Source organism: Paenibacillus oenotherae (genome assembly GCF_019443105.1).
Lineage (GTDB): Bacteria > Bacillota > Bacilli > Paenibacillales > Paenibacillaceae > Paenibacillus_Z > Paenibacillus_Z oenotherae.
On the sequence record NZ_JAHZIJ010000015.1, the window covers coordinates 1 to 57671 of the forward strand.

A 57671-nucleotide genomic window follows, 5' to 3' on the forward strand; every position below is an offset into this window, starting at 1 on the left:
GGAAGCCGTTGTCCAATACGCGGCTGTATGTCATGGATGATCGGCTCAGGGAGCAGCCGATCGGGGTAGCCGGAGAGCTGTGCATCGCGGGAGCGGGCTTGGCGCGCGGCTACCTGAACCGCCCGGAGCTGACGGAAGAGAAGTTTGTGCAGCATCCGAACGGAGAGCGGCTGTACCGGACGGGAGATTTGGCGAGATGGCTGCCGGACGGCAACCTGGACTATTTGGGCCGGATTGACGAGCAGGTGAAAATCCGGGGCTACCGGATCGAGCTGGGCGAGATCGAGGCGGTTCTGCAGCGACACGAGCAGGTGAAGGAAGCGGTAGTGATTGCGCGTCAGGATAAGGGAGCGGATTCCTATCTGTGCGCGTATGTGGTTGGTCACGGCAAGCTGGAAGCAGCGGAGCTTCGCCGATATGTGGGAAGCCAACTGCCAAGCTACATGGTGCCGGCGTTCTTCGTAGAATTGACCGAGGTGCCGCTGACGCCGAACGGGAAGGTGGATCGGAGAGGACTGCCGGAGCCGGAGCGGAGCGCTATGGGAGGCGAAAGCTACGTAGCGCCGCGGACGGAACTGGAAGCGAAGCTGGCGGAAATCTGGCAAAGCGTGCTGGGTATCGCGCAAGTCGGGGCGAAGGATAATTTCTTCGAGCTGGGCGGTCATTCGCTAAAGGCGACGATGTTGGTAGCGCAGCTGCATAAAGAATTGAATGTGAGCATCCATCTTCGTGATATTTTTCAGACTTCTTCTTTGGCTGAATTGGCTGAAAGAATATCTAAAATGGAAAAAGAAGAATTTAATTCTATTGTAAAGACAGAAACACGCGCCTATTATCCGGTCTCTTCCGCTCAGAAACGTATGTATGCATTAAGCCAGCTGGAAGGGGTGGAAGCCAGCTACAATATTCCAGTAACCTATCTAATAGAAGGAAAGCTGGATACAGAAAGGGTAGAGGAGGTGTTCCGAACGCTTCTTGAACGCCACGAATCGCTTCGTACATCCTTTGGTATTGTAGAGGAGGAAGTGGTTCAGTTCGTTCATGAAGGGGTTCCTCTGGTTATTGAGTATGACAGTTTTGCAGATGAGTCGAAGATACACGATCACATTCTCAAATTTGTTCGTCCATTCGATCTTTCCCAGCATACGCTATTGCGGATAGGGCTGACGGAGATCGGTACGGACCGCCATATCTTGCTGCTTGATATGCATCATATTATTTCGGACGGGACTTCTTTGTCGATTCTGGTAGAGGAGTTTATCCGGTTATATCAAGGAGAAACGTTGACGGAGCTTAGACTGCAGTACAAAGACTACGCCGTGTGGGAGCGCGATATTGCGCAAAGCAAAGCGTACAACAAGATTAAAGCTTACTGGCTTGAGCGCTTTTCCGGGGAGGTTCCAGTGTTGAACCTGCATACCGATTATCCTCGTCCGTCCATCCAGAGCTTCGAAGGGGCCGCGGTCAACTTCCGTATCGAACAAGAGACGGCAGCGGGGCTGCGAAAGCTGATTGCTTCTACCGGAGCGACTATGTATATGATACTGTTGGCGGCATATACCGCTCTGTTGTCCAAATATACCGGACAAGAAGATATTATTGTTGGAACGCCGGTTGCAGGTCGGTCGCATGCAGATCTCGAAAAAATCATCGGTATGTTCGTCGGGACGGTTGCGTTGAGAAACTACCCGTTGCCCAACAAACCGTTTAGTGATTTTGTTCTGGAAGTCAAAGAGAACGCCTTGCTCGCTTTTGAGAACCAAAGTTATCCGTTGGAGGAGTTGGCGGCAAATTTGAGTCTGCCGAGGGATCCGAGCCGAAATCCGATATTCAGTACGATGTTCGCACTGCAAAATATACCGGATAACGAATCGTCGAAAAAAGAGCATCTTTCATTATCCTTCACTCCGCTTGGCGATGATCATTATGTATCCAAAGTGGATCTGACGCTGTACGCCATGGAGAATGAAGCATTGGGCACATTGGATATGAACCTGGAATATTGTACGAAACTTTTCAAACGAGAAAGCATCGACATAATGGCTGGACATTTCATTAAATTGCTGGAGCATATCGTGCACCAGCCGGAAGCAATGATTGCGGATATTCCGCTTTCCATGCCGCATCAAAAACAGGAAGCACGGCTTGAACTGGCAGAGATAGACTTCTAAATCAGATACCATATACCACCAAGAAGAAGACAATAACGGCATATCTAACCTAACGAAGGGTATGCCGTTATTATCCTGTTGGTTTCTCCGCATGATACCTTCAAATAAGAGGAGAGACAAAATGGTCTTTGTATACGACAGAGAGACGCTAAACGACCGTGATTACTGGTCTAATAAAATAAACGCAATAGAGGGAACCGTGTTCACTCCCGACTTTTCAGCTGCGAATCCAAGGAAAAACAGTCTGTCGTCCATTAGACTTGCCTGTAGCGAGGAGCTTCACTTTTCGATACAAAAGATTTGTAAAAATTCGGATTACTTATTGCACGCTTTCATTATAGCGATTGTTAAGGTGTGTGTTTACAAATATACAGGCCAAACCTCCCTTGTCATCGGAACGCCGACTTACCGTTCGGATCAGGAAGGCAAGTCTGCAACCATATTGCCTGTGAGTACGGAGCTGAGAAGCGAGGAAAGCTTCAAAACGTTGGTTCGGAATGTTCGACAAACGTTAATAGAAGCCTATGAGCACGATCGTTTCCCACTAAGCCAGCTTATGAATACGGAAGAGGATCCCCGCTGGCCGGATATTACCGTTCTTGTAAACACCGTTCACGATAGGGAAATCCGGTCTCCTTTCGAACAGAATTTGCTTATTTCCGTGAGCCCGCAAGATAGCGGATTGGAAATAACGGTTGATTATAATTCGGAACTCTACCATCAGGAGACGGTAAGCTTGATTGCCGAACATCTGATTCAATTAATGACGGGAGCTGTCAGTTCTGAACTGGATATTCCGGTTTCCAATTTGACGCTATTGTCCGAGTCTGGCAGAAAACAGCAGGAGAATTGGAATGAAACAGACCGGCCGTTCATGGATGGGATGACCATACATCGCCTGTTCGAGAATAGAGCGGAACAGCATCCTGATCGAATTGCCATCCGATTTGAGCAACAGAGCCTCACCTATAAGCAATTGAACGATAAAGCCTCACGGGTAGCCGCTGAGTTGATCCGCCAAGGGGTTGGCAGGAACAGGGTAATAGCTATTGCCGCGAAGCGGTCGCTGGAGATGATGGTTGGAATACTCGGGATAATGAAGGCAGGGGGAGCCTATTTGCCAATCGACCCGAGTCTGCCTGCCGAACGGATTCAATATATGCTGCAGAACAGTCAAACGATGGTGCTGCTTCTCCAAAACGAGGCGATTTGCGAGGCCATACCTTTTGACGGAAACAGAATTATATTGGATTCGTCGAACACGGATGCAGATTCGGAAGACAGTTCCGTCGTTTTGCCGGAAAACGCTCCAAGCGATCTTGCTTACGTCATTTATACGTCTGGCTCCACAGGCCAACCGAAAGGGGTCATGGTTGAGCATGTCTCGCTAATGAACCGGCTAGAATGGATGCAGAACGAGTATCGGTTGTTGGAAACCGATGTTATTCTTCATAAAACGCCGTTCGTATTCGATGTGTCTGTATGGGAGTTGTTTTTGTGGATCATAGGCGGAGCGTCCGTCGTAATGCTTCAGCCTGAAGGGGAGAAGCTTCCCGACGTGATCATTCGGGAAATAGAAGCCAAACAAGTGAACATTATTCATTTTGTGCCGTCGATGTTCCATGCCTTTCTTGATTATGTCGATAGTTTGAAAGATAGGTCGGCATTGGCTTCATTGAAGAGGATATTTACAAGCGGTGAAGCGCTGGGGCTGCACCATGTACAAAAATTCGATGAACGGTTGGGACAGCCGTTCGGGACGAGGCTTATTAATTTATACGGTCCGACAGAGGCAACCATTGATGTTACGTACTATGACTGTACAGGTGGTCTAACGGACAGGACGGTCCCGATCGGCAAACCTATTCAAAATACGAAAATTCATATCCTTGATCCGGATGGACACCCTCAGCCTGTCGGTGTGTCTGGGGAATTATGCATTTCCGGCATGGGCCTGGCCAGAGGATACATGAATCGGACGGATTTAACCGCTGAGAAGTTTATTGATCGGCCCGTACGGCTTCCTGATGCGGAACGGATCTACAAGACGGGAGATTTGGCCAAGTGGCGCAGCGACGGGAATATTGAATATTTGGGCAGAATCGATCAGCAGGTGAAGATTAGGGGCTACCGCATCGAATTGGCTGAGATTGAATTCGTCCTTCAGTCTCATGAGGCTGTCAAAGAAGCGATCGTCATCAAACTTTCGAGCGATGAAGCAACCGAGTCACTATGCGCATACTATACCTCTGAGTCAGAAGTTCATGCCGACATGTTAAGAGCGCATATGGCGAATCGTATTCCGGAGTATATGATTCCGGTCTACTTCGTTCGGTTGAATCAGCTGCCGTTAACCGTTAGCGGCAAGATCGACAGGAAGGCTTTGCCGGCGCCTGACAATTCTAAAGAGGACGAGTATGTGGCGCCGTCGACAGCGCTGGAAGAACATCTTGTCTCGATTTGGTCGTCGGTGCTTGGGAAAAAACGGATCGGCGTTACAGACAATTTCTTCAAGCTGGGCGGAGATTCGATTAAAGGCATTCAGGTGTGCGCCAGATTAAATAACATTGGCTATAAACTGGAGATGAAAACATTATTCCGGTACGCAACTATTGCCGATGTAACGCCTCACATTCAACAAATCGATGAGCAAATCGATCAAGGGCCGGTTACGGGCGAATTGCCGCTGCTGCCTATGCAAGAGTGGTTTTTCGAGCAGCAATTTGTACAAATGAATCACTGGAATCAGGCGGTTATGCTATATAAGGAATCGGGCTACGACGAAAATATAGTAAAAGGTGTATTCGACGGCATCCTCGAGCATCATGACGGTTTGCGGAGCGTGTATTTCAAAGATAGCGAGGGATCGTACCGAGGGCAGATTAAAGCCGTTGAACAGCCGCTTTATACATTCGAAACGATAGCATTTATTGGATTGGACGGCATTGAACTGGCTCAAGCGATTGAAACAGAAGCGAACCGGCTGCAAGCTTCTATCGATTTGAACGAAGGGCCTCTAGTCAAATTAGGATTATTCAAAACGGATAGAGGCGACCACCTGCTGATCGCTATCCATCATCTTGCTGTAGACGGGGTATCTTGGCGGATTATTTTCGAAGATTTTTCTGGAGGCTACAAGCTGTTGGAGGAAGGAAGTCCTCTACAATTCCCTTTGAAAACTCACTCTGTGCAAGAATGGGGCAACTCCCTTCGAGAGTATGCCACAAGCGCCGAGTTTGCAGGAGAGGCCACCTATTGGGCCGAGGTTGAGCGAACGGTCATTGATCCGCTTCCAAGAGACTATGTGCTCTCCAAATCCCGGATTGCCGATTCCGCAATGGTGGAGCTTCAATTGGGAGAAGAAGAAACCGAGCTTTTGTTGACGCAGGTCAATTCCGCTTACTTTACGGAGATCGGGGATATTTTACTAGCTGCTTTAGGACGTGCCGTACAAGGATGGACTGGAAGCTCCAAGATAGCGGTTACGATGGAAGGGCATGGACGCGAACCGATTATAACGGGAATCAATATTAATCGAACGGTCGGCTGGTTTACTTCGCAATACCCTGTTGTTCTGGATATTCCGTACAATAGTGATCTTTCTTACCAAATCAAAAAGGTAAAAGAAACGCTGCGCGCCATCCCCCAAAAAGGAGCGGGATACGGCATCATGCGGTATTTATCCGGGGAAGGGACTGCAGAATTAGGCCGTTTGGATCCGGAAATCAGCTTTAACTATTTAGGACAATTCGACCAGGATACGGAAGATACGGATATTCAAATGTCTCCTTTCCCGTCTGGGAGTACTATGAATGAGAACAGCAAGCGGAAAGCTGCGCTCGACATTAACGGAATGGTCTCGGGGGGGCGTCTATCCGTCTCGATCAATTACAACGGCAAGGAATATGAAGAAGCGACGATATCCCTTCTTGCTTCATCGTTCCTCAAGAATCTTCAAGACATCATTGTGCATTGTGTAAATAGGACGGAAGCTGAATGCACCCCGAGCGATATTTTCTATTCAGGCGTTAGTCTGGAAAGTCTGATCGATATGCAGCAAAAGTGGAGTAAGGAAGGACGAATTCAGGATATTTATCCGCTGACACCGCTGCAAAACGGCATGTATTTCTACTCCGTCTATGATCAAGGCTCCGATGCGTATTTCGAGCAAACATGTTTTGATTTGGACGGGGATTTCGATGTGACGCTATTCGAGAAGAGTCTGAATAAGGTAGTCGAACGCCATGAAGTGTTTCGGGCTGTTTATGATACTGAGACGCTGGACAAGCCGCTTCAGCTAATTATGCAAACCCGACTCTATTCTATTGACTATGAGGATATTTCGGAGGCAGAGGATCAAGAAGCCTATATGGCGTCGGTTAAAAAGAAGGACAGGGAAAAAGGATTCAGGATCGGAAATGAGCGTCTGATGCGGGTGACGGTATTAAAGCGCAACGATGCCTCTCATTATGTCATATGGAGCTTTCATCATATTCTGATGGACGGTTGGTGCATCTCCAGAGTGGCTGATGAGTTATTCGGAATCTATGACGGTTATCGCAGCGGTCAAGAGCCGATCCTGCAAACGGCGCACTCCTACCGATTATTTATAGAATGGCTGGATCGTCAGAATGAAGAGAACGCAAAGATTTATTGGCAGCAATATTTAGAGGGACTCGATGAACGAACGGAGCTTCCTTACAAGAAAATAAGCAGCGGATTTGAGAAGTATGATGCGAATGAAAGCACGCTTGTCTTGGACACGCGGTTGACGGAGAAATTAGTTCGACTCGCGGCCGATCAGCAAGTTACGATGAATATCGTTATACAGACGGCGTGGGGGCTGCTCCTTCAAAACTATAACCGGAGCCGAGATGTCGTATTTGGAACCGTCGTATCGGGCAGACCTCCCGAAGTGACAGGCATTGAAGAGATGATCGGACTTTTTATCAACACAATTCCGGTTCGAATTAACGTTGGAGAAGGAGTCCGCTTTTCAGAGGCGTTAAAGATCAATCAAGCTGCGGCCTTATCTTCCGCACAGTATGATTTTTATCCGCTGTACGAGATTCAGGCAAATTCTAGTCTTAGACAGCAGCTGTTCGATCATATTCTCATCTTTGAAAATATTCCGACGGAAGCGGCAATGGAGAGCGGGAATGATCGGGATGAGGCAGACGGTCAAAAAAAATTGGGCATTCGGAACGTAGCGATCTTTGAACAGACCAACTACGATCTCAATGTTATCGTCGTACCTGGTCCGCAGTACTCCCTGCAGTTCAAATACAACGCAAACTTATATAGCGGCATCGGCATTGAGCAGATGAAGAGGCATTTGCTGCAAATAATAACCTTTATTGCCGATTGCGTTGAATCGCCGATTCAAGAAATCGCCATTGTCGGTGACGAAGAGTCGAATGAGCTGATCTACAGGCACAACGTCACGGATGTCGATTATCCGCGTGAAGAGACTGTCTTTACACTGTTCGAGCGTCAGGCGGCATCTGAGCCGGATCGTATTGCCGCCTCGAATAAAGATGCCCACCTCACCTATAGGGAACTGAATGAGAGAGCCAATCAATTGGCCCGACTGCTGAAGAGAAAAGGCTGCTCAAGAGGACATCATGTAGCTGTTATGGCGGAACATTCTTTTGAACTGCTAATCGGACTGCTTGCGGTAATGAAGGCCGGAGCCGCTTATATTCCGATTGATCCGGATCATCCAGCTGAGCGGGTCACGGCCATGCTGAAGGAAAGTGGTGCTTCACTGTTTCTAATGCAATCGTTCATGAATGCCGCCAACATCGGTGCGGAAATCATCTATTTGGATGACCAATCGATATATGAAGGTGAATCGGATAATATTGCTTCCGGCTGCTCAGGGGCAGATCTGGCTTATATTATGTTCACATCGGGCACGACTGGTCTTCCGAAAGGTTCGATGATTACCCATCAAGGTCTTTCTAACTATATTTGGTGGGCCAAAAAGGTCTATGTTCCGGACGGCGGTGATTTTCCGCTTTACTCGTCGATCGCTTTTGATTTGACGGTTACGTCGATATTTGTTCCTCTTATCTCTGGACGGACGGTTGTCATCTATAACGAACCGGATAAAGTTATGTCCATCCGTCGGATTGTAGAAGACAACAAGTGCGATATTATTAAGCTTACTCCAACTCATCTTTCTTTGCTTCTCGATTGTAATTGCAACGGAAGTCGAGTGCGCAGGTTGATCGTTGGTGGTGAGAATCTAAGCGCGGATTTAGCTGGAAAAATATATAAGAAGTTCAACGGAAATATTCAGATCTATAATGAATATGGCCCGACGGAAACGGTTGTGGGCTGTATGATTCATCTTTACGATGCGGATGCGGAGCAAAGGGCGTCGGTGCCGATCGGGACGCCAGCTGACAATGTCTCTATCTATCTTCTGGATGAAGGACTTCGACCGGTTCCCTACCTCGTTCCTGGCGAAATGTATATCGGAGGAGACGGCGTATCAAACGGTTACTTGAACCGAGCGGAATTGACGGAGGAGAAATTTATCGCGAACCCGTACCGCCCAGGCGAGCGGATGTACCGGACTGGGGATTTGGCGCGCCGGCAGCTGGACGGTACGGTTGAATATTTGGGCCGGATCGACCATCAGGTGAAAATCCGTGGCTACCGAATCGAGCTGGGAGAGATCGAAGCGCAGCTGCTGAAGGTGGAAGGGGTGAAGGAAGCGGCCGTGCTGGCGTGGGAAGAAGCGCTGGAAGCGTATCTGTGCGCCTATGTGGTGACAGAGAAGGAGCTAGTCGCGGCGGAACTGCGCGCGGCTCTGATCGAGAAGCTGCCGGGCTACATGGTGCCGTCCTACTTTGTTCATCTGGAGCGGCTGCCGCTGACATCGAACGGGAAGCTGGACCGGAAGGCATTGCCGGCGCCGGAAGGAAGCGATGTGGCGCGAGCGGCATATGAGGCGCCGGCAACAGAGCTGGAGAAGAAGCTGGCGGAACTATGGCAGCAGGTGCTAGGCGTGGAGCGTGTCGGAAGGCAGGACCATTTCTTCGAACTGGGCGGCCATTCGCTGAAAGCGACGACGCTGGTGGCGCAGCTGCACAAAGCGTTGCATGTGAACGTGCCGCTGCGGACGGTGTTCCAGTCGCCGAGGCTGGCAGAGCTGGCGGAAGCGATCGGCGGAATGGAGAAGACGGACTACGCGTCGATCGAGCCGGTGGCGAACAGCGACTACTACGCGGTATCGTCGGCGCAAAAGCGGATGTATATCCTGAACCAGTTGGAAGAAGGGCAGATCAGCTACAACATGCCAAGCATGTACCGGGTGTCGGGGGAGCTGGACCTTGTCCGTGCGGAGGAAGCGTTCCGACGCTTGATCACTCGTCACGAATCGTTGAGAACGTCATTTGAAATCGTGGACGGAGAGCCGGTGCAGCGGGTGCAGGAAGGAGTAGAACTTCATCTGAAGGTGCAAGAGGCGGCGGATGAAGAGGAGCTGCAGCGCCAAGCGGAATCGTTTGTGAGACCGTTTGACCTGGCGCAGGCTCCACTGCTGCGGGCGGAGGTCGTGCGCGTGACGAGCGAGGATCACCTGCTGCTGTTCGATATGCACCATATCATATCGGACGGGCTGTCGACGGAGCTGATGATCGGGGAATGGATGCGTCTGTACGCGGGAGAATCATTGTCGGAGCTGCGGATTCAATACCGGGATTATGCGGCATGGCAAAGAAAGCTGGCGTCGAGCGAAGCGATGCGGAAGCAGGAGGCCTACTGGCTGGAGACGTTTGCGGGCGAGCTGCCGGTGCTTGAACTGGCGACGGACTATGCGCGTCCGGCGGTGCAGCGGTTTGAAGGCGAGGCGGTTGGCTTCGGCGTAGAGAAGGAGACGCTGGAAGGACTGAAGCGTCTGGCGCAGGAAACGGGAGCGACGCTGTACATGGTGCTGCTGGCGGCGTATACGACACTGCTGCACCGGTACACGGGACAAGAGGACATCGTGGTCGGTACGCCGATAGCGGGAAGACCGCATGCGGATTTGGAGAAGCTGATCGGGATGTTCGTCGGGACGCTGGCGCTTCGGACGAGTCCAAGTGGAGAGAAAACGTTCCGAGAGTATGTGGAAGAAGTGAAGGAGAAGACGCTGGAGGCGTTCGAGAATCAAGACTACCCGTTCGAGGAGCTGGTGGAGAAGCTGGATGTCCGGAAGGATCTAAGCCGGAATCCGCTGTTCGATACGATGTTCGTAATGCAGAGCAGGAGCGGAGGAGAAACGCGGCAGGCAAGCGGAATGGAAGAAGCGGCTGCAGGTGAAGAACGGCTCGGTTTTGCGCCTTATGGGACAGGGAGCACAGCGGCGAAGTTTGATTTGACGCTTCGAGCGACAGAGGAAACGGAAAGTCTCGTTCTTCTTTTCCAATACAGTATAGCTTTGTTCCATAACGAAACGATTCAGAAAATGGCGGATCATTTCATCGAACTCCTCAAAGCCGTATCGATAGATCCGGATGTTCGGATGCATAAAATCGAATTATGGAACGAGCGCGAACTGAATAGTTTGATGAACGATTTCAACGGCACGCAGAGAGCTTACCCAGGTGCCTGCACCATTCATCAACTGTTCGAAGAGCAGGTGATGCGAACCCCTAATGGGATAGCGGTTGTTGACCATGAGAAACGGTTGACTTATAGCGAGTTGAATGAGAGGGCCAACCGGCTTGCTCATTTCTTGAGGGGAAGGGGCATTCGACCGGGAAAGGTCGTTGCTTTGCTCATGGAGCCATCGATTGATCTAGTTTCCGGGATGCTTGCCATTTTGAAATCAGGAGGGACTTTTTTGCCGCTTGATCCGGAATTGCCTTCTGAGAGAAGGGCCTACATGTTGGAGCTCAGCAATGCGGAACTGATCTTGACTCAAAGGGCATACGAGGTTGACGAAAATCTTCTTGGAAAAGTGGTCTGCATGGAACAATGTCCAACCTCCGGTTTATCTGATTCCACCCCGTCCTCGGAAGTTGGGTATGAGCATAATGCATATATTATTTATACTTCGGGTACAACGGGGCAACCGAAAGGGGTGCCGATTCGGCATCGGAGCCTGATTAATTATTCCTGCTGGTTTGCCGGACAAACGGGGCTGACATATAACGATAAAACGGTTCTCGTCTCCTCGTATTCTTTCGATTTGGGCTATACGAGTCTCTTCCCGGCTTTAATAAGCGGATGTGAGGTCCACCTTATGAGGAAGGAGAGATATATGGATCCCGTTTATTTCTGGTCATATGTAGGAGAAACGGAATTGACTTATGTAAAGTTGGCTCCGTCTTTGTTCCAGAATCTCGTCAGGGAGCCACAGCATATTCGCAGATGCGGCAACCATTGTTTACGCTGGATTGTATTGGGAGGAGAGCCCATCAAGCTGGAGGATATCGGACGTTATCGCCGCTTTTATGCCGAAACGCGATTTATGAACCATTACGGTCCGACCGAAACGACGATCGGGTGCATTGCTCATTCGATCGAACCGGACGACTGGCAGCATTTCAACAGCAAACCTGTGATCGGCAGACCGATTGCTAACACGAAAGCGCTGATTGTTGGCTCCTCCAATCAACTGCAGCCGGTAGGAGCGGTGGGAGAGTTATGGATTGGTGGTGATGGGTTAAGCGAGGGCTATCTCGGCGATTCTGAACTCACGAAAATGAGATTCGTCAATTCCGAAATTATGTTTGGTAAATTTTATCGGACCGGCGATCTTGGCCGCTATTTGTCGGACGGAACCATTCAATTGGTAGGAAGAAAAGATGATCAAGTCAAAATCAGGGGATATCGTGTGGAGCTTGCCGAGATTGAGAAGCAGTTGCTTGCGGCTCCTGGAGTTCGGAAGGCAGCCGTTATTCCGTTGAACAATGAGAACGGAGAGCTTGGCCTATGTGCCTATGTGCTTCTTCAAGATTCCGGAAGCATTGGCCTGCTGCGCCAACATCTGCAAAAGAGGTTGCCACATTACATGATCCCATCTTATTTAATTGAGCTTGAGACTTTCCCGTTGCTGGCAAACGGAAAGTTAGATCGTAAAGGGCTTCCTATGCTAGATAGAAGTCTCGTTAGCCAGGTGTCGTTTGTGGAACCGAGGAACAGACTTGAAACGGAGCTTTCAGAAATATGGAAAAAAGTTCTTGGAATTACTAAAGTGGGTGTAAACGACAATTTTTTTGAGCTAGGCGGCCATTCACTGAAGCTTATGGAAGTTATCCATCTAGTATATGAAAGATTGGGAGTCGAGCTTCCGTTTCGGACCTTGTATGAGCATCAGTCGGTGGAGTCCTTAGCTCATGTCGTAAGAGACAATGAATATGCCAAGCATGCTTCAAATTATATTACGAAGTTCAATAACAACGGGCGAAAGAACCTGTTTTGCTTCCCGCCGTTGGTAGGATACGGAGTGCGTTATAAGCAGCTTGCCGTTCATTTGGACGGAACAGCTGTTGTCTATGCGTTGGATTTTATCGATGAAGAAAATCCGGTTGCCCAATATGCCGATCTTCTTATTAAGACGCAGCCCGAAGGAGCTATGATACTATTTGGTTACTCTATTGGAGGCAATCTTGCTTTTGAAGTCGGACAAGAATTGGAGAAGCGGGGACGTATCGTATCCGATATTATAATGCTCGATTCGGTAAAATCGGTTCGGAAGCGGGAAGAGTTCGATGAGCATATTGAGGAGGAGATTGCTTATTTCTTAGGCGGAGCGGACGAAGAGTATGCCGACATTCTCGAGAGCGAATCCGTTAGAAATCAAGTATCCCACAAAATGCGCTCTTATATTCTATACCGAAATGATCTCATTAATGAAGGAAAGGTTAACGCCAAATTACATTGCATCGTTGCTGAACAGCCTGAGTTAGAAGATGAAGATTCGGCAATTAATCAATGGGATGACAGCAGTAATGCCGGCTATGTGCAGTATGAAGGATCGGGTAGCCATCAGGATATGCTCCAGGCTGATCATTTGAAAAATAATGCGAATATAGTGAATTACATTTTGAACAAAATCATTAACTAGAGTAAAAAATTTGAGAAGCTAAAACCTCTCAAAAATTAAAAAGGCACAGATCCTCAAACTGTTTGAGAAATCTGTGCCTTTTTTTGTATCAGTTAATTAATATTCTCGCCCTTCGGCAGCGTTTCCATTCCACCGAGATTACCTTCTTAGTAGTCGGCACACAAGTCAAAAGGGTTCCAGTTGGGCAGAGATTCTATTCATAGTACGCCTTGGAATAGGGTTTTAAAGTAGTTCGAGGGTTTAAAGAGCATTCAATGGTAAGTGAGAAGTACAGATAACTATTATTAAAATGCTGATTAAAAGGTACAAAGGGCTGCTTTGCTGCTTTTATTGAGGCGCGTACAAGAGGATCAGCGGATAGAATGAGAAGCATCTTTACGGTGTTGCTATCGTTTCTTGCAGGGGAAGAGGGGATTCACTACAATAGTGGAAAGGAGCGATCATTATGTACCGTATTTTCATAGTTGAGGATGACGATAAGATTGGGGAGCTTCTTAGGCTTTCGCTCATGAAGTATGGCTTGGAGGCGGTTCGCTGTTCGAGATTTCATGATTTGAAGCAGGAATTGGTTGAGACAGACCCGCATCTCATTCTGCTTGATATTCATCTTCCTCATTTCGACGGTTATTATTGGTGCCGCCAGTTCCGTACGGTGTCTAGTGCGCCTATTATTTTTGTTTCCGCACGCGCGGGGGAAATGGATCAGGTAATGGCCATTGAAAACGGCGGCGATGATTATGTGACTAAACCGATTCCACTGGATCTGCTGCATGCCAAAATCAAAAGCCTGCTGCGGCGAACCTATGGTGAATATGCGGCAGCCGCCGCTTCGGCAACGGAACTGGAGGCAAGCGGCCTGCGGCTGTTTACGAGCAAGAATGAACTGGAGTGGAGAGGGCAAACTGTCGATTTGACGAAAAATGAATGTCTGCTCGCGGAATGCTTAATGAAGCAAGCCGGACATATTGTTGCCCGGGAGCGACTGCTGGAGACTTTATGGGATGATGTTCAATTTGTCGATGACAATACGTTAACTGTTAATGTTACCCGCCTGCGGAAGAAGTTTGAGGAAATCGGGCTGGAAGGCGTTGTTGAGACGATACGGGGGCGCGGGTACAAGCTGAATATGGGGGCAAGCACATCATGAAGCAAGTAACGCTTCTGCGTTATTTTCGCGACCGATTGGGATATTTGATTATATTCATTGCAGCGCTGGCCCTGTCCGGGGCTTCTATTATTCTGGGGGAGATTTATTATCCCTCTACGATGAATCTGAATACTGTTTTGTATACGGGGCTGCTTGTGCTGTGTTGTGTCGCTTTATGGCTTGTGTTCGACTATATGCGCCAGCGTCCTTATTATTCACAGCTTAATGAGGCTATTCACCAAGCATCGTCATTGGATGCTTCGCTTAGAGTCCGTTCAGGTGTAACGGCTGATCAGTTGGCTGTTCAAGAATTGCTGAGGGCGCAGCATGAGGCTTATATGGACGAGCTTGGACGTTATCGAAGGCAGCTTGAGATGCATCAACACTTTATTCACCAGTGGGTGCATCAGATGAAGACACCGATTGCGGTAATTGACCTTATCACCCAGCAGGACAATGAAGCGGATTCTGTGCATGAAGCATCCTGGAAGCCGGATCTGCGAAGCATCCGGGAGGAGACGGACCGGTTGACACGCGGGCTGGATATGATGCTCTATACGGCAAGATTGGATAAGTTTGAGGTGGATGTTCATATTCGTACGATGCGACTGCAAGATTTGGCCAGAGGAGTCGTGAATACATATAAACGATTGTGTATCAGATATAAGATATATCCGCAGATTGAGGGTGAGGGCATTGTCCAAAGTGATGAGAAATGGCTGGCCTTTGTCCTTAATCAATTGATTGGGAATGCGATTAAATATAGTAAGCAAAAGCCTGGGAGCAAGAAGCTTCTGATTCGTATCGAGCCCCTTCTTCACAGCAGTGACGGGGTAGCGCTTCATGTTATTGATGAAGGAATTGGCATTGCGGCTCATGACCTTCCACGCATCTATGATCCTTTTTTTACAGGAGACAATGGCAGGCTTGTGGAGGAATCGACAGGGATGGGGCTTTATTTGGCTAAGCAGGTTTGCGGTAAACTGGGACATAGGCTGACAGTGAATTCTGAACAAGGGAACGGCGCGACTGCTACGATCACATTCACGCCTCACAGCTTGCAGCAGCTGTCAGACAAGGTGACGAATCTGTAAGGTTGGCCTTCGCATTGAAAGTTAAATCGATGGGGATCCGCTTGTCTCCAGGGGTATACTGATAGCAATTAATGAATCGTATGCTTGCGAAGAAAGACTCCACTGCTTCGCATAACTTTAGGAGGCCGCGAGGAAATGAGTGTATTGAAGACAGAAGCGCTTTGCAAAACTTATAGCAGCAAGGGCAATATTACGTATAAGGCGCTGGAGGATATTCATTTTGAGGTAGGCAAGGGTGAGTTTGTCGGTATCATGGGACCCTCGGGGAGCGGTAAAACAACGCTGCTTAATCTGCTCGCTACTATCGACAAGCCGACCTCTGGACGTATCGAGATTAACGGCAAGGAACCGACGAAGCTGAATGAGAAGCAGCTTGCGCTGTTCCGCAGACGCGAGCTCGGATTTGTTTTTCAGGATTTCAATCTGCTGGACACTTTGTCGATTAAAGAGAATATTGTTCTCCCTCTTGTATTGGATGGCATATTGCCACGCAAGATCGAGGAGAGTCTGCGTCCTTATGCAGAGCTTCTGGGTATATCCAACCTGTTAGAGAAAAGAACCTATGAGGTGTCTGGCGGCCAGAAGCAAAGAGCGGCTATTGCCCGGGCAATGATTCATCAACCTTCGATACTTCTCGCCGATGAATTGACAGGAAATCTCGACTCCAAGGCGGCTAAGGACGTTATGGAGTCGTTAAAAAGCTTAAATGAAGAGATGGGCGCTACGATTGCCATGGTAACGCATGATCCGTTCGCCGCGAGCTATTGCCGCCGTATTATTTTTATTAAGGATGGCAAGTTCTTCTCGGAAATTCGCCGGGGAACAAACCGTCAGTTGTTCTTCCAGCAAATATTGGATGCTCTTAGTGTGTTGGGAGGGAATTTCGATGACATTCCGTTCGCTCGCTCTTAGTGGCATTCGGGGAAATTGGCGGGCTTACAGCGCGTTTTTCCTAAGCAGTGTTTTTTCTGTATTTGTGTTCTATATGTATGCCTCGTTTATTTTTCATCCCGATGTGATTAACGGTCATATTGAAGGGGCGGCTGGTGTTCGTCAAGGGATGGTCGCTTGTGAATATATCGTTGCTATTTTTTCATTCTTCTTCATGCTGTACGCCAATTCGGCGTTTCTCAAGACACGGAAGAAAGAGTTCGGACTATTCACTCTATTCGGAATGACCAGAATGCAAATACGGCGAATGCTCATGCTGGAGAGCATCTTTATCGCGCTGTTTGCTATAGCGGTTGGCATCGGGATCGGCATGCTGCTGAGCAAGCTGTTCTTCATGGCGGTGGCTGTGCTGCTGAAGGTAACAAGCCCTATTCCATTTGTAGTTCCACTGAAAGCTGTGCTTTTCACAGTCGTGGGCTTCTTCCTGCTGTTTATTCTGCTAACCTTTCTGACGACGCTCCGAATCGGTCGTACGGAAATTGTGGAACTGCTCAAGGAAGCGAGCAAGCCGAAAAAACTGCCTGTGTTTTCTATATGGCTGTCGGTTCTGTCCATCATCTGCCTCGGCAGCGCATATGCAATGGCGTATACAATGAATATGAACAATATCGTTTTTTATATTTTGCCGATTCTGGGACTGGTTACGATCGGAACTTATTTCTTGTTCACGCAATGCAGTATTGCGTTAATTCGTATGGCACAGAGGAACAAAGCGCTCTTTTATAACCGGACGAATATGATTATCCTCTCCCAAATGGCGTTCAAGCTCAAGGATAATGCGCGAATTCTGTTCATGGTATCCATTCTGAGCGCAGTCATTCTGACCGCTTCCGGCACATTCTATGTGTATGCAAAGGGCGGGAGAGAACAGGTTCTATCCCAAACGCCGCAAACGATCGGATTTGTCGAGAATGGTATCGATGCTCATGAGGTGATCCATCCGGACAAAGTTCGCGACCTTATACAGGGAGACGGATTTGAGCTTGATTATGAGGTGAGCCTGGCAGGAATCCCGACCGAGAAGGTGCAGAAAGGGGACGGAAGCAAGCTGTTGGAAGACGACTGGCACGCTACTGTTGTGTCAGAATCCGATTATAATCATGTGGCCGTCTTGAAGGAAATGCCGGAGCTGTCCGTTGAGCCTGACCGGGTTGTGATGGTGTTTCCCTATAAGGAGCAGTCGGATATGCTGGACTTGAATTTCTCTTCCATTAAGGTGCAATTAAATGGAAAGTGGACAAATTTAGAGGCGGATCCTTTCCGGTTCGGAGCGATTGTAGCGCCGGTGCAGAGTTTCACGAATGTACTTGTGGTTGATGATGCGCAGTATAAGAAGTTGGCCGCGGAAACGCCCAAAAGCAAGCTGAAGGTTGCCTATGGATTCGAAATTAAAGGCTGGGAGAATGCGCAGGACACAGTCAATAAGGTGCGTGCGCAGATCAATCCATCCTATGAAAAGGCGGCACAGACGTACCGGGTGGAATCTTATCTGTATGTCAGGCAGACTTCGGCACTGACGATGTTCATCGGTTTATTCGTCAGCTTCCTGTTCTTCATCGCATCCGGAAGTATGCTTTACTTTAAGCTGTTCACAGAGCTGAAGGAGGATCAGGCACAGTTCAGGGCATTGACGCGAATCGGCATGGCAGCCAACGAGGTGCGCCGGATCGTTGTTGCACAGGTGGGCATGATTTTCTTCATACCTGTCATAGTAGGCATCGTGCATACCTTTTTCGCGATGAAAGCGCTCGGTAATCTTCTGCTATCCGATGTCTGGTTATACGCAGGTGTTGTCGTAGGCATATATATCGTCATGCAGACGCTTTATTTTGCGGTGGCCTGCTCCAATTATATGAGAAGGATGCTGCAGGCAGCCGTTTAATTTTAATTAACCTCTAAAGCCATCATTACTCCGGCTTGGAGGTTTTTTGCTGCCGCTTCTATCCTATTAAATCAGGCGAGTGGCAGAGGTCAATCATCCAAGAGACGAATATCTTTGAGGCATATACTAAGTTAGTAGGATGATATGAAAGGGGAAGACGTAATGGGTGAAGGGCAAGGAAGGCAGCTGGCCAGCAAATGGGCAAAGACGGCGGTGCTGCTGTCGCATTCGCAAATAGCGCCGCACATACCGCCAACACGGATGTTCTCGTCATCCAGCCTGCGTGCCATGCTGGTGTCGCATGGAATGGTTGTCATCAAACCTGTATGCGGAGCAGGCGGCCATGGAGTAATCAAGGTTTCCAGGGAAGGCAGCGGCTATTCTCATACGTATTTTAGCAAAACGAAGCATTTCTCGGGATTCGATGGACTATTCCGCTCGCTTAATTTGCTGCGCAAGGGGCGCAAATATTTGATTCAGAAAGGAATTCGGCTGGCGACAATCAATGGCCGCCCAATTGATTATCGGGTCAAGCATATTAAGCAGCCGGATGGCAGCTGGGCCATTACAGCGATTGTCGGAAGACTGGCCAGGAAGGGGTTGTTTGTAACTAATCTATGCCGGGGAGGGACTTGTCTGAGCGGTTCTGAAGGGATTCGCCAATCCGTTTCAGCTCGTGCAGTAGCGGGTAAAAAGCGGGAGATGAGGATGCTGACAAGATTATCCACACAGATATTGGAGAATCATTATCCCGGCATTGGCCAGCTTGGCTTCGACTATGGAATAGATAAAAACGGAAAGCTGTGGATATTTGAAGTCAACACACGGCCTCAGTAAGCGGAGTCGAGGTTGTTTAACCGCATTTAATATATTTGAATGATAGATTAAGAGGTATCCATAAAAGTTTTTTATTGGAATTGTAAACATTCTGGTTGTGTATAATCGTATCCACAGAATCCTCATTGCTATTCCTGATTATTCGACCATTACTCACAAGTTGCGCACATGCTGTCCACAACAAGCTGTGGATAATCGGAACGCTTGTTCTGCTATTGGGGACATGCTAAGATTAACAAAAAGAGGAAAGGAGTGAAAGGGAATGGAAATATTGTCCGACGAGCTTCTGGTAGACGCCTATCGGCTAGCTTTGAATTACAAGCTGGAATTGGACTTTATTATGCTGCTCGCCGCTGAAATGAAACGCAGGCAGATCAATCCGGATCAATATCGAATTACCGCATAGCGCTAAGCAGCTTAACACCTCGTTGAACTCCACAAGGAAACTGTAACCTCATCGGTATAATCACATTTCGCACAATATACAATATGTTTACACCTGGGATTGAAAGTCATCGTTTCCATAGAGCAGGAGTCATCGGCATTGGGCTCATAAGGTGCATATGGACCCGCATAATCCAATGTAGGGCCGCAATCGTCTGCATCTCCCGAGCAATTCCGACATTGTACGGATAGCTCCTCCAATCCATTGCAAATGGGACATAACATAAATTTAGGGTATCCTCCTTTGCAGCGTATGTTTCATTCGCTCAGCAAAGCTAGGATACCCTTATTTGTCTGTTTTCATCTCTACAATTTCATGTTGCTGCTGTGCCCTGGCGAGAGCTTGGCGTCGGGATCGACATATACCTTGGCATTGTTAATGGCTGTAGGAGCCTCACCGAATCCGACCGCGATCAGCTTGAGCTTCCCGGGATAAGTCGTAATATCTCCGGCAGCGAAAATGCCCGTAATATTCGTCTCCATTCGAGAATCGACCACGATGGAGCCGCCATTAATTTCTAATCCCCAATCGGAGATTGGACCAAGAGAGGAGACGAAGCCAAAGTTGACGATTACCGCATCAACATTCAGTTCTTTGGTTTCTTTGGTTTTGATCTCCTGGAGCGTTACACGCTCGATACGGCCTTCGCCATGCAGCGCTGTAACTTCGTAAGGAGTGAGGACATTCACCTTCGAGTTCATCAGATTCTCTACGCTGTGCTCATGCGCTCTGAATTTATCGCGGCGGTGAATGAGGGTGACGCTTGCAGCGATCGGCTCAAGCATAAGCGACCAATCCACAGCAGAATCGCCGCCCCCGCTGATGAGAACATGCTGCCCCTTGAACTGGTTCAAATCCTGTATAAAATAATGTAGATTTTTCTTTTCATACTGCGCGGCTTCAGGCAGCTCCAGACGACGGGGCTCGAAGGCGCCGACGCCGGCCGTAATAATAACCGCCTTAGCGTAATGAGTCGTTTTATCGGTAACGATTTCGAACGATCTTTCGTCATGCTTGATCACATTCAGAACTTTCTCTTCCAGGCACACCTCTGGCTTGAAATGCTCCATTTGCTTGTGCAGCTGGTTAACCAGCTCGCCAGCCGTTACTTTCGGAAAGCCGGCCACGTCGTAAATATATTTCTCAGGATACAGTGCGGCTAATTGACCGCCGAGCTGCGGCATGCTCTCAATGATCTTCACAGAAGCTTGGCGCATTCCGCCATAGAAAGCGGCAAACATACCTGCCGGACCGCCGCCGATGATGGCAATATCGACTTTTTGTTCAGTTTCTGATGAGTTGGACATGGGTGGCACCTCCATTGAAATCAGACTACATTTGTACATTATAGCGGTTCAAGTTGAGCAAGGGAAATAAAATTATTGTATGTAGCTCTAAAGTTTTTCGTATAAATAACTCTTGAACTTTTGCCGAAAAGTTTGTATCATGTGAGGTATTATATAGATTTGTCGAATTGATGTCGACGCTCGTAATAAAAGGGCTATTTGATTCGCACACTATAGGGAGAAAATTTTATTTTATGCTCAAGATTGTGTAATTTTTCACAATGTACGATGTGTTAAAAGAATTTAAGAATGGATGGGATTCTGCGATGAGCAACATACCTAAGATCGTTATACTTGGAGCCGGGTACGGTGGCGTTCTAACCGCGCTTCGTCTGCAAAAAGAATTGAATTACAATGAGGCCGACGTCACGCTGGTTAACAAGCATGACTACCACTACATTACGACACACCTGCACATGCCGGCTGCGGGAACAGATAAGACTGAGAATGCTCGTGTCAGCATCTCCAAGCTGATTGACGAGTTCAAAATCGATTTCGTTAAATCCACTGTTGTTCAGATTCGTACACAGGACAAGAAAGTCATTCTTGAGGATGGCACGCTTTCCTATGATTATCTTGTCATCGGTCTTGGCGGAGAGCCAGAAACATTCGGTATTCCGGGCATGCTTGAGTATGCAATGAATATCAGAAGCATCAACTCCGTTCGCTTGATCCGCGAACATATCGAGTATCAATTCGCCCGGTTCAAACGCGAGCCGCATCGCCTGGATTATTTGACCTTTGTCGTTGGCGGCGCAGGCTTTACGGGTATCGAATTCGTCGGCGAGCTGGCCGACCGCATTCCGGAGCTGTGCAAACAGTTTGACGTAGATCCTTCGCTCGTTAAACTTTACAATATCGAAGCTGCGCCAACAGCGCTGCCGGGCTTTGACCCTGAGCTTGTTGAGTATGGCATGCAAGTATTGACGAAGAAAGGTGTTACATTCCGCATCGGAACGGCAATCAAGGAATGTACGCCGGATGGGGTTATCGTTGGAGAAGGCGAAGAAATCCGCTCTGCAACCGTTATTTGGGCTGCTGGTGTTCGCGGCAACCGCTTGATCGAGGAAGCGGGCTTTGAGACGATGCGCGGCCGCGTTAAAGTCGATGAGATGTTGCGTGCGCCAGGCCATGAGAACATCTACATCGTGGGCGACAACTCGCTGATGTTCAACCCGGAGGGCCGTCCTTATCCGCCAACCGCACAAATTGCGATGCAGCAGGGTGTAGTCTGCGCGCACAATCTGGTGGCGTCGATCCGCAACCAGCCGCTTAAGAAGTTCGAGTTCAAGAACAAAGGCACAGTTGCATCCCTTGGTAAAGGGGAGGCTATCGGTGTAGCATTCGGCCGCAAATACAAAGGCGGAGTTGCAGCGATGCTGAAGAAAGCGATCGATATTCGTTACCTCTACATCATCGGCGGAATTCCGCTCGTTATCCGCAAAGGTAAATTCCTGTAATGCGCCACTGCAGCGTGCAAGTCCGCGGATTGCTTACGCGCGATGAACTGGATCGATACAACGCGCTGATGGAAGTAGGTTCGTTCCTGGAGTCGCAGAATCGGTATGACTTGTCCTACACGGTGCAAAAGGAAGTGGATACGCTCATTCTCCCGGCCATCGAGAGGCTGAAGGAGAAGGGCAGGGAACGCGATCGCCAGACGGAAGCATACCTGGAAGCGAAGCGATTGATGGAGGAAGACGACGAGGAAGAATAGAAAGGCCAAATAAAAAAGCGGATGGGGCGTATGGAATACGCTTCATCCGCTTTCTTGCTGCTGCAGCCGATTACACGCTAAGCAGCTGATTCAATCCATCGCCATCCAGCAGGTTGCCGACAAAAAACTCGCCAAAATCGCCGAAGCGCGCGCTTACTTCATCGAAACGCATCTCGTACACGAGCTTCTTGAACTGCAGCGCATCCTCAGCGAACAGCGTGACGCCCCATTCCCAGTTGTCGAAGCCGACAGAACCGGTAATGATCTGTTTCACCTTGCCTGCATATTGGCGGCCGATCATGCCGTGGCTGCGCATCATTGCGCGGCGCTCGTCCATGCTGAGCATGTACCAGTTGTCATTGCCTTCCCGGCGCTTGTTCATCGGGTAGAAGCAAATATGTCTCCATTTTGGCAGAATCGGCTTCAGACGCGCGACAATTTCCGGATTTTCCAGCGGGTCAGTGCCCGGCTGTGCCATGTAGTTGCTCAGCTCGACTACGCTGACGTAAGAATGTGCGGGTGTAGTAAACTGCGCGAAAGTTGTTTTATTAAAAGCAACCTCGAGCGCGTTCAGCTCTTCCAGCGTTTCGCGAAGGTGCATAAATACGAAATCCGCTTTCTGTCCTACAATGGAATAAAATGCGGTGCTGCCTGTCTTGGCATCCTCTGCCGCCTTCCACTCACTAATTAGCGATTGGAGCTCGTCCAGGGCAGCGTTCCGCTTCTCAGCGTCAGCTTGCTTCCAAGCGGTCCAATTGATCGTACGAAAATCATGCAGCGCATACCAGCCTTCTAATGTTTGAGCAGCTTCACTCATCATGATCACTCCTTTAGAAACATTGTATCTTAATGGTATTAAGGAGAGCAAATGACGGACTTGTGACAACATGGCGCAGCGGATTGACTTCCTGAGAACCATCTACTAAACTAATCGTAGCGAAAGGGGAACGAACGTGATGCCGGACATTCTGCAATTTCTCCAGCTCATTGTTGTGACGATGCTGTTTCTAGTCATGATTTTTGGGATCGGATTTATATTGAACATGCTGCTCAAGACAACCTGGTTTCCGATTTACCTGTTCTTGATTGTGCTGCTGCCGCTTGCAATATGGTGGACATGGGACGAGAGCAAGTCAGCAGTCGGTAATTTTACAGCCTTTACCTATGTAGATATCCTTCCTGTTATTGGCGGTTTCATCGGAGCGTACATCAGCGGTGCGGCTATCCGCGCGCTGCGGCGCGGCGGCTACAAAATGTTCTAATAGAAAACGAACAAATTCCCTCATTCGGGGGAATTTTCTTTTTTTCTATCCTGAACGACCGCTGTCATTTATGTTAAACTAGTAGAAAGTAAAAGGCGGACGGAGTGTAATAGGATGCGGATTGGGAACTTGCATCAATTTACGGAGCATCATCGATATTTCATCTTTCGCGATTTTTCGCTAAGCGCGGTGGATCGCAAGATGATCGCACTTATCTATCAACCGATGATTGGCGCATTTGCGACCGGTTTGTATCAGCAGATGTATCAGCAGATTGCGGAGGACCGTGTCGGCTATTCGCCGCTGGAGCCGCAGCGCAAGCTGTTTCTGGGTCTTGGGCTCGATATGAATGAGCGCGGAAGGCAGGAGCTTGTCGATCAGTCGTCGCGTCTGGAGGCGGTCGGCCTGCTGCAAACCTCCCGGCTTGGGGTGCCCGACAACGATGATGTTGTGTTCGAATATGAGCTGGTGAAGCCATTGTCGCCGGATGAATTTTTTCGCAATCCGCATCTGATGATGCTGCTGCGCGACAAGGTCGGCAAATATGCGGTCATTGCGCTGCGGGAGTCGTTCTATGAGAAGGAAGCGGACGAGCTGGCAGGAGCGGAGCTTCAGCGGGAAAATATTACGGTGCCGTTCTATGAGCTGTTCAAGCTGGGCGCAGGCACGGTGGATGCGGAGCTTGAGCAGGCGCTGACAGAGGTCGCGCCGGCGCGACAGGCCATTCCCAAGGGCAGCCTGGAAACGGCCGGCATACAGTATGGGGAAATCATTATGCGGTTTCCCCGCAACTCCTCCAATCGGCGGTATGTGGAGCGGCTTCGCGGCGACGAGGAGCAGCTGGCACAGCTGAATTATATTGCTTACAAATATAGCTTGACCGTAGTAGACATGTGCAGGCTGCTGGATGAAGATGATGTCTTCAGCGCGCGTGGCGAGCTGCTCATTGATGAGCTGCAGCTGCGGGCCAATAGCATGTACCGGCAGGATCGCAAGCGCAGTGATGAGCGGCAGCGGGCATTGGGCCGGGGCGGAGCAGCGGAGTCTGTGGCAGCTGGCAGCGGCGGCAGCGGTTCGGATGATGCTGCTGGCGACGAGATTCCGGATGAAGTTGGCGTTAACGAGGCGTTCTATATGGAGGTTCCGGCGCAGCTTGCCGGCCGCTGCGATATTCACCAATATAATATGCTGATGCGCAACGAGCCCCATACGCGGTTCCTCGCCCACTTCTTCCCGGGAGCGGTTCCGGAGTGGATTATTCGCGTCTATGAAGTGATTGATCTGAACTATCGTCTCCCTGGCGCGGTTATTAATGTCCTTATTCATTATGTGTTTGGAATGAATGATGCGCAGCGGGTAACGAAGACATACATAGACGCTGTGGCGTCGAATATGCTCGTTAAACGAATCGATGATTTCGAGAAGGCTGTCCGTTATGTAAGAGAGCAGGTGCGGCTGGAAGCAGAGAAGGAGCGCCGCCGCGAAGGCGGTGCTGCTGCTGGTGCTCCTGCATCCGCAAGGAGCAATAACGCCGCAGGCGGTGTGCGTGGAGGACGGCGCAAGCCCGCGATCTCTATTATTCAGGAATCGCAGGGCGGTTCCGCGCTAACGCCGGAGGAGATGGAAGAAATACGGAGTCTGGCCCGCAAACTGGACGGAAAAACGTAAACGAGGTGATTGCGTATGGCGATGGAATCGCTTGGCGAGCTGCTGAAATCATTCCCGAGCGGCAATAATGCGCTGCAGCAGGCAGAGCGGCTCATGGAGGAGCTGCTTCGCGATCCGCTGGTGGAACGGCTTCAAAGCAAACATCCGGAGCTTGATAGAGGGACGATTCGGGTGAATTTGAATCGTGTGTATCAGTACGTAACGGAATATCGCAATTGCTCGAATTGCCCGGGGCTGGACAATTGCCCCAATGACTTTCAAGGGCATTATACGCTGTTGTCCTGCGATGTGGCAGGTGATCTTGTGCAGCTGACAGACCGGAAGGTGGCCTGCAAGAAGCTGCTGGCCCGTCAGAGCGAGGACCAGATACGGGGCCGCATCCGCAGCTTCTATGTCGATGAGCGGGCGCTGTCGCAGGGCTATTCTGCCGATGAGATTGTATCGAATGATCTGGAGCGGATGAAAGCGGTCGGTCAAGTGCTCAATTATATTGAACGGACGAAGGAGCAGGGACTGCAGAGAGAAGGCCTGTATTTGGCTGGCTTGTTCGGTACCGGCAAGACCTTCCTCATGTGCTACCTGCTGCATGAGCTGGCCAAAGAAGGCTTCACGGGCGCTATTGTCTATATGCCCGAGTTCGTCGAAGATTTGAAGTCGCTCATGTTCGAGCCGGCGAAGCTCAAGGAAACGGTAGACTTGATGAAAGAGACCGACCTGCTTATCTTCGACGATATTGGAGCGGAGAACTTGAATCCTTGGGTGCGCGACCATGTCATGGGCGCCATCCTGAACTACCGGATGAACCGCAAGCCGACCTTCTACACCTCCAACTATGATATGGATGCGCTGGAGCAGCATTTCAGCTTCACGAACAAGGATGGCGACGAGCTGCACAAAGGCCAGCGGATTATGGACCGGATCAGGCCCTACGTGGACATAGTCCACGTAACCGGGCATAACAAGCGCGGGAAGAAGCGCCCATAAACGCGTCGCAATAGCGGCAGCGATGAGCGGACAGATTTGCGGCCGCTGCGATTTTTAGCGCGTATCGCCCAACTGCGTGCTGGAAGCTGCGCGTGGTGCAGACAGTCTTCTAAAAGGTGTCAGTGGCTATCTACAACAGATCCGGTTGGTCGCAGAGAGAGGGAAGCCTGCGAAAGGGCAGGAATTTCGGCCAAAAGAAGCCGCTGAGGGCAGAAAGCCTGCGATGAAGCAGGAATATATAGCGGATTGGGCTGCTATCGGGAAAACACGGCGAAATGCCTGCGCTTTGGCAGGCATTCGGTCTTCAGCAGGCTGAAATAGGAGAAAGCCTGCCTATTCGCAGGTTATCGAATAGAGTCCGGCGGGTTCCGCCAACTAGTTCGCCTGCGAGCACGCATCGCCCCACCAAGCGCCGGGGTCTGCGCGCGGTGCAGAAGGCAACGAATGAACGAGCGCAGCATGAGCGGCTTAAATTTAAGATCATTGCAGTCCCGTATTCTTTTCATGGATACCGGGGCTGCAATGATCTTTTTATTTTCACAGGTTATATAAGCAAATATTATGGGGGCCATCAGTAATTATAAAAATAATGGTTGACAAGGAAGCTTGTCCGTTGCTATCATTCTCACATAACCAACTAAACAGGTAGGATTAATTTAGTTTATCGACCGGACTACCGGAGTAGGCGATTGACTCATTATCTGTCATAAAAAGACTAGGGGTGCTGTTATATGTCAACGCAAACAAACAACAAAACAAATCGTCTTCCAATTCGGACATTACTCGTATTCGTCGCTCTGGCGATCGCGCTGGCGGGATGCGGCAACAGCAACAATGCAGCCAACGACAAGAAAGATGCGAATACGGCCAACAATACATCAGCATCAGGCAAAACGAACAATACGGCTGAGCCGGCGCCAGAGCCGAAGGAAGCTGTAGAGCTGCTCAACGTCTCTTACGATCCGACTCGCGAGCTGTATGAAGCTTACAACAAATTGTTCGCAGAGCATTGGAAGAAGGAGCAGAATCAAGACGTTACGATTAAGCAATCTCATGGCGGCTCAGGCAAGCAAAGCCGTGCAGTCATAGACGGGCTGGAAGCGGACGTTGTTACATTGGCGCTTGCTTATGATATTGACGCCATTGCGGAGCAGCAGTATTTGAAGGCGGATTGGCAGAAGCAATTCGAGAAGAACAGCTCGCCGTACACATCGACCATCGTGTTCCTGGTTCGCAAAGGGAATCCGAAGGGCATCAAGGACTGGAATGATCTGCTGAAGGATGGCGTGGAGGTTATTACTCCGAATCCGAAAACAAGCGGCGGAGCGCGCTGGAACTACCTTGCGGCATGGGGCTTCGCATTGAAGAAAAATGGCGGCGATGAGGCCAAGGCGCAAGAGTTCGTATCGGAGCTGTTCAAGCATGTGCCTGTTCTTGATTCCGGCGCACGCGGATCCACGACGACTTTCGTAGAGCGCGGCATCGGTGATGTACTGCTTGCATGGGAGAATGAAGCGTACCTGTCCGTGAACGAGCTTGGCAAGGACAAATTCGAAATCGTATATCCGTCATTAAGCATCCTTGCTGAACCGCCCGTTGCGATTATCGACAAAGTGGTTGATAAGAAAGGAACGCGCGAAGTAGCGGAGGCTTACCTGAAATTCTTGTATACAGAGGAAGCTCAGAAGCTGGTTGCAGAGAACTACTACCGTCCGACACTGGAGTCGGTTGCGGAGCAATTCACTTCCCAATTCCCTAAGCTGGAGCTGCTCACGATTGATGGCGACTTCGGAGGCTGGAAGGAAGCACAGACGAAACATTTCGCAGATGGCGGCGTATTTGACCAAATCTATACGCCAGGCTCATAAGTGTTACAGGACGGGAGCTGACTTCTCATGAAAGGTTCCAAATCTCGCAGCATATTGCCAGGGTTCGGGCTATCGCTCGGCTTCACGATTTTCTATCTTAGCGTGATCGTACTTATTCCACTCGCCGGCGTGTTTGTCAAAACCGCCGGGCTCACCTGGGAGCAGTTCTGGGACACCGTTACGAATGCGCGGGTATTGGCCTCCTATCGGATCAGCCTGTTGACCGCATTGGCTGCGGCTCTCATTAATCTCGTCTTCGGATTGCTGATCGCTTGGGTGCTGGTGCGGTACCGTTTTCCCGGCAAGAAGCTGATCGATAGTCTGGTCGATCTTCCGTTCGCTCTGCCGACGGCCGTAGCGGGCATCGCGCTCACTGCGATCTATGCTCCGAACGGATGGATGGGCTCGCTTCTGACGCCGCTTGGCATCAAGGTTGCGTTCACGCCGATCGGCATTACGATCGCATTGATCTTCATCGGCCTGCCATTCGTTGTCCGTACTGTACAGCCCGTCCTTCAGGATCTGGATAAAGATGTGGAGGAAGCTGCGGTTATGCTCGGCGCATACCGCTGGCGGACTTTCCGCCGGATCATTATGCCGGAGCTGATTCCGCCGCTGCTTACAGGATTCGCGCTTGCTTTCGCTCGCGGGATCGGTGAATACGGCTCAGTCGTATTCATCTCCGGCAACATGCCGCTCAAGACGGAGATCGCCCCGCTTCTCATTATGACGAAGCTGGAGCAGCATGATTACAGCGGTGCTACTGCAATCGCACTTGTCATGCTTGTCGCATCCTTCGTGATGCTGCTTATTATTAACTACTTGCAATGGCGGAGCAACCGCCGTGTTGCAGCGGTTTAGGGGAGGCTGAACGTATGGCTGGAGCAATTACTGCCCATTTGTCCGAGAAAGCATCCCAGCGACCCAAGCATATTACGGAATCGCCGGTTGTCCGCATTGTACTCATTGGAATTGCGCTGTTATTCCTGGCATTGATCGTCCTGCTGCCGCTGGCTTCAATATTCGTGGAAGCATTCAAGAAGGGCATCGAGGTCTACGTCGCCTCGGTGACAGACCCGGACGCGATATCCGCGCTGAAGCTGACCTTGTTTACCGTTATTATTGCAGTGCCGCTTAATACGGTATTCGGCATAGCTGCCGCTTGGGCGATCAGCAAGTTCCAATTCCGCGGAAAAAATGTTCTTATTACGCTTATCGACCTCCCTTTTGCCGTATCACCAGTTATTTCAGGCCTTATCTACGTGCTGCTGTTCGGAGCCCAGGGGATGTTCGGTCCTTGGCTTGCCGAGCATGATATCAAAATCATTTTTGCGCTGCCGGGTATCGTTCTCGCCACTACCTTCGTCACGTTCCCGTTCATCGCAAGAGAGCTGATCCCGCTTATGCAGGCACAAGGGGTGCAGGAGGAGGAAGCTGCAGCAAGCCTTGGCGCCAAGGGGTGGCAGATCTTCTGGCGGGTGACACTGCCGAATATCAAGTGGGGATTGCTGTACGGTATCATCCTCTGTAATGCTCGCGCTGTTGGCGAATTCGGAGCGGTATCAGTCGTTTCCGGCCATATTCGCGGAGAGACGAACACACTGCCGCTGCATATCGAGATTCTATATAACGAATACCAGTTCTCCGCATCATTTGCTGTTGCCTCGCTCCTCGTTTTGCTGGCGCTGGTGACGTTGGTTGTGAAGAGTATTGTGGAATGGAAGTCATCGTCTCAGCAGGAAGCCAAGGAGTAGCATAGCTTCTGGCTCCGTTCTTCATCGTTGCAGAGCGGAAGGCCGAAGCGGAGGGGAGAGGTACAGATGCATATCGAGGTACGCGGGGTATCGAAGAACTATAATGGGCATCAGGCTGTTGCGAATGTCAGTTTCTCCATCGAGCGCGGCAAGCTGATCGGTCTGCTGGGACCGAGCGGTGGAGGCAAATCAACGCTGCTTCGCATATTGGCCGGGCTGGAGAGCCCGGATGCGGGCGAAATCTACATTAACGGCAAGCTGGTGAACAACGTGCAGCCGCAGCAGCGCGGAATCGGCTTTGTATTCCAGAACTATGCGCTGTTCAAGCATATGAATGTGTTCGACAACATCGCCTTCGGACTGACGATCCGCAAGACGGATAAGGCGGAGATCAAGCGGCGGGTTGATGAGCTGCTGGATCTGACCGGATTGCGCGGCTTCGAGCAGCGTTATCCGCATCAGCTGTCCGGGGGACAGCGCCAGCGTGTCGCATTCGCCAGAGCGCTTGCGCCAAGACCGGAGCTGCTGCTGCTCGATGAGCCGTTCGCGGCTATCGATGCCAAAGTGCGCAAGGAGCTGCGAACCTGGCTGAAGGGATTGATCAGCACACTAGGCATCACCTCCATCTTCGTCACACATGATCAGGACGAGGCGGTAGAAGTGGCTGACGAAATGCTGATTGTTCAGCAGGGACGTCTGGAGCAGCAGGGCACGCCGATTTCGATCTATACGGAGCCTAAGACCGCTTTTGTCGCTGGATTCATCGGCCATTCTACTGTTGTGGAGGAGCCGGCCGCTCTGCGGGGCTTCGAGCTTACCAAGCTGTCGCAGGGTACGCAGGCGATTATCCGGCCGGAATTTGTTGAGGTAGGGCGAGAGCAGGAAATTGCTTTTCCTTCCGCAGCAGCCAAGGGTACTGTGAGGCATGTGTTTTTTCGGGGGGCGCATCTTGAGCTGGATGTTCAGGTTGGCGATACCCGTGTAGCTGCCCATCGGTCGCTGGATCAGGAGCCGCTGCAGCCGGGAGAGGAAGTATCGGTACTCATTCATCGATTATATGTTGTTTCCGAGCAGTCCGCCGTAATGGTGGAGAACCCGCTCAAAGTCGATCCGCTGCCTGTCCATATATAATATTGAGTAATAGGAGTGATTGATGATGGCAAAGCCTATCGTGCTTGATCAAGAATGGCTGGAGCGTATTGCGACACAGGTGAATGGACTTGAATATGGTTCGGTGCTTATTACCGTTCATGACGGACGGGTCGTTCAGATCGACCGGACAGAACGGAAACGGTTCGACGCTGCAAGCAACAAGCAGCAGCAAACGCAACAGCAGCAGTCGCAACAGCTGCAATCCCAGCAACAGCAGCGATCGACCGGGAGCAGCTCCGGCGATAAGCTGAAGGCTGTTGGCGGGTAGCTGCAGCAGGAGTGGAAGAATCGTATCAGAGAAACGGAAAAGCGTCCCTAAGCTCAATGATGAGCTAGGGGACGCTTTTCTGTTTTTTTGCGCAGAGGTGCGCAGGTGATGAGATGGGTTTAGAGGGGAAGGTGGCGATCGGGGGGGAGCGGGAGGCTACTGTGCAGTTATTGAGCAGGGGCCCCCGCTAACAGAAGCCAGTCACGTAGAATGAGCATCGATACTAGAATTGAAAGCAGGTATAACCGCCTTATAGCATGCAGCATAAGGGGACGGTTTAGCTGTAAACAGGAAATATCGTGTTACAGACATTGGGGTGGGGGGATGCGACTGTGCGAGGGACCAAGCAAATTTCGCCCATTGGAGATCAATGAGAAAGGGTGCGCGATCCGCTTATATTAACAATATCTACATAATAGCTTGATTTTCACTTTACAATGGGTCTTTATAATCAGTTTGAACATAACATTGACGTTCTGGGAGGTTGAGTAACCCGGCAACTGATAAAGCTGGGGCGGGTCGGCAATTTTATATAGAAATGCAGCGTGCGCCGGGAGTGGCAGCGCTTGCGAAGAGAAGCTACCGTAACTAAATCAGATAGTAGAAAGGTGATCGAGCCCAATGTCTATGAAAAAAAAGATCGTCGTTACTGCGCTCGCAACAGCACTTAGCGTATCTATGGTTGGTGTTGTCTCAGCAGCCCAAATGAAGCAAACGATTGCAACGCAGCAAACCTCCCTGTCGGTTAACGATTCGCTTGCATCGATTCGCACGGTTACATTGAACGGCATTACATACTTGTCGATTCGTGATCTGGGCAACGCAGTTGGCATCTATTTCGAGGTGAACGACAGGGGCGGCGTCAGCGCCTACTTCCAGGAGCATGCAGTCGAGCTGAGCGCTCTGTCGAAGGAAATCGCTGTTGACGGAGAGAAACGCGAGCTGCAGCATGCTGTGGAGAATGTCAACAACATGTACTACATCACGCTGAATGATTTCATCAGCGCCTTCAATGCCGAGTCCGCAGTGGACGGCTCAGGCCAGGTAGCGATCAGCACGGTGCAAAAAGTGCAGGACCCTTCCCGCGTCATCTGGCTGAACCCGAGCAGCCTGCTCGCTTCGGTCATTGAGGAAGAAGGACGCTTCGATTACATCGTAGATGCGCGGACGGGACAATATTCAGAGCTGCTCCGCACGACGGATGCGTCGGATCTTGTTGTTGCTCCGAACGGCCAGAAAGCGGCTTACTCGGTGGAGAGCGGCGCGGTCTATGTCATTGATCTGGCAAGCAAGCAGTCCAGGGCTGTTACGTATGACGGCACGATCAAGCCTGAGCTTGTATGGTCCGCAGACAGCAGCACGATCTATTTCCTGCAAGGGGACAAAGGCAGCGTCATTGCGAAGCTCAACCTCACCGACGGCACGATCTCGAAGGTGCTTGAGGACAAGGTCGATTACAAAGCGAACCTTAGCGTATCGGCAGACGGCAGCCAATTCTACTACACCGTTATTAAGCCGGGTGCTGTAACGGCTGATGCATCCAAGCCAGTGGATCAGGATGATGTCGCGATCGACCTGACCGGTACGGAGCCGCAGGTTTACCGTTTTGACGCTTCGGTCAAGGATGCCAAGCCGGAGAAGCTGACAACGACTACGGATGACAAGGTGTTCGTCGGCGCGGCTGCTGATGGAAGCAAGGCGTACTATGTGAGCGCAGAGGATAACAAGCTGGCCTCGCTGGTTGCCGTTGCGAAGGACAAATCGATTACGAAGCTGATCGATGACAAGGATGTGCTGCAGGCCATCATGGCTGGCAATAAAATTTACGTACTCGCAGACGGCGGCAGCAGCGAAATCGTATACGAGATCGATGCGGCAACAGGCCAGAAGCGGGAGCTGACCTCTGTACCTAACAGCGTCAGCGAGCTGATTGCAGGGGCAGGAACACCAATTGCAATCGTGTCCGATGGACAAGTATCTGTTGACAACAATGGACAATGGAAGAAAGTCACCCAATAGTAACGTCTAGTAGTCTAGTAACGCCAACAGTAACGCCAACAATTACAGATCATTTGAGAGGAGATTTACATCATTATGAAATCGAAATTTTTCAAAAATATCGCGTTTACCGCAATCGCATTGACCGTTGCTTTCAGCTCCATCTCCATCGCTAACGTTGCAGAGGCAGCGAGCAAGCTGAGCGGCAAAATCGTCATCAACGGTTCCTCTGCCCTGCTCCCGCTGACACTTCAAGCTGCCAACGAATTCAAGAAGTTGAATCCGAAGGTGAAAATTTCCGCATCGGCGGCGGGTTCTGTTACAGGCCCGCAAGCAGTACGCAAAGGCATCGCCGACATCGGCGCTTGCGACTGGGATGCATCCCTGGACGTGCCGGGCTTCAAGAAATTCGAAGGCCAGGTTGCGAACAAGGTAGCCGTTATTCCTTTCGCTGCTGTAACGAACAGCAATGTGAAGGTGGCTAACCTGTCCACGAAGCAGCTGCAGGATATTTTCTCGGGCAAAGTGAAGAACTGGAAGGAAGTTGGCGGTTCAGACGCTGAGATCGTCGTTGTTAACCGTGCATTCGGTTCCGGCACACGCGTCAACTTCCAGATGAAAGCTCTGGACGGCGCTGATTTCATGACCAAAGGCGACAACTACAAGGAAGTAAAATCGAGCGGCGACATGAAAACAGCGATCGAGACGACTCCTAATGCAATCGGTTATATGGACCTTGTCTACGTTACGAGCAAAATGACGGCTCTCAAAATCAACGATGTTGCGCCTACGGAAGCGAACGTTATTAACGGCAAGTACAAAGTATGGAGCTACGGCTACTATATGACGAAGGGCCAGCCGACTGGCGCAACGAAAGCTTTTATCGAGTATGTGCAAAGCAAAGCATTCCAGAACGGCTCGCTCAAAAAGCTTAAATTCATTCCGATCTCCGCAATGAAGTAATCGAACGCCCAGAAACACTGCTAAGGCAAGCTAATATTCGCGGGATTGGCAGAAGTGGAGCCAGCTACGGCGCAATGCGGCGAAGCTGGCTCTTGTCATTAAAGAATAAGAAAGGATGACCAACCTATGCTCGAAGCGCCATCTTCCAGCGTCATTAATAACGGCGTGGAGCTCGGCAGCAGTCTGAAATCCGGCTCCGGCAAAGCATTCGACCGCAAGAAGAGGCTGTCCCTCTACAACAAAACATTCAAAGTCATCTGCATAGCCTCGGCTGTCTTCGTATGCCTGATTCTATTCACCATCCTGTTCTTCATGGGCCGGACAGGCATTCTGACGTTCGATACCGTGTCGCCGCTCACCTTCTTCTTCTCCTCGGAGTGGGCGCCGGAGAATGATCAGTACGGCGCGTTTATTTTTATTTTCGGAACCTTCGCCTTAACATTTCTGACCATGCTCATATCCGTTCCGCTCTCGGTCATTATTGCTGTCTTCCTCGCTGAGATAACTCCATCATGGCTCAAGACGATGCTGCGTCCTGTCATGGACCTGCTGGTCGGCATTCCGTCGGTTGTGTACGGATTTCTCGGCATGACAATTCTTATTCCTATGCTCCGCGACCTCACCGGGACGAGCATGGGGGACGGCCTGCTGGCTGCTGCTATCGTGCTGACGATTATGGTGCTGCCGACGATCAGCCGGATTACGGACGATGCCATCGTCGCTGTTCCCAAGAAGTACCGCGATGCCTCCTATGCACTGGGCGCGACCCGCTTCCAGACCATTGTGAAGGTCGTCCTTCCCGCAGCCAAGAGCGGCATTATGTATGCCGTTATTCTGGGCATGGGGCGCGCGATCGGCGAGACGATGGCTGTCGTGATGGTAATCGGCAATACGCCGCAGATTGCGGATGAGCTGTTCAAGCCGACCTCGGTGCTGACAAGCAATATCGTTATGCAAATTTCCAATGTGCCGTTCGATTCCAGCTGGAACTATGCGTTGTATATGATGGGCTTTCTGCTGCTTGTCATATCGCTTCTGATGATCGTGCTCGTGCGGCTGGTCCAGCGTAAAGGAGTGAAGTCATGAGTACACGCGGCAAAATATCCGGCAATACGCCTAATCCATTCGCTTCCCGCAGAGGCTTGAATCAGTTCAACAACCGGCTGTTCACTCTTCTTGTCTGGGTCGTCGGCATTTGCACTGTTCTGTTCATCTGCGGGTTATTGTTTCTTATTCTGCAGAAAGGGCTGCCCAAGCTGGAATGGTCGTTCTTGTCCGGCCTGCCCAGCGAGATCGAGGAAGGCGGCGGTATCGGCCCGACACTGTTCAACTCGATCTATGTGCTGGTCATTTCCCTTGTCATATCGATTCCGCTTGGCATGGCAGCGGGCATCTATCTGGCGGAGTTTGCGCCGGACAACAAGTTCATCGCTTTTGTACGGATTTGTGTGGAGGGTCTGGCCTCTGTCCCGTCCATCATATTCGGCCTTTTCGGCATTGCGATCTTCGTTGAAGCGTTCCAGATCGGCCTGACTATTCTGGGAGGCGCTGTAAGCCTCGCCTTCCTCAATCTGCCCGTGCTGACCCGTGTAACGGAAGAAGCGATCCGGGCGGTTCCCATAGAGATGAAGAATGCGTCGTTCGCCCTTGGCGGAACACATCTTCAGACGATTCTGCGTGTCCTTATACCGGTGTCGCTGAACAGCATCATTACCGGAATCTGCCTCGTTGCAGGCCGGGCCTTCGGCGAGAGCGCCGTTATTATTCTGACCGCCGGTGTTACGACATCGGGAGAGATGTGGGATTTCAGCCTGTTCTCACCTGGTGAAACGCTTGCCGTTCACCTGTGGTATGTCCAGTCGGAGGCCATCGTGCCGGATGCGACAGAGATTGCGGAGAAGGCAGCGGCGGTACTGGTATTCGTTGTGCTGCTGATCAATGTTATTTTCCGGGTGCCGCTATGGCTGAATGCCAGGAAAACGCGTGTGTAGCGGGCCGCAGCTGCGGAACGGGCTTTTTTTGACATCGGCTTAACAATTGTTTGCAACAGCGATAATCCTTTCTTCCTATATTGAAAGTACTAGCATAGAGATTCTGGAGGGAGAGAGTATCATGACGGTCACATGGATGGAAGCCGCTGCTGAAGAGAGGGCTCTCGTTAATCGGGTACAACAGGAATGGAGCGGAACGCTCCTGCATGAATTTATTCGGGTGGCACCTGTTGTGAAGGGGACGCATACGTGCAAGGAGGTCATTGAGCAGTTCGGCAAGCAGCCGGATTGCAATTGCATTGTCGTATGCGATGAAGGGAATAAGCCGCTCGGACTGGTCATGAAGGGCCGATTGTCGATTATCGAGACACACCGTTTCGGAAGAGAGATTTATTATGGGCGTTCTATTGTGAAGCTGATGGATACGGATTCTCTTGTTGTTGATAAAAATATTTCACCGCAGCAGCTGCTGGACCTGGCGCTGGGACGGGATGAGGCCACGTTGTACGATTGCGTCATCGTGACCGAGGATGAGACGTTTCTCGGCATTATGACGATGGCCGACTTGCTTCGTCTGTCGACGGTGCTTCAGCGCCAAAGTGTTGCATCCCAGATTCGCACCATTAACGGTGCGGAATCGATGATCAGCGAGATCGACAAGTCGGTCGTGAATGTGCGGAGTGCGGCGCAGCTGGGCGAGAGGATGTCGGAGACGATGGTTGATCTGACGCTCAGGGGCAAGAATGAGCTGGATAAGGTTACAGGGGCCATCCATAGCTTGAACGCGAATGCGAACAAGCAGGAGGGGCAGATTCAGGAGCTTCAGGAGAGCGCCGGCTCGATCGGCAGCATCTCGAAGCTGATCCGCGATCTGGCGGATCAGTGCAATCTGCTTGCAGTCAATGCAACGATTGAAGCGGCGCGCGCAGGCGAGCATGGCCGAGGCTTCGCTGTAGTGGCGAACGAGGTGCGCAAGCTGGCGGCGCAGACGAAGCAGTCTGCAGATGAGATCAACATGATGATCAAAACGATATTGGGAGCGGTCCGACAGACGGTGGAGCTGGTCGGAATGGGACGTGTGGAGACGGAATCGAGCCAAGCCAGCATCGGAGCCGCCTTCCAGGTATTCGAGCAGCTGTTCCACACTGCGGCGAGCAACAGCAAGAGCGCCAAGGAGATTGGCAAGCTATCGAGTCAAGCCTGCCAGCAATCGGAGCGGGTAACCGGAGAGATGAAGCGGCTGATCGGCGAGATGCAGGCGGGGCGCGGCGCCAAGATATAATGAGCGGTGCTGTGGAGCGGCATCCGTCCAAGTGACTGTATATTGCAGCGGATATGAGTGGCAAGTCTTCGCCATGTCCGCTTGATGGGGGAATTTAGGGTGGGGACATTAATCGATATTCAGAGTCTTAATTTGTACTATGGCACCTTTCATGCGCTCAAGGATGTGTCGATGGACATACCGGAGAAGGCCATTACGGCTTTCATCGGTCCTTCGGGCTGCGGCAAATCGACATTGCTGCGGACGCTGAACCGGATGAACGATATGATTCCCGGTACGCGTATTGAAGGGCAGATCGCCGTTGGCGGCACTGATATTTATTCCAGGGAGGTTGATGTCGAGACGCTTCGCAAGAAGGTCGGCATGGTGTTCCAGCAGCCGAACCCGTTTCCGAAGTCGATCTACGACAACGTCGCCTATGGTCCGCGTCTGCACGGCATCCGCAGCAAGGGGAAGCTGGATGAGATCGTCGAGACGAGTCTGCGATCGGCTGCTCTGTGGGGCGAGGTGAAGGATCATCTGAAGCGCTCTGCGCTCAGCTTGTCCGGCGGACAGCAGCAGCGGCTCTGCATCGCCCGCGCGCTGGCTGTTAACCCGGACATTCTGCTGATGGATGAAGCGACCTCTGCGCTTGATCCCATCTCGACCTTGAAGATCGAGGAGCTTGCTCAGGATCTGAAGGATCGCTATACGATCGTCATGGTGACACATAACATGCATCAGGCGGCGCGTGTATCGAACCAGACGGTGTTCTTCCTGAACGGCGAGGTCGTGGAATATTCGGATACGGAGAAGCTGTTCTCCAATCCGAGGGATCAGCGCACGGAAGACTATATAAGCGGACGCTTCGGCTAGAGAGGGGAGTTCTGACCACGATGATGACGACACGCAAGGAATTTGATCTGGGCCTTGACGAGCTGAAGGCACTGATCGTCGAGATGGGCCAGCGGGTGGAGAAGGCTGTGGGCGAATCGATGAGCGCTCTGCTGAACGTTGATGTGGCGGAGGCGAGGCGGCTTATTGCCGAGGATAAGGAACTGAACGCGCTCGAAGAGCAGATCTCTGAGCTGGGAGCTACCCTCATTGCAAGGCAGCAGCCGGTTGCCAAGGATCTGCGGCGCATTCTGGTCGCGTTCAAGATTGCAAGCGACCTGGAGCGGATGGGCGATCTGTCTGTAGATATCGCCAAGGCCGTGATCCGGTTGGAGGGCCAGACGCTGATCAAGCCGCTGATTGATCTCCCGCGAATGGCGGAGATTGTGAAGACGATGACCTATGAGTCGATTCAATCCTTTGTGCTGGAGGACGTAGAGCTGGCTCATAAGATGGCCAAGGACGATGATTTGGTAGATGCGCTGTATTCCCAAATTATTCGCGAGCTGTTCGCCATTATGATGGAGAACCCGACGACGATATCGCAGGCGAACCTGCTCAGCTTTGTAGGACGCTATATCGAGAGATTCGCTGACCATGCCACGAATATCGGCGAGTCGGTCGTCTATCTCGTAACCGGAACCCGGCCGGATTTGAACTCCTGACGGGAGTCTTGCAATAGTTCTATTATTTTTAACATGAAGTTTACAAAAGGCAAATATGAGATTTACAAACAAAGAGTAGGATAGAACCTGTACAGATGATTCATACACAAAAACAGATTATTGAGGAGTGGTACTGTTGTTAAGAGGAAAAGGTCTGCAAAGTATGCTGATGTTGGTCATGGTCATGACGCTGGTATTAGTTGCTGCATGCGGCAACGGGAAAGAGAACAATGCGAATGGCACGAACACAGGCGCTGCTGGCGGAACGAATGCAACGAATGAAGAACCTGCTGCCAACCTTTCCGGAGAAATTAAAGCAGATGGATCCAGCACGGTATTCCCACTTACAGAAGCAGCTGCCGAGGAGTTCGGCAATGAGAATAAAGATGTTCGCGTATCCGTTGGTACTTCAGGAACTGGCGGCGGCTTCAAGCAATTCTGCGCAGGCGAGATTGCAATCAGCAATGCTTCCCGTACGATCAAAGACGAAGAAGCGGCCAAATGTAAAGAAGCGGGCATCGAGTATACAGAGCTGAGCGTTGCTTACGACGGATTGTCTGTTGTCGTTCATAAGGATAACGATTTTATCGATCACCTGACTGTAGAGGAATTGAACAAAATCTTCTCTTCCGAATCTACTGCCAAGACTTGGGCTGACATTCGCGCAGGCTGGCCTGCAGAAGAGATCAAGATGTTCTCCCCGGGTGCCGATTCTGGAACTTATGATTATTTTAACGAAGCTATCCTTGATAAAAAAGGTATTCGCAACGATTCCTCAATCAGCTTCAGCGAAGATGACAACACATTGGTTCAAGGTGTAGCCGGCAACAAATTCGGTATCGGATACTTCGGATTCGCTTATTACGAAGAGAATACAGATAAATTGAAGGTTGTACCGGTTGACGGCGGCAGCGGCGCGGTTGAGCCGACGCTTGATTCCATCAAAGACGGTTCCTATGCTCCATTGTCCCGCCCGCTCTTCATCTATGTCAGCAACAAAGAGCTGGAGCGTCCGGAAGTGAATGCATTCGTGAAATACTATATTGAGAACATCGGCGATATGGCTAAGGAAGTTGGTTATGTGCCAATGCCGGATGAGAAATATACGGAAGAAGCTGCCAAGATTCAAGGCTAAGCCTTGGGTGCAAACAGCTTGCATGACAAATGTGGTGTCTGACTGGACATCACATTTTTCACGCAAGCTATGTTAACGAATTGTAAAGCAAAGTGAGGTTGTTCTCATGCGAAGCGAAGTCACACAACCAATGAAAGCATCGGGCAAGTCTCCAATAAAGCTCGATTTCAGGAACGAGAAGAGCCATCTGCTGGACAAGATTGTTCCGATCCTGCTGTTCCTGTGTGCTGCACTATCGATTCTGACTACGATTGGGATCGTCTTTACACTTATTACAGAGACGTTTCAATTCTTTCAGAAGGTATCGATTATGGACTATTTGTTCGGTACGAAGTGGTCTCCGCTTATTGATCCCAAATCATTCGGAGTGCTGCCGCTGCTGAGCGGAACATTTATGATTACAATCATTGCCTGTATTGTAGCGATACCGCTCGGACTTGCAAGTGCCATCTATCTCAGTGAGTACGCGCATAAGCGTGTGCGGAAGATCATCAAGCCAATTCTTGAAGTATTGGCTGGCGTTCCGACAATCGTGTATGGATACTTCGCATTGTCGCTTATTACTCCGCTTATTCGCGGTATTTTTCCCGATACGGGTGTCTTTAATGCACTAAGCGCCGGTATTGTGGTCGGGATTATGATCATTCCTATGGTGTGTTCATTGAGTGAGGACGCGATGTCAGCGGTGCCGCGCAGTCTGCGCGACGGCGCGTATGCGCTGGGTGCGACGCGGTTCGAGGTAGCGCTGAAGATCGTCGTTCCAGCTGCTCTATCCGGTATTGTGGCATCGGCTGTACTTGCGTTCTCGCGGGCAATAGGCGAGACGATGATCGTGACAGTCGCGGCTGGTGCTACGCCTAAACTCACAGCGGATCCGCTGGAGAGCATTCAGACGATGACCGCCTACATTGTACAAGTCAGCATGGGCGATACACCGCATGGGTCGATCGAGTATGGCACAATATTCGCAGTAGGAATGACATTGTTCATCATTACTTTCCTGCTTAATATTCTTGCGCAATATGTGGCCAGACGTTTCCGGGAGGAGTACTAAGATGTCTCTATTAGAAGAAGATACAGGACGCAAGCAGATTGCGCAGCGCAGACGGATTGATTTCATCCTTCATATCTTATTCGTTGTCAGTACAGCCATCGGGGTTGTCGCTCTTATGGCGCTTATAATCGATATTGTGCTGGACGGATTTATGCGGTTTGCGCCGGATCTATTCACGAATTACCCGTCGCGAAGAGCGAGTCAGGCCGGGATGAAATCAGCCATTGTAGGCTCACTGTACATGCTGCTGATTATGGCTCCGCTATCGTTCATACTAGGCGTTGGAGCGGCTATATTCCTTGAGGAATATGCGAAGAAGAACCGTCTTACCCGTCTGATCCAGCTCAACATCAGTACACTGGCGGGTGTACCGTCCATTGTATACGGCATTCTGGGCTTGACCTTGTTCGTGCGCGGTCTTGCATTGGAGCGCAGCCTGCTCTCCGGAGCACTCACCATGACATTGCTCGTCCTGCCGATCATTATTGTAGCTGCACAGGAAGCGATCCGTGCGGTGCCCAAGGCAAGACGCGATGCCTCCTTTGCTCTTGGCGCGACCAAGTGGCAGACCGTATCCCGCTCCGTTATGCCCTCGGCTCTGCCGGGTGTCATGACAGGTGTTATCCTGGCATTATCGCGCGCGATTGGCGAGACGGCGCCGCTTGTCATGATCGGCGGACTTACTTACGTAGCCTTCTTGCCGGAGAGCATCATGGACTCCTTCACCGTTATGCCGATCCAGATTTACAATTGGATCTCAAGGCCGAATGAGGCATTCCATGAATTAGCTGCCGCAGGCATTATAGTATTGCTCATCATGCTGCTGCTTATGAACTTCGCAGCTATTCTGCTGCGCAACAAATATCAGAAGAACGTTTGATCATACGCATATAACGGAGGATAAACGATGCAAACGTTAATAGAAATCAATAAGCTGAATTTATTTTATACCGCTTTCCACGCGCTCAAGAACGTATCACTCAAAATCCCGGAGAAGGCAATCACTGCTTTCATCGGGCCTTCCGGCTGCGGCAAATCGACGCTGCTGAGAACATTGAATCGTATGAACGACATGATTCCGGGAACGAGGATTGAAGGCACGATTGCGATTGGCGGCACCGATATCTATTCCAATGAAGTGGATGTCGAGACACTGCGCAAGAAGGTAGGCATGGTGTTCCAGCAGCCGAATCCATTCCCCAAGTCCATTTACGACAACATTGCCTACGGGCCGCGGCTTCACGGTATCCGCAACCGCCAGCAGCTGGATGAGATTGTAGAGAACAGCTTGAGGGCGTCCGTATTGTGGGATGAGGTCAAAGACCATCTGAAGCGCTCGGCATTCAGTCTGTCCGGAGGGCAGCAGCAGCGTCTTTGTATTGCGCGCGCACTTGCAGTAAACCCCGACATCCTGTTGATGGACGAAGCGACGTCAGCGCTCGATCCCATCTCGACCTTGAAGATTGAAGAGCTCGCACAGGAGCTGAAGGATCGTTATACGATCGTTATGGTAACGCACAACATGCATCAGGCAGCACGGGTGTCGAACCAGACCGTGTTCTTCTTGAATGGAGAAGTTGTGGAATATGCTGATACAGAGAAGCTGTTCTCCAATCCGTCCGATCAACGGACCGAGGATTATATAAGCGGACGCTTCGGCTAACTTAATAGATGGAGGGCGAAAACAATAATGGTGACTCGCAAAGAGTTTGATCTCGGGCTGTCAGAGCTGCATAATCTGCTTGTGGAAATGGGCGGACATGTTGAGAAAGCGCTGGCAGATGCGATGAGCGCGCTGAAGGACATTAATATAGAAGAAGCAAAGCGCATCATCAAAGAAGACCCGCAGCTTAATCAGATGGAGGAAAAAATCACGGAATTGGGCTCCAAGCTTATCGCGACCCAGCAGCCGGTAGCTAAGGATCTTCGTCGGATATTGGCAGCGTTCAAAATATCGAGCGATCTCGAAAGAATGGGCGATCTGTCTGTCGATATTGCCAAAGTGGTGCTTCGTCTGGAAGGGCAATCGCTGATCAAGCCGCTGATAGATTTGCCGCGAATGGCGGAAATCGCTCAGTTGATGACAGTCGAATCCATTCAGTCCTTCGTACAGGAGAATGTCGATCTCTCTTACAAAATGGCGAAGGACGACGATCAGGTTGACGCTCTTTACAGCCAAATTATTCGTGAGCTGTTCTCGTTGATGATGGAGAATCCACGGACGATCTCCCAGGCGGTGCTGCTCAGCTTTGTAGGCCGCTATATTGAGCGTATAGCCGATCATGCCACGAACATCGGAGAGAGCGTTGTCTATCTCGTAACCGGCAAACGGCCTGATTTAAACGTCTAGTATTTACATGTTTCTATTTGGAATTATTATGAAGGCCTGCTATCTATTTAAGCGGGTCTTTTTTGATGCGAAAAAATAGGATTAACGATCATACTGTGGCAGGCGGGCCCTATGGCCACTATCCCGTTCGCTCAGATGGAGGGTGTGTGTGATTGTGAGCCCTATGGCCACTATCCCGTTCGCTCAGAAGGAGGGTGTGTGATTGTGAGCCCTATGGTCACTATCCCGTTCGCTCAGAAGGAGGGTGTGTGTGATTGTGAGCCCTATGGTCACTATCCCATTCACTCAGAAGGAGGGTGTGTGTGATTGTGAGCCCTATGGCCACTATCCCGTTCGCTCAGATGGAGGGTGTATGTGATTGTGAGCCCTATGGCCATTATCCCATTCGCTCAGTTGAGCATCATCGGAACGGAACAGATACCAGAGCGAGTTGAAGTTAAGACAGTTGAGCGAGTTGAGTCATCTGAGCGAATGGGATAATGGGCAAAAGGGATTATTGGGGAGGATTAGAAAGGATAACAACTACCTGATAATGTAAATAATCGGTTTATGAGAAGGAGAATCCAGGGTGTGCTGGTGGTTGCCCGATGCATGTATTTTACAAACATTTAACTTTCTCGGAACGCTCGCTTCACATTCGATTGGTACAATTGTCCTACTACCTACCTGTAGACAATACGATTCTTCGAGAGGGATAGCGGTGGAAGATATCGGTTATGGATTGTTAGATCGCGCGATGATTCACCAGATAACTGAACGATGGCGGCATGGGGGAATCGGTATTATCGTGCTTCAATTGCGCCATGTAAATGCAGCTTCCCTGGAAGCTGTGCAGCTATGGGAGTCTCAGCAAACACGCTTGTTCTGGCGCTATCGGATGGAGAATGACTATTTCTTTTTTCTGAATCGGATGAAATCCGATCGTCAGATGAAGCTGATTCTGGACTCGGCTATTACAAGTCTGAAGAAAGGGCTTCAAGCCGCTGCTGCTGAATCCTCTGTCGATGAGAGGGCAAAGCCGCCTTTTACAATTGGCACTGCTTCAGCCTCCCCTTCCGGTCTGGGCCGCTCGGCGGAGACGATGATTTATCATGCGCTTAGAGATGCTACGTTATCGATGCTGCGCTTGCGCATGAAGGAGGACGAGACTGAACTGCCCTTCGGAAGTGGACAGGCCGGAGCGAGGAGCGAATGGAGCAGTTCTGTTGGAATAGGAATACTGGCGAAGGCGATTCCTACTTTCGATCTCCATGCGCAGGTGTCTAGTCTGGCTAAGCTGTTCGAATCTAATACGCATGTTCAAGGCGCTGTGATCGTGAATCAAGGAAGGCCAGTCGGACTCGTGATGAAGGAGAAAATGCATCAGATGCTAGCCGGACAATTCGGCCTGCCTCTGTACTGGAACCGCTCGGTCGAGAAAATTATGGATGATGACTCGCTCGTTGTAGATGCTTCGATTCCGGTGGAGCAGGTCGCGCAGCTTGCGATGGCTCGCGATATTTCCCGGCTGTACGATGTTGTAACGATTACCCGGAACGGCAAGCTGCTGGGCGCCGCTTCGATCCGCTCCATTCTGGAATGCATTACGAACCTCCGCACTGAAGAGGCGCGGACGGCTAATCCGCTAACAGGCCTGCCAGGCAATGCTGCCATTCAACGGGAGATGAAGCAGCGGATTGAATCCCGCCAGCCTTTCGCTGTTATTTATGCGGATCTGGATTATTTTAAATGGTACAATGATTGCTTTGGCTTTGCCCAAGGGGATGCGCTAATCCGCTATACTGCTGCTGTTCTGCAGGATGTGACGGGGATCCTCGGGGGCAGGGGGGATTTTATCGGACATATCGGCGGGGATGACTTTATTATTCTGACGGGCAGCAGTGCTGAAGATGCGGATAAGCTGTGCCGTAATATGATTTGGAGATTCGATGGTGGGATTAAATCCTTTTATAACGGGGAGGACGTTGCCCATGTTGTGGATCGGAGCGGCAATCGCATCGAACAGAACGGGGTCAGCGTCTCGTTATCTTTAGTGTACTGTGACGGCAGCGAGGATATCACGACTGAGCACATCTCTCAAGCGGCCGCGAGGCTTAAGAAACAGGCCAAGCAACTGAACGGCAGCGTGCATGTAATGGGCGAGGTTTTTGAAAAGCATCTGGGAGAGGGTCGAGTATAACTTGAGAGGAAATAGCAGGTTTAGTGCAGCAGGCAGCATCTTGCGCTCCGAGCAGGGCGGACCGAGAGGCATTATCTATTTGGCATGGCATGGGAAGGCCATGGATAGAATTGAGGTGCGCAGCGCGATTCAATGCAGCTGGAGAAGCTTTGCTGAGCAAGCTATAGCTGAGGAGCGGCAGGGCTCTTTGTATGGGGCCTCGAGCATGTGGATGCGAGATGATTTGTATGTCAGTCTGCCGATTGCAGGCGCCGGGGACAATTGTATGGAGGAGCAGCTGCTTGAGCTTGGCAGCCGGTTTCAGCAGGAATGGGAACAGCGTTTCATTATATCTGCGCTAGGCGGCGAGTTATCGGATCTGCAGTTGCATGCCGGTGTTTCCGTTGTGGAGGAGCACGGGACTGCGCAGGAGGAGGATCTGTGGTACGAGGGGATGAAACGCGCTATCGTTCATGGCCAGTCCGCCTACGCGGCACAGCGGAGCTTGAAGCGCAGATCATTGGAAGAAATGATTAGCGACAGGCTCATTACACCTGTATACCAACCGATTATTTCGCTGCGGAATGGTACGGTTTATGGTTATGAAGCACTGTCTCGCTGTCCTGAGAACCGCTGGTTCAAGGGGCCGGAGCAGCTGTTTTCTTTTGCCAGTGATGAGGGTATGGTCTATGCGCTTGACCGGCTTGCGCGTGAACGGGCTATTGAAGGAAGTGCCGGCCTCTCCAGCCAGCAGAAGCTTTTCATCAATATTACAGCGCAAATTATGAATGATCCCTCCTTTAGTCCCGGTCAGACGCTGATTCTGCTGGAGCAGTACGGATTGTCGCCGACGAATGTCGTATTCGAGATTACGGAGCGCAGCTCTATTGAAGATTTTGGCGCGGCCAAGAAGACGCTGGGCCATTACCGCAGCCAAGGTTATCAGATCGCTATCGATGATGCCGGAGCGGGATATTCTTCCCTGCAATCCATCGTGGAGCTGGAGCCGGACTATATCAAGATTGACCGCTCGCTCATTAGGGGAATTCATCGCGATCCTATGAAGGAGCATATTGTCCATACTTTTATCGATCTGGCTGCCAAAATGGGCGTCTCTCTTGTTGCCGAAGGCATCGAGACGGAAGCGGAGCTGGCGCATATGAAAGCGATGGGTGTTCATTATGCACAAGGCTATTTGCTGGGCAGGCCTGCGTTTGCTGTTGGATAGTTATACAAGAACAAGCTTTCCCGCCTCCGCTTCGGACGGTATGGGAAAGCTTGTCTTCTTTATGCTATGATAGTCGGTAGGATGAACAAGGTGAGGAGTGCCTCAAATGGACAAATGGATTTTGATTGATGGGAACAGTATCGCGAATCGGGCGTTCTATGCGATGCCGCCGCTGACGAATTCAGCCGGGCTGTATACGAATGCCGCTTACGGCTTCACAACCATGCTGCTGAAGCTTATTGAAGAAGAGAAACCGACCCATATGCTTGTAGCATTCGATGCGGGCAAGGTCACTTTCCGCCATGAAGGCTACAGCGAATATAAGGGCGGACGCGCCAAGACGCCGTCGGAGTTATCCGAGCAATTCCCTGTCATTAAGGAGCTGCTGAGTTCATTCGGCATTGCGCAATTCGAGCTGTCCGGCTATGAAGCCGATGATATTATAGGCACTTTAACCAAGCTGGCGGATCAGCAGCAGGTGAGCACTCTCGTCGTGACCGGCGATAAGGATATGCTTCAGCTGGCATCCGACCATGTAACGATTGCACTGACCCGCAAAGGGGTCAGCGATGTGGAGCTGTACGATCCGAATGGTATTCAAGAGAAATATGGTCTGACACCGCTGCAAATTATTGACCTGAAAGGCCTGATGGGCGACGCTTCCGATAATATTCCGGGCATTCCGGGCGTTGGAGAGAAGACGGCGCTGAAAATGCTGCACGAGTATGGCTCTGTTGAGGAAGTGCTGAACCATATCGGGGACCTCAAGGGCAAAATGAAAGAAAAGGTGGAGGCGCATCAGGAAGATGCGCGAATGAGCAAGAAGCTGGCTACGATCTTCCGCGAGGTTCCGCTTGAGAATAAGGCGGAGGAGCTGGTCTACAGCGGCTATGACAAAGCACAGCTGGCAGACATGTTCCGCAAGCTGGAGTTCAAATCGCTTATCGAGCGGCTGGAGCTGCCGGAAGCGGGCGGGGATGGGTCTGGCGGTGACGGTTCAGGAGCCGTCGAGGCTTCCTATGAGATTGTCGCTGCCGCCGATCTGTCGGCAGCTGATCTGGCGGACGCGCTTGCGAAAGCGGACAGCGTCTATATTGAAGCGGCTGGCGAGAATCCGCATCAGGCGAAGCTGCTCGGTCTTGCGGTGTCGGCGGGAGAGCGGGTCATCGTTGTGACCGCCGACTCGCTATTGGAGCCAGCCAGCGAACGGATTCGCAGCTGGCTGGAGGATGCCGCGGCGCCTAAGCGCGGCTATGATCTGCACAAGGCCGAGCTGACGCTTGCGCGGCTTGGCATCGAGCTGCGCGGCACTGTTTTTGACGCGCTGCTGATCGCTTATTTGCTTGATCCGACCGAGTCGAATCAGACGCTGGCTATGCTTGCGCAGCGCTATCATCTGCCTTCCGTGCCGTCGGATGAGGCTGTCTATGGCAAGGGAGCCAAGTTCCAGGTGCCTTCGGACGATGTGCTTGCGCGTCATCTGGCCGCGAAGGCGGACAGTATCGCCCGCCTCGTGCCGCTGCAGGAGCGGGATCTTGAGGAGAGCGGGATGAGCAAGCTCTATCATGAGCTGGAGCAGCCGCTTGCCATCGTGCTTGCCGGGATGGAGAAGCAGGGGATCAAGGTCAATCCCGAGACGCTGGAGGAGCTCGGCAAGGAGCTGAGCCTGAATATTGACCGGTATATGAGCGATATCTACTCCCATGCCGGCATGGAGTTCAATATTAACTCGCCCAAGCAGCTTGGCGAGGTGCTGTTCGAGAAGCTCGGCCTGCCTGCGATGAAGAAGACGAAGACAGGCTATTCCACGGACGCCGAAGTGCTTGAGAAGCTGGAGCCGTATCATGAGATTGTAAGGCTGATCCTCCACTACAGGCAGCTGTCCAAGCTGCAATCGACCTATGTGGAGGGACTGCTCAAGGAGATTCGCCGCGATACTGGCAAGGTACACACGTATTACAGGCAGACAATTGCCGCTACCGGCCGGTTGTCGAGCCAATTCCCGAACTTGCAGAACATTCCGATCCGGCTGGAGGAAGGACGGCGGATTCGGAAAGCTTTTGTCCCATCAGAGCCCGGATGGTTCATTCTTGCTGCTGACTACTCGCAGATCGAGCTTCGCGTGCTGGCCCATATTTCCGGTGATGAGAAGCTGAAAGAAGCGTTCATACAGGATATGGACATTCATACGAAGACAGCGATGGACGTCTTTGGCGTCAGCGCAGAGGAAGTTGATGCCAATATGCGCCGTTCGGCGAAGGCGGTTAATTTCGGGATCGTCTACGGAATCAGCGACTTCGGCCTGTCGAACAACTTGAATATTACGCGCAAGGAAGCGTCGAAGTTTATCGAGCAATATTTTGAAGTGTTCCAGGGTGTGCGCGGGTATATGGACAATATCGTCATGCAGGCCCGCCGAGACGGCTATGTTACGACATTGCTGGAGCGCCGCCGGTACCTGCCGGAGATTAAGGCCTCGAACTTCAATCTGCGCTCATTCGCAGAGCGTACGGCGATGAATACGCCGATTCAAGGTACGGCTGCGGATATTATTAAGCTGGCTATGGTCAGAATGGACGAGGAGCTTCGCGAGAAGGGGCTGCGCAGCCGGATGCTGCTTCAAGTGCATGATGAGCTCGTGTTTGAGGTGCCGGAGGATGAGCTTGAGACGATGAAGAAGCTTGTGCCGGAAGTGATGGAGCGTGCGCTGAAGCTGGATGTGCCGCTCAAGGCGGATGTCAGTTACGGTGTGAATTGGTATGAATCCAAGTAGGGCATCCCGCCAGTGAATCGGTTATAATGGGGATGGGGTAAAGTACAGCTGGAGGGGCGAAGCGTGAGAGCTGCGGCTGCCCTGCCGGCTGTGGCGGAGGTGAGAGGAAATGCCGGAATTACCGGAGGTTGAGACCGTTCGGCGGACGCTTAACGGACTTGTTGTCGGCAAGCGCATCGAACGGGTAACGGTGAGCCTGCCGCGGATCATTCAGCGGCCAAGCGAGCCGGAGCAGTTCTCCGCAGCGCTTGAAGGCCGCACGATTCGAACGGTTGAGCGGCGGGGAAAGTTTCTGCGCATTATGATGGAGGATCTGGTTCTCGTATCCCATCTGCGGATGGAAGGGCGCTATGGTGTCTATAAGCGCGAGGAGCCAGTAGAATCTCATACGCATGTTATTTTTCATTTCGATGATGGGATGGAATTGCGATATAAGGATGTGCGGCAATTCGGCACGATGCATCTGTTCACGCCGGAGGAGGAGCTGGTGCTGCCCCCGCTGAACAAGCTCGGCATTGAACCGCTTGACGACACGTTCACATTGGAATTGTTCAAGGATAAGCTTGCTCGCCGAACAACGAAGATTAAGCCGCTGCTGCTGAATCAGGAATATGTTGTGGGACTCGGCAATATCTATGTAGATGAGGCCTTGTTCACGGCTGGCATTCATCCGGAGCGTACAGCGGATTCGCTGAAGCGCCCGGAATGGGCGCGGTTGTATGAAGCTGTCCGCGCTACGCTTGCACGGGCGGTTGAAGCAGGCGGATCTTCCATTAAGTCCTATGTGAACGGACAGGGCGAGATGGGCATGTTCCAGCATGAGCTGCTCGTATACGGACGGAAGAACGAGCCGTGCAGCCGCTGCGGCCAGTCTATTGAGAAGCTGGTTGTCGGCGGCCGTGGCACACATATTTGTACGAGCTGCCAGCCGCTGCAGAAGCCGCGTGTGAACAAGCAGTAAGCAAACAGGATGCACGATCAGGAGTTGCCCGCATATGATGTACCATTCATGGGCGAATGCACCGCTTGCCATTCCATAGAATCATTCCTGCTGTCTTGCAGGGGTTCTATGAGGGGCCATTCGGAGTTCGCCGTCATGGGAGGGACACAGGGTTGCTCACACAAGTTGCATCATTGCTGCTGCTTGCTTTTGCCGTCAGTCTGGACGGTCTTGGAGTTGGCGTCACCTATGGCTTGCGTCGTATCCGGATTCCGCTCCTGTCGGTCATCATTATCGTGCTTTGCTCCGGCTTGGTCGTATGGTTATCGATGCAGCTTGGTGCCGTACTGACCGATTACATGTCCCCGGTAGTGTCGAAATGGATCGGCGCCTGCCTGCTTATTCTGATCGGCTGCTGGGCGCTGTATCAGCTGTGGAAGAGGCGCTTTGACCGTACCGAGGACCATGCTGAGGACAATGACGGACAGCCGTCCGCGCCAGATACTGGCCTTGGCATGCGGAGAACGGCGACGACGATTCTGATTGTGGAGCTCAAACGGCTTGGACTTGTTATTCAGATTCTGAGAACACCGCAAATTGCAGATGTAGACCGATCAGGCATAATAAGCGCATCCGAGGCTGTGCTGCTTGGCTTCGCGCTGTCACTGGACAGCTTTGGCGCGGGGCTGGGAGCGGCTATGATCGGGTTCTCGCCGCTGCTTACATCGGCTGTTATCTCGACTGCCTGCGGATTGTTCCTGCTTGGCGGGCTGCAGCTCGGATTCCGGCTTGCCTCGATGCGCGGCATTCGGGCATTATCGGTACTGCCGGGCGTGATGCTGATCGTTATGGGTTTGATGAAGCTGTTATAGGTTAGTTATTAATGAAGGCCAGGTTAGTTAAGAGGTGAAAGCATGAAACTTGGTTTAACGGGCGGCATTGCTTGCGGTAAAAGCACCGTGTCCGCCATGCTCGTTCAGCGGGGAGCCAAGCTCATTGATGCGGACGCTGTCGCCAGGGAGGTTGTCCTTCCCGGCGAGCCGGCGCTGAACGATATTGCTGCTGCTTTTGGAGCGCAGGTGCTGAATGAGGATGGCACACTTGACAGGAAAAAGCTGGGATCCCTCGTATTCGGCAACCGTGAGCAGCTGGATATACTGGAATCCATTCTGCATCCGGCCATTCGGACTCGCATGTGGGACAAGATCCGGGGCTGTGAGGCAGAGAACCCGAAGGGGCTTATTGTGGCGGATATCCCGCTGCTGTATGAGACTGGACAAGCCGGGCTGTATGACGCGGTCATGGTTGTATACGTGCCGCAGGCGGTTCAAATGGAACGGCTTATGGCCAGAAACTCTTTGACGTCTGAGGAGGCAGGGAAACGGATTGCCTTGCAGATGGACATTGAAGAGAAGCGGCAGCTGGCGGACATTGTGATTGACAACAGCGGATCCCTTGAGGATACGGAGCGTCAGGTTGATGAATTTTGGCGTAAGCAAGGTTTGTCATGAGACGCACAGCACGCAGGAGGAGAGCGCTGTTCATATTGGTGCTGCTCTTCCTTGTTGCACTGCTTCTGACCATGCTGTTCCTGAAATCCGATTGGATGGGCCGCTGGATGTATCCCATACATTATGAGAATGATATCCGGATAAGCGCGAAAAATTACGACCTCGACCCCCTGCTCATTGCAGCGGTCATTCGGGTCGAGACGAATTATTCACCGGATGCCGTGTCGGGCAAGGGGGCAGTCGGCATTATGCAGCTCATGCCGGATACGGCGGAATGGATCATGAAGAAGGGCGGCTTTACACCTGTTCCGCCCGAGATGCTGTCAGCCAGGGCAGATATTAGCATTGAGCTTGGTTCCTGGTATCTGCATTCCTTACATAAGCAGTTTGACGGCAAGCTGTATGCGGCGCTGGCGGCCTATAATGCGGGACCGGGTACTGTGAAGCGGTGGATCAGCGAAGGGACCTGGGATGGGAAGCTTGAGACGGTGAAGCAGATTCCTTACGGAGAGACGCGGCACTATGTACAACGGGTTATTTATTACTATAATAAGTACAAGAAGCTCTACACGGAATTTTGAATATTTGTATAAGCGAATAATTTTGTAAAAGCAAATAATAAGGAAGCCTTGGCCAGCCGCCTGTGAGGGCGATTGACCAAAGCTTCCATTATAAAGCCTCGTCATTATTTGAACTGTCCAGCAAGGGATTGTTCACCGATTTGTACCAGCTTACGAGTGATGTAACCCCCGAGGGAGCCAGCGTCACGCGTTGCCATGTTGCCGTAGTAACCATCTTGAGGGATGGCGATGCCCAGCTCTTGCGCGACCTCATATTTCATTTGGTCGAGCGCTGCTGTAGCTTGTGGCACAACAAGTTGATTGCTGCTGCGATTTGAGCTCATGTGTTTCACCTCCTTGCGGTTGGTAAATGTATTATGTGCGAAAGCAGCAGTTTCATGACAGGGAACGTTTGGTAAAAAGTAAATGGAGGATACAAGCACATGAAATGTCCATATTGCGACTTCGCGGGGACGAAAGTTCTCGATTCCAGGCCAGCCAATGAGAACAAATCGATACGCCGCAGACGCGAGTGCGAGAAATGCACACGCCGGTTCACAACCTTTGAGATGGTGGAGGAGACCCCGCTTATCGTCATTAAGAAGGATGGCAGCCGCGAGGAATTCAGCCGTGACAAGATGCTGCGCGGTCTTATTCGGGCATGCGAGAAGCGTCCTGTATCTGTAGAGCTTCTTGAGGTGATTGTCTCTGAGGTGGAGAAGGAGATCCGCACAACAGCCAACGCTGAGGTTGAGAGCCGCGAGATCGGCGAGATCGTTATGGAACAGCTCTATCCCATCGACGAAGTGGCATACGTTCGATTCGCATCCGTATACCGCCAATTCAAGGATATCGACATGTTCATGAAGGAACTGAACAACCTGCTCTCCAAGCATCCGCTCGGAATCAATAAGAAGGATTGACAGCTCTGCTCCCCCTGTGGTACGATCTTACTTGTCGTCACAATCATGGGGCCTTAGCTCAGCTGGGAGAGCGCATCGCTGGCAGCGATGAGGTCAGGGGTTCGATCCCCCTAGGCTCCATACAAAAGAAAGCCGCTAAACACAAGGGATTCCGGGTGTTTGGCGGTTTTTTCTATGCCCGAAACTGAGTTGTTTTTGGGTCGTGGTCACACGTTTGGTCACACTAACGATTTTTTTGGTGTAAAAACAGGATTTTCGAATTTCTTGTGAGAATCACAGAGTATCGTATTCCTCGATAAAAAATGAAATCGCCTTGTCCTTTTCATAAGGGCAGGGCGACTTTTATGATTAATATCAACACTTGGATGGAAGGCGGTCAGCTAATTGAAGTGAGATTCAACATTATAAATAGCATGAAAGCGTGCACTATGCCTAAATGGCTAGTTACAATGGGATAGGTATCTTATAGAAATTCTTGTCATTAGGAAGGATTTTCCTCAATTTTTGTCGAAAACTTTAATTTATATACTCATCCTTCTCGTTGGATGAAATTTCTGAAACTATAAAAAATGGTTATGGCATAAAAGAAATTAATTCATGCTGATCCATGTATAAGAAGGCAGGTGTAAAAATGAGTCTATTTGCTACTATTCCCGGAAGCTTTTTTTCCGTGCTTTCATCTGGAAACAAAGAAATTTATCTTGATGCGATCATGCTTTTACATCAGATGTTTAAATATGAACTCAATATACGCGTGGATGACTATTTAACTTCTTTAATTGCACAGATTGAAGATAAGGAGTTTACACCTGAAGCAGATGACGATGCCACCGAGGGCAGTTTAACACCAAATGTTAAGGCGCGTTTGATCTTGAATCGGTTGGTAAAAACGGGTTGGGTTGATAAAGAGTTTCTGGATGGATCATTCATCGAGATAATTACGCCGCGGGATTATGCCATTCAAGTAATGAAACTCTTAAGTGAACTGAACGACCACACGTTACACGAGTATAACTCTCTCGTTTTTGCAACTTACTCCAGTCTTAAACAAGCAAAAGAAGAACACCGCGGGCAAATGTACGAGGCGGTTTTATCGGCGAAGGCAAATACAGAGCGGCTTACATACGAATTGAAAAGTCTCTATCATGGTATTCGAAGTTATTTGCGGCGGATCCAAGAGCAGAGCGATGTGAACATACTCTTGAAAAATCATTTCGAAGAGTATAAACGGATGTCCGATCGTATCTATCATCCTATCAAAACGATGGATTCTATTCATCGCTATATGGCTCCAATTCAAGGAATTTTGTCAGATGTACTTGCGGATGTGGAACTTATGGATAACATGCGTTCAAGAGCTATGACTATACGAAAATATGAAAGTCACGAAGAAGCTAGTAATGAAATTATAACGTTGATTGATTATGTTTTGGATGTATATCAATCTGTAGGTGGTATTGTAAACGAAATCGATAGAAAGCACAGTACCTATACCAAAAGCTCCATAGACAAAATCCAGTATTTGATGACTGCCGACCAAAGTATCAAGGGTAAATTAGTTGAATTGTTGAAGGGGTATGCACAGTCCACGAATACAGCAAGAAGTAAAATTGGAGAGATGCTTGAAAGAAATGTTCGAGTTAATCGACAAGAATTTCTAGATGGGAAATCTCTCTATCATAAAAATGTACGCAGTCGGAGAGTTAATTTAAACCCTCTAGAAATAACGGATAATCAAACTTTCTCCGATTCGGCAATGGCTGGCATGTTGCAACAAATTAAAAAGGGGTATCCTGTAGCAAGAATACGAGCCTATGTAGATAGCCTATTTGCTTCGGGTAACAGCGAGGTCAGCAGTGAGACGATTGCAGTGGACAATGATACCGATTTTATTTTACTGATTTTAGCTATTGTCCGTGCTAATGAACGTGGTATGGCATATAAGGTTCAAATGAAGGAAGGCCGCCATGAGAAAAATGGATACACCATTCCGAATCTGACAATCAGCAGAAAGGTGGCAAAGCATATTGTGGAGTGAGAAATATGAAGCACTTACTAGTTACGAGAAGGGCGAGTTTAGACGACTTGCGAATTATCTGCTATCCCACACTTATATGGTGCGATATGAATATCAGCCATCGCAGCAAATGACATTGCCTAGCTACGATTACCAGAATGCGTCACGTTTTTTTTGGAGTCTTACGGGATTACTTTGCTGTTACGGGTTGGCGTCTTGAGAAAGATGATCATTACGGCATTATGTCCTTAATCAACATTTACGACCATAATCGCTTTAGAATCGATCGATTCACCACACTCTTTCTATATACATGTCGTCTCATTTATGAGGAAGAACGAGAACAAGCGAGCAGCTTTCACACTGTGAAAACGGATACTCAGGCAATTGTAGAGAAGATGCAGATGCTTGGGCTTCTGGAAAAAGGGAAAACAACTCAAAAAGAACGGATGGATGCTCAGAGAACACTAGCTCATCATAACATTATACAAAAAATGGATACTTCAGCATGGAACAGTGAAGGAAACCAAATTCTCATTCTTCCTTCCATTTTGTCTATTGTCTCTAATCAGGGAATTAATGATATGATGGCAGAATTAGAGGAACTTCGCAAAGATGATGTCGACAAGACGGAGCCGGGACTGGAGGATGCGGAATGAAACGGATGACTAAACTACTGCTGATTCATTGGCACTATTTTGTCCATGAAATGATTGAGTTCGATAAAGTGAATTTTCTGACCGGAAAAAATGCCTCTGGAAAATCGACAATCATGGATGCGCTTCAGTTATTGCTATTGGCCGATACGAGTGGCAGTTTCTTCAACAAAGCTGCTAGCGGACGCGGTAATCGAACCTTGAGCGGGTATTTGCGTGGAGAATTGGGGGACGATGAGAATGCTGGTTTCAAATACCTGCGAGACGGTCGGTTTACAAGTTACATTGCCATAGAGTTTTATGATGAGGAAAAGAAGAAATATTTTACTGCCGGGTGTTGCTTTGACACCTACTCGGAAAACGACATGCAAAAACTGTTCTTCCGATTTGATGGATCCATACCGCCCAATGCTCTCGTCGTTAACCGCAAACCGATGGATATTACAGCACTGAGGGCTTATATCAAGGAAAGTTATACAGGACATAGCTATACCACTGATGTAAACCGGGACTTCAGGAATGATCTGTATGGAAAGCTCGGGGGATTGCGTGATCGTTTCGGGCAATTATTGAAAAAAGCTGTTTCGTTTAATCCGGATGTGGACATCCAGCAGTTTATTTCAGAATTCGTGTGCGATACGCAACAAACAGTTGATGTCAGCCGAATGCAAGAGAATATTAGAAGCTATAAAAGATTGGAACAAGAAGCTGATGTACTTAAGGATCGTATTGCATTGCTTGATCAGATCGTTACTTCTCATCAGAATTTTGTAACTCACCAACAAAATGAAATGCTCTATTCTTATTTAGTGGACCGTGCTCGGGCTGATATCAAAACGATGGACTTAGAAGTTGAAAAGAAAAAGGCAATAGAATATACAGATCAGGTATTCGCTCTGAACGGTAAATTGGATGTGGAAAATGAACGGCAAATAGAAATGCAGGAAAAACGTGATATTTTACAAGCCCAGTATCTGAATAAT

At 50.4% G+C, this 57671-nt stretch carries 44 protein-coding genes and 1 tRNA gene (1 of these 45 running past the window's edge); 42 read left to right on the forward strand and 3 right to left on the reverse strand.

The genetic code is table 11. The features are described 5' to 3' along the window. From K0T92_RS18045 to sda, 8 genes are all read left to right on the forward strand, one after another. Positions 1 to 2171, forward strand: a 2171-nt coding sequence (locus K0T92_RS18045) for a condensation domain-containing protein (protein ID WP_219873878.1), incomplete at its 5' end; no start/stop codon positions are given. A 121-nt stretch (positions 2172 to 2292) separates the two neighbouring features. Next, positions 2293 to 13236, forward strand: a complete 10944-nt coding sequence (locus tag K0T92_RS18050; protein WP_219873879.1) for an amino acid adenylation domain-containing protein — start codon at positions 2293 to 2295, stop codon at positions 13234 to 13236. Between the two features lie 445 nt (positions 13237 to 13681). After that, positions 13682 to 14383, forward strand: coding sequence for a response regulator transcription factor (locus tag K0T92_RS18055; RefSeq protein WP_219873880.1), 702 nt, complete (start codon positions 13682 to 13684; stop codon positions 14381 to 14383). Further along, on the forward strand, positions 14380 to 15477 hold the full coding sequence (locus K0T92_RS18060) for a sensor histidine kinase (protein ID WP_246628253.1): 1098 nt from the start codon (positions 14380 to 14382) through the stop codon (positions 15475 to 15477). Before K0T92_RS18055 ends, K0T92_RS18060 begins: the two co-directional genes overlap by 4 nt. A gap of 135 nt (positions 15478 to 15612) precedes the next feature. Beyond that, positions 15613 to 16389 (forward strand): ABC transporter ATP-binding protein, encoded by a 777-nt coding sequence (locus K0T92_RS18065; protein WP_219873881.1) that lies wholly within the window; start codon positions 15613 to 15615, stop codon positions 16387 to 16389. Next, complete coding sequence (locus K0T92_RS18070; protein ID WP_219873882.1) at positions 16364 to 18310, forward strand: ABC transporter permease; 1947 nt, start codon at positions 16364 to 16366, stop codon at positions 18308 to 18310. The genes K0T92_RS18065 and K0T92_RS18070 overlap by 26 nt, the downstream gene beginning before the upstream one ends. A 162-nt stretch (positions 18311 to 18472) precedes the next feature. Continuing rightward, on the forward strand, positions 18473 to 19147 hold the full coding sequence (locus K0T92_RS18075; protein ID WP_219873883.1) for a YheC/YheD family protein: 675 nt from the start codon (positions 18473 to 18475) through the stop codon (positions 19145 to 19147). A 262-nt stretch (positions 19148 to 19409) separates the two neighbouring features. Next, complete coding sequence (gene sda, locus K0T92_RS18080) at positions 19410 to 19553, forward strand: sporulation histidine kinase inhibitor Sda (protein WP_219873884.1); 144 nt, start codon at positions 19410 to 19412, stop codon at positions 19551 to 19553. 344 nt (positions 19554 to 19897) lie between these two features. On the opposite strand, the gene K0T92_RS18085 is transcribed toward sda, so the two are convergent. After that, positions 19898 to 20899 carry an NAD(P)/FAD-dependent oxidoreductase gene (locus K0T92_RS18085; protein ID WP_219873885.1) on the reverse strand — a complete coding sequence of 334 codons (1002 nt, stop codon included), beginning with the start codon at positions 20897 to 20899 and terminating at the stop codon, positions 19898 to 19900. A gap of 305 nt (positions 20900 to 21204) precedes the next feature. Here K0T92_RS18085 and K0T92_RS18090 point away from each other — a divergent pair, with 305 nt between their 5' ends. Both K0T92_RS18090 and K0T92_RS18095 read left to right on the forward strand, forming a co-directional pair. Next, the gene (locus tag K0T92_RS18090) at positions 21205 to 22398 is read left to right on the forward strand and encodes an NAD(P)/FAD-dependent oxidoreductase (protein WP_219873886.1); all 1194 of its coding nucleotides are present in this window, start codon (positions 21205 to 21207) and stop codon (positions 22396 to 22398) included. Continuing rightward, positions 22398 to 22655, forward strand: a complete 258-nt coding sequence (locus tag K0T92_RS18095) for a hypothetical protein (protein ID WP_219873887.1) — start codon at positions 22398 to 22400, stop codon at positions 22653 to 22655. Before K0T92_RS18090 ends, K0T92_RS18095 begins: the two co-directional genes overlap by 1 nt. Positions 22656 to 22725: 70 nt before the next feature. On the opposite strand, the gene hemQ is transcribed toward K0T92_RS18095, so the two are convergent. Beyond that, positions 22726 to 23472 carry a hydrogen peroxide-dependent heme synthase gene (gene hemQ, locus K0T92_RS18100; protein ID WP_219873950.1) on the reverse strand — a complete coding sequence of 249 codons (747 nt, stop codon included), beginning with the start codon at positions 23470 to 23472 and terminating at the stop codon, positions 22726 to 22728. Positions 23473 to 23611: 139 nt separating this feature from the next. Here hemQ and K0T92_RS18105 point away from each other — a divergent pair, with 139 nt between their 5' ends. The 27 genes from K0T92_RS18105 (at position 23612) to K0T92_RS18235 (ending at position 53113) form a co-directional block, all read left to right on the forward strand. Next, a complete protein-coding gene (locus K0T92_RS18105; RefSeq protein WP_219873888.1) occupies positions 23612 to 23917 on the forward strand; it encodes a YuiB family protein in 306 nt (101 codons plus the stop codon). A gap of 114 nt (positions 23918 to 24031) precedes the next feature. After that, a complete protein-coding gene (locus tag K0T92_RS18110) occupies positions 24032 to 25585 on the forward strand; it encodes a replication initiation and membrane attachment family protein (protein WP_219873889.1) in 1554 nt (517 codons plus the stop codon). A 21-nt stretch (positions 25586 to 25606) separates the two neighbouring features. Continuing rightward, positions 25607 to 26569 (forward strand): primosomal protein DnaI, encoded by a 963-nt coding sequence (dnaI, locus tag K0T92_RS18115; protein WP_219873951.1) that lies wholly within the window; start codon positions 25607 to 25609, stop codon positions 26567 to 26569. Between the two features lie 731 nt (positions 26570 to 27300). Further along, positions 27301 to 28437: a sulfate ABC transporter substrate-binding protein gene (locus tag K0T92_RS18120; protein WP_246628254.1), complete on the forward strand. Its 1137-nt coding sequence runs from the start codon at positions 27301 to 27303 to the stop codon at positions 28435 to 28437. A 27-nt stretch (positions 28438 to 28464) separates the two neighbouring features. Continuing rightward, positions 28465 to 29298, forward strand: coding sequence for a sulfate ABC transporter permease subunit CysT (cysT, locus tag K0T92_RS18125; protein WP_219873890.1), 834 nt, complete (start codon positions 28465 to 28467; stop codon positions 29296 to 29298). Between the two features lie 14 nt (positions 29299 to 29312). Continuing rightward, positions 29313 to 30191, forward strand: a complete 879-nt coding sequence (cysW, locus tag K0T92_RS18130) for a sulfate ABC transporter permease subunit CysW (protein WP_219873891.1) — start codon at positions 29313 to 29315, stop codon at positions 30189 to 30191. Positions 30192 to 30257: 66 nt separating this feature from the next. Continuing rightward, positions 30258 to 31322 carry an ABC transporter ATP-binding protein gene (locus K0T92_RS18135; protein WP_219873892.1) on the forward strand — a complete coding sequence of 355 codons (1065 nt, stop codon included), beginning with the start codon at positions 30258 to 30260 and terminating at the stop codon, positions 31320 to 31322. A gap of 22 nt (positions 31323 to 31344) precedes the next feature. Then, on the forward strand, positions 31345 to 31611 hold the full coding sequence (locus K0T92_RS18140; RefSeq protein ID WP_425517665.1) for a YezD family protein: 267 nt from the start codon (positions 31345 to 31347) through the stop codon (positions 31609 to 31611). Between the two features lie 621 nt (positions 31612 to 32232). Continuing rightward, positions 32233 to 33630: a stalk domain-containing protein gene (locus K0T92_RS18145; protein ID WP_219873893.1), complete on the forward strand. Its 1398-nt coding sequence runs from the start codon at positions 32233 to 32235 to the stop codon at positions 33628 to 33630. A gap of 75 nt (positions 33631 to 33705) precedes the next feature. Beyond that, on the forward strand, positions 33706 to 34572 hold the full coding sequence (locus tag K0T92_RS18150) for a phosphate ABC transporter substrate-binding protein (RefSeq protein WP_219873894.1): 867 nt from the start codon (positions 33706 to 33708) through the stop codon (positions 34570 to 34572). Positions 34573 to 34698: 126 nt separating this feature from the next. Beyond that, positions 34699 to 35658, forward strand: coding sequence for a phosphate ABC transporter permease subunit PstC (gene pstC, locus K0T92_RS18155; RefSeq protein ID WP_219873895.1), 960 nt, complete (start codon positions 34699 to 34701; stop codon positions 35656 to 35658). Next, the gene (gene pstA / locus K0T92_RS18160) at positions 35655 to 36563 is read left to right on the forward strand and encodes a phosphate ABC transporter permease PstA (protein WP_219873896.1); all 909 of its coding nucleotides are present in this window, start codon (positions 35655 to 35657) and stop codon (positions 36561 to 36563) included. The genes pstC (K0T92_RS18155) and pstA (K0T92_RS18160) overlap by 4 nt, the downstream gene beginning before the upstream one ends. Positions 36564 to 36684: 121 nt before the next feature. Next, positions 36685 to 37845, forward strand: coding sequence for a methyl-accepting chemotaxis protein (locus K0T92_RS18165; protein ID WP_219873897.1), 1161 nt, complete (start codon positions 36685 to 36687; stop codon positions 37843 to 37845). 84 nt (positions 37846 to 37929) lie between these two features. Next, positions 37930 to 38700 (forward strand): phosphate ABC transporter ATP-binding protein PstB, encoded by a 771-nt coding sequence (gene pstB / locus K0T92_RS18170; protein WP_219873954.1) that lies wholly within the window; start codon positions 37930 to 37932, stop codon positions 38698 to 38700. 23 nt (positions 38701 to 38723) lie between these two features. Then, positions 38724 to 39383, forward strand: a complete 660-nt coding sequence (gene phoU / locus K0T92_RS18175) for a phosphate signaling complex protein PhoU (protein ID WP_219873955.1) — start codon at positions 38724 to 38726, stop codon at positions 39381 to 39383. Between the two features lie 163 nt (positions 39384 to 39546). Beyond that, a complete protein-coding gene (locus K0T92_RS18180; RefSeq protein WP_219873956.1) occupies positions 39547 to 40518 on the forward strand; it encodes a PstS family phosphate ABC transporter substrate-binding protein in 972 nt (323 codons plus the stop codon). Positions 40519 to 40624: 106 nt separating this feature from the next. After that, positions 40625 to 41572 (forward strand): phosphate ABC transporter permease subunit PstC, encoded by a 948-nt coding sequence (gene pstC / locus K0T92_RS18185; RefSeq protein WP_425517666.1) that lies wholly within the window; start codon positions 40625 to 40627, stop codon positions 41570 to 41572. A 1-nt stretch (position 41573) separates the two neighbouring features. Continuing rightward, entirely contained in the window at positions 41574 to 42452 is an 879-nt protein-coding gene (gene pstA / locus K0T92_RS18190; RefSeq protein ID WP_219873898.1) for a phosphate ABC transporter permease PstA, read from the forward strand. A gap of 27 nt (positions 42453 to 42479) precedes the next feature. Further along, a complete protein-coding gene (gene pstB / locus K0T92_RS18195; protein ID WP_219873899.1) occupies positions 42480 to 43235 on the forward strand; it encodes a phosphate ABC transporter ATP-binding protein PstB in 756 nt (251 codons plus the stop codon). A 27-nt stretch (positions 43236 to 43262) separates the two neighbouring features. Next, positions 43263 to 43922 (forward strand): phosphate signaling complex protein PhoU, encoded by a 660-nt coding sequence (gene phoU, locus K0T92_RS18200; protein ID WP_219873900.1) that lies wholly within the window; start codon positions 43263 to 43265, stop codon positions 43920 to 43922. A gap of 700 nt (positions 43923 to 44622) precedes the next feature. Then, a complete protein-coding gene (locus K0T92_RS25525; protein WP_219873901.1) occupies positions 44623 to 46101 on the forward strand; it encodes a GGDEF domain-containing protein in 1479 nt (492 codons plus the stop codon). Between the two features lies 1 nt (position 46102). Then, on the forward strand, positions 46103 to 47308 hold the full coding sequence (locus tag K0T92_RS18210) for an EAL domain-containing protein (protein WP_219873902.1): 1206 nt from the start codon (positions 46103 to 46105) through the stop codon (positions 47306 to 47308). Between the two features lie 106 nt (positions 47309 to 47414). After that, entirely contained in the window at positions 47415 to 50081 is a 2667-nt protein-coding gene (polA, locus tag K0T92_RS18215; protein ID WP_219873903.1) for a DNA polymerase I, read from the forward strand. A 109-nt stretch (positions 50082 to 50190) separates the two neighbouring features. After that, positions 50191 to 51042: a DNA-formamidopyrimidine glycosylase gene (gene mutM, locus K0T92_RS18220; protein ID WP_219873904.1), complete on the forward strand. Its 852-nt coding sequence runs from the start codon at positions 50191 to 50193 to the stop codon at positions 51040 to 51042. Between the two features lie 152 nt (positions 51043 to 51194). Continuing rightward, on the forward strand, positions 51195 to 51893 hold the full coding sequence (gene ytaF / locus K0T92_RS18225) for a sporulation membrane protein YtaF (protein WP_246628255.1): 699 nt from the start codon (positions 51195 to 51197) through the stop codon (positions 51891 to 51893). Between the two features lie 42 nt (positions 51894 to 51935). After that, the gene (gene coaE / locus K0T92_RS18230; protein ID WP_219873906.1) at positions 51936 to 52532 is read left to right on the forward strand and encodes a dephospho-CoA kinase; all 597 of its coding nucleotides are present in this window, start codon (positions 51936 to 51938) and stop codon (positions 52530 to 52532) included. Next, positions 52529 to 53113: a lytic transglycosylase domain-containing protein gene (locus tag K0T92_RS18235; RefSeq protein ID WP_219873907.1), complete on the forward strand. Its 585-nt coding sequence runs from the start codon at positions 52529 to 52531 to the stop codon at positions 53111 to 53113. The genes coaE and K0T92_RS18235 overlap by 4 nt, the downstream gene beginning before the upstream one ends. Before the next feature lie 104 nt (positions 53114 to 53217). Here K0T92_RS18235 and K0T92_RS18240 read toward each other — a convergent pair whose 3' ends face one another. Beyond that, positions 53218 to 53436, reverse strand: coding sequence for an alpha/beta-type small acid-soluble spore protein (locus K0T92_RS18240; protein ID WP_219873908.1), 219 nt, complete (start codon positions 53434 to 53436; stop codon positions 53218 to 53220). 99 nt (positions 53437 to 53535) lie between these two features. Here K0T92_RS18240 and nrdR point away from each other — a divergent pair, with 99 nt between their 5' ends. The 5 genes from nrdR to K0T92_RS18265 all read left to right on the forward strand — a co-directional run. Beyond that, a complete protein-coding gene (nrdR, locus tag K0T92_RS18245) occupies positions 53536 to 54015 on the forward strand; it encodes a transcriptional regulator NrdR (protein WP_219873909.1) in 480 nt (159 codons plus the stop codon). A gap of 47 nt (positions 54016 to 54062) precedes the next feature. Then, a tRNA-Ala gene (locus K0T92_RS18250) sits at positions 54063 to 54135 on the forward strand. A 511-nt stretch (positions 54136 to 54646) separates the two neighbouring features. Further along, positions 54647 to 56053, forward strand: coding sequence for a Wadjet anti-phage system protein JetA family protein (locus tag K0T92_RS18255; protein WP_219873910.1), 1407 nt, complete (start codon positions 54647 to 54649; stop codon positions 56051 to 56053). A 137-nt stretch (positions 56054 to 56190) separates the two neighbouring features. After that, a complete protein-coding gene (locus K0T92_RS18260) occupies positions 56191 to 56691 on the forward strand; it encodes a DUF4194 domain-containing protein (protein WP_219873911.1) in 501 nt (166 codons plus the stop codon). After that, on the forward strand, positions 56688 to 57671 hold the 5' end (the start) of the coding sequence (locus K0T92_RS18265) for an ATP-binding protein (RefSeq protein ID WP_219873912.1). 2415 nt of this gene lie beyond the right edge of the window; the window shows 984 of its 3399 coding nt (coding positions 1-984); it begins with the start codon at positions 56688 to 56690; the stop codon falls past the right edge of the window. Before K0T92_RS18260 ends, K0T92_RS18265 begins: the two co-directional genes overlap by 4 nt.

Excerpts from the sequence above, each read along its gene's own strand:
- K0T92_RS18050 (WP_219873879.1), top strand. The coding sequence starts at position 2,293 with ATGGTCTTTGTATACGACAGAGAGACGCTAAACGACCGTGATTACTGG.
- K0T92_RS18055 (WP_219873880.1), top strand. The coding sequence starts at position 13,682 with ATGTACCGTATTTTCATAGTTGAGGATGACGATAAGATTGGGGAGCTT.
- K0T92_RS18060 (WP_246628253.1), top strand. The coding sequence starts at position 14,380 with ATGAAGCAAGTAACGCTTCTGCGTTATTTTCGCGACCGATTGGGATAT.
- K0T92_RS18065 (WP_219873881.1), top strand. The coding sequence starts at position 15,613 with ATGAGTGTATTGAAGACAGAAGCGCTTTGCAAAACTTATAGCAGCAAG.
- K0T92_RS18070 (WP_219873882.1), top strand. The coding sequence starts at position 16,364 with ATGACATTCCGTTCGCTCGCTCTTAGTGGCATTCGGGGAAATTGGCGG.
- K0T92_RS18075 (WP_219873883.1), top strand. The coding sequence starts at position 18,473 with ATGGGTGAAGGGCAAGGAAGGCAGCTGGCCAGCAAATGGGCAAAGACG.
- sda (WP_219873884.1), top strand. The coding sequence starts at position 19,410 with ATGGAAATATTGTCCGACGAGCTTCTGGTAGACGCCTATCGGCTAGCT.
- K0T92_RS18085 (WP_219873885.1), bottom strand. The coding sequence starts at position 20,899 with ATGTCCAACTCATCAGAAACTGAACAAAAAGTCGATATTGCCATCATC.
- K0T92_RS18090 (WP_219873886.1), top strand. The coding sequence starts at position 21,205 with ATGAGCAACATACCTAAGATCGTTATACTTGGAGCCGGGTACGGTGGC.
- K0T92_RS18095 (WP_219873887.1), top strand. The coding sequence starts at position 22,398 with ATGCGCCACTGCAGCGTGCAAGTCCGCGGATTGCTTACGCGCGATGAA.
- hemQ (WP_219873950.1), bottom strand. The coding sequence starts at position 23,472 with ATGAGTGAAGCTGCTCAAACATTAGAAGGCTGGTATGCGCTGCATGAT.
- K0T92_RS18105 (WP_219873888.1), top strand. The coding sequence starts at position 23,612 with ATGCCGGACATTCTGCAATTTCTCCAGCTCATTGTTGTGACGATGCTG.
- K0T92_RS18110 (WP_219873889.1), top strand. The coding sequence starts at position 24,032 with ATGCGGATTGGGAACTTGCATCAATTTACGGAGCATCATCGATATTTC.
- dnaI (WP_219873951.1), top strand. The coding sequence starts at position 25,607 with ATGGAATCGCTTGGCGAGCTGCTGAAATCATTCCCGAGCGGCAATAAT.
- K0T92_RS18120 (WP_246628254.1), top strand. The coding sequence starts at position 27,301 with ATGTCAACGCAAACAAACAACAAAACAAATCGTCTTCCAATTCGGACA.
- cysT (WP_219873890.1), top strand. The coding sequence starts at position 28,465 with ATGAAAGGTTCCAAATCTCGCAGCATATTGCCAGGGTTCGGGCTATCG.
- cysW (WP_219873891.1), top strand. The coding sequence starts at position 29,313 with ATGGCTGGAGCAATTACTGCCCATTTGTCCGAGAAAGCATCCCAGCGA.
- K0T92_RS18135 (WP_219873892.1), top strand. The coding sequence starts at position 30,258 with ATGCATATCGAGGTACGCGGGGTATCGAAGAACTATAATGGGCATCAG.
- K0T92_RS18140 (WP_425517665.1), top strand. The coding sequence starts at position 31,345 with ATGATGGCAAAGCCTATCGTGCTTGATCAAGAATGGCTGGAGCGTATT.
- K0T92_RS18145 (WP_219873893.1), top strand. The coding sequence starts at position 32,233 with ATGTCTATGAAAAAAAAGATCGTCGTTACTGCGCTCGCAACAGCACTT.
- K0T92_RS18150 (WP_219873894.1), top strand. The coding sequence starts at position 33,706 with ATGAAATCGAAATTTTTCAAAAATATCGCGTTTACCGCAATCGCATTG.
- pstC (WP_219873895.1), top strand. The coding sequence starts at position 34,699 with ATGCTCGAAGCGCCATCTTCCAGCGTCATTAATAACGGCGTGGAGCTC.
- pstA (WP_219873896.1), top strand. The coding sequence starts at position 35,655 with ATGAGTACACGCGGCAAAATATCCGGCAATACGCCTAATCCATTCGCT.
- K0T92_RS18165 (WP_219873897.1), top strand. The coding sequence starts at position 36,685 with ATGACGGTCACATGGATGGAAGCCGCTGCTGAAGAGAGGGCTCTCGTT.
- pstB (WP_219873954.1), top strand. The coding sequence starts at position 37,930 with ATGGGGGAATTTAGGGTGGGGACATTAATCGATATTCAGAGTCTTAAT.
- phoU (WP_219873955.1), top strand. The coding sequence starts at position 38,724 with ATGACGACACGCAAGGAATTTGATCTGGGCCTTGACGAGCTGAAGGCA.
- K0T92_RS18180 (WP_219873956.1), top strand. The coding sequence starts at position 39,547 with ATGCTGATGTTGGTCATGGTCATGACGCTGGTATTAGTTGCTGCATGC.
- pstC (WP_425517666.1), top strand. The coding sequence starts at position 40,625 with ATGCGAAGCGAAGTCACACAACCAATGAAAGCATCGGGCAAGTCTCCA.
- pstA (WP_219873898.1), top strand. The coding sequence starts at position 41,574 with ATGTCTCTATTAGAAGAAGATACAGGACGCAAGCAGATTGCGCAGCGC.
- pstB (WP_219873899.1), top strand. The coding sequence starts at position 42,480 with ATGCAAACGTTAATAGAAATCAATAAGCTGAATTTATTTTATACCGCT.
- phoU (WP_219873900.1), top strand. The coding sequence starts at position 43,263 with ATGGTGACTCGCAAAGAGTTTGATCTCGGGCTGTCAGAGCTGCATAAT.
- polA (WP_219873903.1), top strand. The coding sequence starts at position 47,415 with ATGGACAAATGGATTTTGATTGATGGGAACAGTATCGCGAATCGGGCG.
- mutM (WP_219873904.1), top strand. The coding sequence starts at position 50,191 with ATGCCGGAATTACCGGAGGTTGAGACCGTTCGGCGGACGCTTAACGGA.
- coaE (WP_219873906.1), top strand. The coding sequence starts at position 51,936 with ATGAAACTTGGTTTAACGGGCGGCATTGCTTGCGGTAAAAGCACCGTG.
- K0T92_RS18235 (WP_219873907.1), top strand. The coding sequence starts at position 52,529 with ATGAGACGCACAGCACGCAGGAGGAGAGCGCTGTTCATATTGGTGCTG.
- K0T92_RS18240 (WP_219873908.1), bottom strand. The coding sequence starts at position 53,436 with ATGAGCTCAAATCGCAGCAGCAATCAACTTGTTGTGCCACAAGCTACA.
- nrdR (WP_219873909.1), top strand. The coding sequence starts at position 53,536 with ATGAAATGTCCATATTGCGACTTCGCGGGGACGAAAGTTCTCGATTCC.
- K0T92_RS18255 (WP_219873910.1), top strand. The coding sequence starts at position 54,647 with ATGAGTCTATTTGCTACTATTCCCGGAAGCTTTTTTTCCGTGCTTTCA.
- K0T92_RS18260 (WP_219873911.1), top strand. The coding sequence starts at position 56,191 with ATGCGTCACGTTTTTTTTGGAGTCTTACGGGATTACTTTGCTGTTACG.